Here is a 51,160-nt window from a genome sequence, read left to right as displayed (position 1 = left end):
ACTTTGCCTGTTCGGATTCCTGTTTTGGCTGGAGTTTTCACTGTATATAGGAATGCCGGTACGGAAGTGGTTGAAGGGTGATATTGATTATGAAGAGCTTGAAGCGTCATATTTAAAAAGTCAGATGCTTTTCTATAAAACAAATGCATTAGCATTTGAAACTACACATTTACACGGGTTCACAGAGAAAAAAATATATGCAATAGATTATCGGTTGGTCGAGGGAATATCAAGAAAAATAGTACGCCTTAAGAAGTACGAGGAGGGAATTTATAATACGGAGGAGTATCAGCATTTTGCAGTTATTCATGTCAGACTGCCAAGAAGCGGAAATATTTACGATGTTGAGATCGAATTAAATGAGTTTCAGGTTCAAATGGCAATCGATAAGTTATCCACTTACAAGATTGGTGAGGACTTGACAGGAAATATTTCTGTAAATGAGCACAAAGAAAATGAGACTGTAATATAGCCAATAAAACGAATAATTGGGGAAAATGTATTTATATGATGTCAGAAAAATAAAAAAGAAACGAGCAACCCGATTGAGCCATAAGGCTGTACACGACAAAAACCCATTTCTTTGTGAGATGATGATATTATATGAAATGTTATTTGTCAATTCAAATATTCGAAAACATGTCCATCGGAATAAGGTGGTGTTGATATTTTAGAAGACATATGATACAATATCCGAAAAATCGGAAATAAAGAGACGCATTATGAGTATATATGAAAAGATTTTTGCAAGACTTGAAGAATTACACATGAGTCAGATTGAATTATCGCGAAGAACCGGTATTGCTACAAGTACGATCAGTGACTGGCGTAAAAAGAAGATTAATCCGCAGGCAGATAAATTGGTTGCTATATGCAAGGCACTTGATATGTCGCTTGTAGATTTACTTTGCGATGAGGAAGATAAAATTAATATGCTTCCGACAGCAGAATATATTACGGAAGATAAGCGGGTTATGGAGATTATTAATAGTTCTTCTGCCGCTATTAAAAGAAGAGTAATTGCTTATTATTATAGTATTAGATGTAATGAGAATAATGATAAACAAGAACGGAAAATTTCGATTATTAAGGATGAGAATGGCAAAAGTATTGTTTTGATTAATGACGTTAGATATAAGTCTAGAAGAAGCATTGATTGGAATGAAATCGAAATGTATTTAAAACAATATGTTGGGGAATGTTTTGAAATATTAGAAAGTTCGGAAGAAGTGTATATTGGCACTGATTTTCCGGATGAGTTCGCTCATTCAAAGGATACAAAGGAAGTAAAAGGTGCCAATGAAAAAGCAAAAGCGAATGCAGTTACTGCAATCGATAAGCTGATTGAAATAGCAACTGATAAAACGAAATTTCCTGATTATAACAATAGACATGGAGACAAAGCTAAGTTTGGTTGGTATCGTTATACAACTCGTTTTGGAATTCCGGTTTACAATGAAGAGGGGGAATTAGAGAAATATAATATTTTTCGAGCTCGTATATTAGTCAGACGAGATGAAAATGGTAAATTGTATTTATATGATATTGTAACAATAAAAAAAGAAACGAGCAGGCCGCTTGAGTAAAAACTGTACGGTAGTAAACTTCGTTTCTTGTATGGATAATATCATAATTATGATTGGTTGTCAATCAGCGTACTCGAAGTATTGTTCAACAAATATTTGAAAACAGGTCCGTCGGAATGGTGTACACGGAAATGATCTGCCTATTAACAAGGCAGTAGTAAATAGAAAAGAAAGGAGCTACCCATGTTAAACACCCTACACATGCAAATGATAAAACTATACGCCGGTGACCCCAAAAGGATACAGCACTTCTGCAAGGTTCACAGCTATGCGAAACTGATGGCGGAGATGGAGGGGGTGGATGATGATACCAGGTTCATCATTGAAACAGCGGCACTTACCCATGATATAGGGATACATCTTTGTGAGGAGAAGTACGGAGATTGCAGTGGCAAATTACAGGAGAAGGAGGGACCGGCTCTGGCGAAGGCACTTCTTGCGGAGCTTGGATATCCGGAGCGGGTATCAGAGAGGGTTCAGTATCTAATAGCCCATCATCATACCTATAACAATATAGACGCTATAGATTATCAGATACTTGTGGAAGCGGATTTCCTTGTAAATATGTATGAGGACGGACTGTCAAAGGAAAGCGTCAAAGCCTCATATGATAATATATTCAGAACCGAAGCCGGACGGCTTATCTGCCGTGAGATGTTTGACCTTAAAATATGATAAAAAACACAGCAGAATAATTATCTGTTGGGAAGACGTAAATGACGTAGAACAGAAAGTGCAACAAAAATATAACTAAAATACAACTAAAATAAAACTAAAATAAAACAGGATATCATATAAACACAACAGAGAGTTATATTGATATCCTGTTGTGTTTTTTGTGAATTATACTGTGAAAATTCCGGAAATATATTCAAAAACAGATTATGACGTCATAATTGTCGTCACTTGCGTCGAAAAATTCAATTTTTCGACAAAAAAATCCAAATTACATCTTTTATTATATAAACACCCATTGTATAATGTTATGTGCGATGCTACATAGAAGGTTATTATATAATGTAGCATATTATAATTAGATCCTTCTGATTTTTATACCTGGTTGTCACACAGTAATCAGAAGTTATATGCGGAATATCTGCCGGGGTGTGCACCCGTATGCCCGGAATATGCATAGAAATAGGTGATTGCATATCTTTGAGGATCTACGTCTTAAAAGTGGATTTTGAATAGATAATGTAAAAAATGGGGAGTGAAATATATGAGAATTGGTATTTGCGATGACGTAAAAGACGAACAGGAAGAGACGAAAAATTGTTTGTATAACAACTGTAATTTGAAAGAAGAGGACGAGGTTACTTTGTTCTTTCCCGAGGATATAAGAAAGGCTGTTAAGCAGGATATATTTGATCGTGACGTACTTATTCTGGATATAGACTTTGTGGGAAGAGATTACGACGGAATAAAACTGGGTGCCCTTATAAACAAATATGCACCGGAATGTTATATCATTTTCCTGACCAATTTTCTGGAATATGCACCTGAGGTGTACGATATTGAACATTGTTATTTCGTTCTAAAGAAGAACAAGGCTGTTATGCTTCCAAGAGCCATAAATAAGGTGAGAAAGATGTATGAGGCCGACAGGGAGAAAAAGGTCTTGCAGCTTACCACCGACGGAACCACTGCATTTATTTACCTGAAGGATATTATCTATGTTGAGAGACTGGGCAGAAAGACAGTGGTTGTCACAGATAAGAGAAAATATAATTGCTATCTGTCCCTTTCAGAGGTCAACAGACAGTTGCCGGATCAGTTCCAGAGATGTTATGGAAGTTATGTGGTCAATCTTGAGAAGGTGGTAGCAATAGGTAAGGAAGAGCTGGAGCTTGTGGATTCCATCAAGCTTCCTATGGGCAAGACCTATTTCGAGAAGTTCAGGGAAGCCTATATGAAATATTGGGCGGAGCGTATGTAGGGGAGATATATGAAACTGTTAATCATACTGTGTGTCTGGTCGATTGTCATATTTGCAATACTTATGATCGCCAGTCTGGTCAATTACATACAGAAGAAAAAGCTGCTTGGTACTGACTCGGATCTGGAGCTTGTTTCGGCTGAGGCGATCCAGTATCAGGAGCTTATGCGGGCAAATGAGATTCTTGAGGGCTTAAGGGACAGTTATTTTAAACAGGGGACGGAGGCAGATGCAGCTTTAGGTGATGATAGAGACGGATATGCCCATGACAGGATAAATACCTATTCGGGAAATATGTACTTGGACGCAGTGTTGACGATTAAGGAAAGCCTGTGTCAGGAGAAGTCCATAAGACTTGACCTTAATATTGCAAGACTCGAGCCGGGATTTCCCATGGAGGATATGGATCTTGTAAGACTTGCCCAGAATATTCTGGATAATGCAGTTGAGGCGGCGGAGAAGCTTGGCGGCTCGTTTATTTCATTTGTCCTTGAGAATGTAAAATGCAAGGACAGCAGGGTGCTTCACATTACAGCCACCAATTCCAAGCTGAGATCGGAGAAGCCACTGGATCGGAAGTTGGCTACCAGCAAAGAGGACAAGAGTGAGCACGGCTTCGGCACTCAGATAATAAAGGAGCTTGTGGAGAGATATAAGGGTACGGTTAATTTCACTGATCTCGGTGAGAGATTTAAGGTGGATATAGTTGTGCCATACGAATAAAAGCGCATACGTCTTGTGTGCGCTTAAGTTATGTATAGCAGGTTTAGCATAATCGACAGGATAGAAGGGAGGGGCAGATATGTCAACGGCAGTATTACATTCATTATTATTTGGAACGGCGTCGGCAATAGCAAGTGTGATGGCATTTGCCAAGGCAGATCCACTTAAAAGAAAGGCGTCAGCGTGGATCATATCAGTTGTATTACTTGAAGCGGGATGTTTTCTTAATATGTATTCGGTAAACAGCTCCGGAAGCTTGACACTGCTGATGATCGGAGCCTTTGCGAACTGGGTATCATATTTTATAATCGACAGAGGATTTGCCGAGAAACCAAGCTATTTCAACTTGATGATGGTTTATCTGTTACAACAGGTGAACACATTAGTGCTATATATTGTGGTCAGACCCATGCCGGAGATCTTTTATGTAATGACCACCTACCAGGCGAAGAACGTAGTGGATCATCTGCCGGAGTGCCTGTTTGGAATAGGAATTTTTTTGGTAGTAACATGGATATGCCTTGCCATATATGCCAGGCTGTTCAGACGGAAGAGAGAGCATAATGAGCGTTTATTTATGATCATATGTGCACTATGGTCTGTATATGTCGTGTATTCATATCTGGTCAGAGTAGATGTGCTAAGGGAAAGTAACAGTTGGGTTATAGGACGTTTGTTTATGACATCACTTATGGCGTTTGCAGGTGTTGTATTTGCCATAACAGTCACTGAACGTGTCCGCGTCAAGAGAGAGCAGGAGGAGAAAAGGAAAACTCTGGAGCTTCTTGACAGGAACTACAAGGAAGCGGTAGAAAAGAACAAAGAGTTGAGGAAGATAAAGCATGACTTGAACAAGGAGCTTCAGGTTATAAAACTGTTAGCTGAAAATGGTCAGAACACTGAGGCCAGAAGCGGTATGCTGGATCTGTTAGCAAAGCACAGCGAGTATGCAGAACTGTCATTTTCAGGGGACGCCAAGTTCGATATGTTTATCTCTCTTATATTCCGTGAGGCAGATGAGAAGGGCATTGTCCTTGAGCATATCATAGAGCAGTCAAAGGAGAATATTGAAGTTATAGACAGATACACCTTAGTCCTTAAAAAGGTCATAGATGAGATCATGGACAGGAGCAGCAGAACCTACAGGAAGAAAAAAGTTATTGCCGATGATAAACCGTGGATGAGGATCACCTGCCGTAAGAAGGGTAAGCATATTCTGTTTAATGTGGAATATTCAGTTGATCAGTCACAGATAAGAAAAGCCCGGATCATTTCATGGATAACCATCTCCAAGGCGGCGTCCCTTAAGAGTGAGGGACTCATGAATTCGTCTATAGTGGCAGATGGCGGTAATTATTACCTTGAGGAAACGGACGGAAGAGGACTTCTTACCATTATGTTTAATACGAATAACTGATGAAATTATGGCAGGGATTATTCTGTCATGTCAGATATGGAGGAAAATATGTCAAGAGCAGCAGCCTTTGGCGTGGTGTTCGGTATAATTCTTGGAATACAGGCGACAATTATATGGTCAAAGGGTACACAATTTAAAAGGAATGTCTGGTGTTACATATTTACATTTGTGGTATGTGGCGTGGAACAGGGAATTAATTCATATGCGCTGGTAACTGATAACAATTCTCTGCTTGTGATCTCAACTATCATACAGTTGGTGATGATTTATGTTGTCGCTCTTTTATGTACTGATGGACCTGTTTTTTTTAGTATGATTTTATATGTGATTTTATCTCGTTTTAACACATTAGTCATATATATTATTGCAAGCCCGTTCCCGGGGACATTATATGCCTTTTCAGTGCCGGATCCGGACAGGATGTTCAGTGATCCATCTGACTATGTGCTGGGAGGAGTATTGTTTGTACTGTCAGCCTGGCTGTGTGCTATGGTATACAGAAAGATTTTCCCGAGAAATTACAGGGGCAGTGACAGGATATGGAGGATAATCTATATTATATATTGTTGTACGCTGATCCCAATGGATGTCTACAGAAGTATAGAAGTGAAGAATAGTACCTGGAGCATAATAATCATAACAGTGGCGGATCTTCTGATAGTGCTTGGACTGGCCGCCTTTAGCAGCAGCCTTAAGAAACGAATATATGTTGTGAGAAAGCAGGAGGAGAAGCGAAGGACTCTGGAGCTTTTAGACAGGAATTACAGGGAGGCTGTAGAGAAGAACAAGGAACTCAGTAAGATAAAGCATGATCTGAACAAGGAGCTTCAGGTAATAAAGCTGTTAGCTGAAAATGACCAGAACACCGAGGCCAGAAGCGGTATGCTGGATCTGTTAGCAAAGCACAGCGAGTATGCAGAACTGTCATTTTCAGGGGACGCCAAGTTCGATATGTTTATCTCTCTTATATTCCGTGAGGCGGATGACAGGGGGATCATTCTTGAGCATATCATAGAGCAGTCAAGGGAAAATATTGAAGCTATAGACAGATACACCTCAGTCCTTAAAAAGGTCATAGATGAGCTTATGGACAGAAGCAGCAGGCAGTACAGAAGGAAAAAACGCTCAGAGCAAGACGAACACTCAAAACAGCAGGGACAGTCAAAACATCAAAGACAGTCGGGTAAGAATATTGATGATACACCGTGGATGAGGATCACCTGTCGCAGGAAGGGCAGACATACACTGTTTAATGTGGAGTATTCAATACCTCAGTCAGAGATCAACAGGAGAAAGATCATTTCTTTAATAACCATTACCAGAGCAAATGAACTTAAGAGTGAGCAAATGCTTGATTCATCCATAGTGTCCGATGGCGGAAATTATTATGTTGAGGAAGCTGACGGAAGAGGACTTTTAAGTATCATGTTCGACTGATCCTCAGGAAAAGTATTGGAGAAAATCCGGTTGATAGTATCCGGATGTTGGCATATAATAGGGCGGTAAAATATTATTTGCAGTGGGATATGGATAGAATAAAGCTGTAAAATATTATTTGCGGTGGAATATAGACAGTATAAAGCTGAATTAATATAGAATAAAGACTAAATGAAGTTTTATGGACAGCGGCTTAGAGGAACGGATATGAACAACAGATATTTTGAAGTGAATAAAGATGGATATAATATCAGAGCAAAGATATATTATGGTGATCTGAAAAATGTAAAGCAGGTGGTTCTCTTCGGACACGGCTTTGGCGGCCATATGGACAATAAGGCTGCGGAGAAATTTGCCGAGAGAGTAATATCAAAATACAAGGGAAAGGCGGTAGTTACCTTCAATCTTCCATGTCATGGAAATGACGTAAGGAAGACCTTGACCCTTGAAGACTGCGATACCTATATAAGCTTGGTGATGGAGTATATTCAGGAGAAATACGACTCGCCGGAGCTCTTCGTATATGCCACAAGCTTTGGCGGTTATCTTTTCTTAAAATATATTATCGAGCATGGAAATCCATTCAAGAAGATTGCCCTTAGAAGCCCGGCAATAAGCATCTACCGGTCCATGACCGACAGGATAATGAACGCCGGGGATTATGAGAAGCTTCAAAAGGGAAAGGAAGTCCTTGTGGGCTTTGACCGGAAGATCAAGATTGGCATGAAATTCCTGGACTCTCTTAGGGAAAATGATATTACAAAGTACGAGTTCTTTGATTATGCCGATGATATTTACATTATCCAGGGCACAGCCGATGAGATCGTGTCCTTTGATGTTGTAAAGAAATTCGCTGAGGACAATGTGATCGAGTTCCTTCCGGTGGAGGGAGCGGAGCACCGTTTCAGGGATCCAAGGCATATGGAGGAAGCCATATCTACTATAATTAAGTTCTTTGAGTTTGGGTGATTCAGAGATTGAATAAAATAGACAGGTTTCGAATTTTGATGAGTTATAGATTGAAAAAAGAGACTGTTTTGTGTTAGTAACATGAAACCAGTCTCTTTTTAGATTGTATGTATATGGGTTGTATATATTTGCTTGTTTATATGTTTGTATATGCGGTGCTTAATTTATTATGTTTTATTGTTTTAGCTCAAGACCGTAGTACTCTGCGATTGCGTCTGCGTCAAGCTCACCCATTTTCTTCAGATTGTCTTCGCTTTTCAGGATTTCGTTGTCGTGAGTGTTGTCCATGTATGCATGCTCAATGATTATTCCCGGATGACCACCTTCTACGCTATAGCTTATCAGGTAGTACCAGTCCTGGGTTGAGCCATCGTCATATACACCCTTTTCTGCTTTTGTTCGAACCTTGACACCATTAAACTTAATATCCATAGAAGAGAGATTATTACCTATGATATTGCCAAGTTTTGTCATATCCTCTGTGTATGCAGAATAATTGGGCACATATACCTCTGAACCTTCCGGAGAGTCTCCAAGCACACCTGTTGAGCCATTACAATGGATGGCAACGAAAAGGTCAGCATTAAGATCAGTAGCAATTCCGGTTCTTACCTCTATGCATTTGTCACCCTTGTCTTCGGGATCCGGGCAGGAGCCGTCCTCACGGGTCATGTATACCTTTATTCCCTTGTACTGCTCAAGTCTGTCGCGGCATGCCAGGGCAATAGTCAGGTTAAGGTCCTGTTCATTCATGCCAAGCTGGGGATGATTTCTGGTACAATATTCCGAGTCGTGCCCCGGATCAAGAACAACTATCACAGGATCAACCTCTTCCTCTGTGGTTACTTCTGTTGTGGCCTCGGTGGTAAGTTCGGTAGTATCCTGAGGATCCTCCGTAGAAGCAGCCACTTCACTATAGCCGTTTCCATTACCCTTGCTATCTCCGGATGACTTTTTTTCCGAATTCCTTATACAGCCAATGATTATCCCGGTTATGCCGGAGATAATACAGCATATAAGGAGAGTTATCAGGAGATATTTCAATAAAGTGTTGGACGTTTTATTTTCATTTTTCATAATTTCTAGTCAAGCCTTCTTTCATATTTTATTTATGTAATTCTTGAGTTTCATTTGAAAAATTATTTTGATCAACGCACTCATAATCATACTTGATCATCCTTAAATTATAGTTTATTGATCTCTAAAAATCAAAACCTAATATTTTCCTTATCACAAAAACTGTATCCATGTGCTGTGACGTATTTGTGTCACACATTAAAGCCTTTATTACAACATAAATTGATATACTTTTTTCAACGCCTCCCAATTTGTATGTTTACATGAAATTTAAGGTTACAATTATAGAAATGTAAACTCGGCTCAACAATGCTAGGTTGACATTTATCCCCTCATGTTTTATCTTAATAAGAAAGTGCGATAAATTATCAATTACAGATTAAAACAAACAAAAACCAAAACACATTTGCCAAAATAAAAAGCAACACGGAGGACAAAAAGACATGGATATGTTAAAGCTTGCAGATGAAATAATCGGAGGAAGAAGAATAACAAGAGAAGATGACCTGAACATGTTTCTTACATGTGATCTCAAGGAGCTGTGCCAGGGTGCAGATAAGATCAGGGAAGCATTTGTGGGAGAAAAAGTTGACCTTTGTTCAATCATAAACGGAAGAAGCGGACGCTGCCCGGAAGACTGCAAATACTGTGCCCAGTCAGCTCATAATCATACAGCATGTGATATCTACGATTTCCTTCCTGAGGAGAAGATCCTTGAAGCATGTAAGATGAATGAAAGCGAGGGTGTCAACAGATTTGCAATAGTAACTGCCGGAAGAGCACTTTCAGGAGAAGAATTCGAGAAGGCGATCCACGCATACGAGACCATGAAGAAAGAGTGCAAAATAGACCTTTGTGCGTCCATGGGCTTCCTTACAAAAGAGCAGCTTCACAGACTTCACGAGGCAGGTGTTACAAGCTACCATCATAATATAGAAACATCAAGAAGAAATTTCCCGAATATTTGCACCACACATACCTATGATATGAAGATCGAGACACTGAAAATGGTCAAGGAAGAGGGAATGTGTGCATGCTCCGGCGGTATCATCGGAATGGGCGAGACATGGGAGGACAGGCTTGACATGGCAATAAGTCTTGCAGAGCTTGGCATAGATTCAATCCCTATCAATGCCCTTATGCCTATAAAGGGAACCCCGCTTGAGAATCAGGAGCAGCTTACTGAGGACGATATTTTAAGGACCATTGCGTTCTTCAGATATATCAATCCGGACGCAAATATCAGACTTGCGGCAGGCCGTGCCCTCCTTACAAATGACGGCGAGACCGCATTTGAGTCCGGAGCCTCGGCAACCATAACAGGTAACATGCTCACAACAGTTGCATGCGCCACAATAAGAAGTGACAGGAAAATGCTTCAGGATATGGGCAGGGATGTTACTCCCGACTATTGGAAATAAGTATAAAAATAGTCATATTACGTCTTCAAAATTGGTACAGTATACGAAAGTGAAATTTGTTATTGCGTAAATTTTTTCGCCTTGTTACAATAGGAAAGGTTGTTCTGACTTAATTTTATTAAGAAAAATTTAACCGTAATTATGAAACTTAATAATTTTACTTATTACATTGGAGGATGAAATGGGCGGATTTTTTGGCGTAGCTTCTAAGGAAGATTGTTTATTTGATTTATTCTTTGGAACAGATTATCACTCACATTTAGGTACAAGACGTGGTGGAATGGCAGTTTATGGCGAAAAGGGCTTTGACAGGGCTATTCACAACATTGAGAATGCACCATTCAGGACTAAATTTGATAAGGACATGCAGAAAATGAAGGGAAATTATGGTATAGGCTGTATTTCAGACTATGAGCCACAGCCACTTATAGTGCGTTCCCATCATGGTACATTTGCTATTACTACTGTAAGTAAGATCAATAATACAGATGAGATTGTTGAGAAAATATTTACAAATAATAATTCTCACTTCCTTGAGATGAGCGGTGGAGATATCAATCCCACAGAGCTTGTGGCGGCAATAATCAACCAGAAGCAGAACCTTATTGACGGTATAAACTACGCACTGGAGCTTATAGACGGCTCCCTTACGCTGATGGTTCTTACCCCAAAGGGAATATATGGCGCCAGGGACAAATACGGACGTACGCCTCTGGTAATAGGAAAGAAGGACGGAGCTTTCTGTCTGTCATTTGAGTCATTTGCATATCAGAATTTGGGATATGAGAATTACAAGGAGCTGGGTCCCGGAGAGATCGTTGTTGTAGATGAAAATAGCTGCAAGACCCTGGTGGCACCCGGGGACAAGATGAAGATCTGTACATTCCTGTGGGTATACTACGGCTATCCTTCAAGCTCCTACGAGGGTGTCAGTGTTGAGCAGATGAGATATAACTGCGGTAAAAATCTTGCAAAGCGGGATAATGTAAGACCGGATATCGTAGCCGGAGTGCCGGATTCAGGTACAGCCCATGCGGTAGGATATTCAAATGAGTCCGGAATACCATTTTCAAGACCATTTATCAAGTACACACCAACCTGGCCTAGATCTTTCATGCCAACCATCCAGAGCCAGCGTAATATGATCGCCAAGATGAAGCTTATAGCAGTTCATGATCTTATTAAAGGTAAGAAGCTTCTTCTTATAGATGATTCTATTGTTCGTGGAACACAGCTTAGGGAGACCACAGAGTTCCTTTACAAGAGCGGTGCCAAGGAGGTTCATATCAGACCTGCGTGCCCACCACTTGTATATGGATGCAAATTCCTCAACTTCTCACGTTCATCATCAGAGATGGATCTTATCACAAGACGTGTGATCGCAAGACTTGAGGGAACAGAGGATGTATCCGATGATGTATTACAGCAGTACGCTGATCCGGATTCGCCAAAGTATGAGGCTATGGTTGAGGAGATCAGAAAGGAACTTAACTTCACATCTCTCAGATACAACAGACTTGATGACATGCTGGCAGCAGTCGGAATACCGGAGGATAAGCTCTGCACATACTGCTGGAACGGCAAGGATATCTAAATTAAGTCATCATACAATTTGTGAAATTATATTCGTAATTTAATAATAAAAAATCAGAAAACAGGCATTTGCTTTATGGGCAGGTGCCTGTTTTTATTATGGCAACGAGTCAAGTGCAATATGCTTGCGTGTATTATTTGACTTATTAAAAATAGTCAAATAATACAAAGCGTATAGTGATTGACTATGGTTTGATTAATGGGGGATTCGGCTATTTACAAGACTTTTTCATGGTGTTAATCTATGGCTACGCTGATGGCGGGAACAAAATACATAACAGAAAAGAGGTGTGAAGGATAGGCATATATATTGCATTTATCATTACTATTGCGGCGGTGGTATGTGACCTGAAATGGTGGAGAATACCAAACAGGCTGATAGTTGTTGGTTTAATATGCGGGGTGTTGTGCAATATAACAGAATTTGGGATTTTAGGCGGTATAAAGCAATTTGCCTTAGGAGCAGTGACACCTATAGCCTGGCTTGTAATACTATTTCTAATCAGAGGAATGGGGGCAGGCGACATAAAGCTACTGACAGTGATCGGAGGTCTTATGGGGCGGGGGATAGCGGAGATTGTGATATACAGCATATTTGCCGGAAGCGTAATAGGATTGTTCGGATATTTAGTAAAAAAGATAAGGAGGATACATTTTTCCCTGGCAGTGATGGCCGGAATGATGATCTACTGCTTTGGGATAGTTGGGTCAGATGCAGCAGTTTAAGGTTGGGATATGTGAGATTGAGAATAACTATATGCTGGGACTTATGGCACAGATAAACAGTGATATGAGTAATTGCTTCATTGCTATTGCATTTTCTGCAAAGGAGGCACTGATGGAATATCTTGAAACAGGAACCCTGGATCTGCTTATGGTTCCTGAGGGTTTCCGATTGGATGCGACAGACAGGGACAGTTATGGTGGAAGGCTCATATACATGACTGATGAGCCGATGGTAGAGCCGGAACCGGGGTATATAAGTATATATAAATATCAGAAGGTCAGCAGCATAATAAAGACATTAAATTCCATTATAGTGGGTTCGGAGAATACCCTTAAGGACAAGCTCTATAAGGTGTATGCAGTAGTTTCTCCTGTAGGGAGATCCGGCAAGACAAAGCTCGCTATGGCACTGTGCAGCAATGATGAGGTTCGTGGAGGCTTATATATAGGATGTGAGGAATACGGTTACAGGGACGTGAATACCATGGCGGATATTATGTTTCTGGTTAAGAGCAGATCCGACGGACTGGTGGATTTTCTTGAAGGAAGTGTAGAGACAGTTGAAGGCAGTAACATGGGAATGATAAGATCGGCACTGTCATATCAGGATATCAGAGAGATGGAACGGGAGGATTTTTCCTGGTTCATAGACAGGCTTGTGGAGTGGGGCAGATATACCACCATAGTATTTGACATAGGTGGCGGAGCACTGTCGGATGTGGAGATATTCCGGTGCTTCCACAGGATATTTATGCCGGTGTTAAATGACACAATATCCATAAGAAAGCTTGATGCCTTTGATGCCATGTTGGAGCGGAAGCATATGGACAAGACCAGAAGGGCTATAACAAGGGTGAATGTGCCTGACTGTGAGTTTGAGGAACCGGAAATGCTCAGGCTTGTGGATGGGTTGAATGTGTAAGAGGTTTTGTGAGGCAAGAACATGTTTATGGGTACAAGTATTATTAGCAGTAATAGGTACATGTATAGATAGATTAGATGAGACAGGTATGTGTACAAATGAAGTAAGTGTATAAATATGAATAGTGAAGAAAAATTACAGGTTAAGAAGAATGTACTGTCAATGATGGATATGGCTGTGGACATAGAGGACAGGGACGTAAAAGATATTATTGACAGGTGCATAGTTAGCTCTGACGCAATGAGTACTATGGGGCTTAACGAGAAGCTTGAGTTCAAGAAGGAACTGTTTAATTCCTTAAGGCGGCTTGATATATTGTCGGAGCTGTTGGAGGATGACAGCATAACAGAGATAATGATAAATGGCTATAGGGATATCTTTATAGAGCGAAATGGCAGGATATCAAAGCTTGTGGCACAGTTTGAAAGTGAGGAAAGACTGGCTGCTATAATCCAGATAATTGTCTCAGGCTGTAACAGGATAGTAAATGAAGCGTCACCTATTGTAGATGCAAGGCTTTCTGACGGTTCAAGAGTTAATATTGTGCTTCCGCCAATTGCCATTAATGGGCCCACAATGACCATAAGAAAGTTCTCAAAGACGCCTATGACAATGGACAGGCTCATAGAGCTTGGAGCATTAAGTACAGAGGTGGCAGGATTTCTCAGAAAGCTGGTGGTAGCAGGGTACAATATTATGATCTCAGGCGGCACAGGTTCAGGAAAGACCACATTCCTTAACGGGCTTTCAGCGTATATACCTGAGGACGAAAGAGTGATAACTATAGAGGACTCAGCGGAGTTGAAGCTGATCAATCTGCCGGATCTGGTCAGTCTTGAAGCAAGGAATGCCAATGTTGAGGGCAGGAATCAGGTGACTATCAGAGATCTGATAAAGTGCAGCCTCAGAATGAGACCCTCAAGGATCGTGGTGGGTGAGATAAGAGACGCAGCAGCCTGTGACATGCTTACTGCCATGAATACCGGTCATGATGGGAGTCTGTCAACCGCTCACGCAAATTCCTGTGAGGATATGCTTATAAGGCTTGAAACCATGGTGCTTATGGGGATGGACATGCCTCTTGTTGCTATTAAACAGCAGATAGCGTCGGCGGTGGATATCATAATCCATCTGGGAAGATTAAGAGACAAGAGCAGGAAGGTACTGGAGATATGCGAGGTGATAGGTATGGAGGGTGAAAATATCAAGTTAAGAAAGATTTATGAGTTTAAAGAGGAAAGCTGTGTGGATGGTCATGTAGTGGGAGAGTTACGGAAGCTGAACGATCTGTATAACACAGGAAAGCTTATGGCGGCGGGAGTATTTGACATACACGATAATAAGGATACATGAAGTCAGAAAAACATTAAAGATAAAAGTATCACGGAGGTGAAATATCAATAATTGATTACAGGATATATAAGATGACTCCGGCGGAGTATGTAAGATATATTTTAATTTATATGACAGGACTTGTTCTTATTAGTATTCTTTTTTTTAATTCATTAATTCCAATGATTTTTCTAAGTCCTGCAATAATAGTGCTTCTTAAGAATAAAAGAGTAGCTTTAAAAGAAAAAAGACAGAAGACCCTCAGGCTTGAATTTAAGGAGTTGATGGTGTCTCTTGCGGCGAATATGAGTGCAGGTTATTCATTGGAGAAATCAATGATAAATTCATACGATGAAATGAACAGTCTCTTTGGAGACAAATGTTATATGTGTCAGGAGATTTTGTGGATGAAAAAAGGGTTGGATATGAATGTTGACCCGGTAGAGTTATTTGCAGATCTAGGAGACAGATCCGGTGTGTTTGAGATAGTGGAATTTGCACAGGTGGTATCAGTAGGTAAGAAATCCGGAGGGGATACCATACGGATAATCAAACGTATGACAGATAACATTACCCGGAAGGGTGATATAGAAAATGAAATAGATACAATGGTGTCGGGGAAGAGACTTGAGCAGAGGATCATGTGTCTTATGCCCTTTGGGATAATCATGTATCTGAGACTGACAAATGAGACATATATAAGTGGATTGTATGGGAATTTTGTTGGCATTGTTGTAATGAGTGTTGCGCTGCTGTTAATCTATGCAGCCTACATATGGGGAAGCAGATTGGTGAAGATAGAGGTATAGAGTGAAGAAAAAAGTAACAGCGATTGCAGGGGCAATCTATGACAGACTGGCAGGTCATCTGAATGTGGAGAACACAAAAATCGGTCTGAGAAAGGTTAATATTGTTTCTGAGAGAGAGCTTGAAAGGTTGTGCAGGGAGTATTATGTGGAAGTTATCAGCAGGCTCATGATCATATTTGCGATCACGGTGATCTTATCAGTTGTATTTATTGTAAAGAGTGTTGTGAAGGATGAGAACGTGGTGGTTAAGAAGAACGGTTATGGTGGCACCACTAAGACATACACTGTGGCGGTTGAAATTGCAGATCATATTTACCATATGGATTTTGATGTAGGACCGCTTTCCTATGACGAGGGTCAGCTTATGGAGGTATTTGACCGGGGATTTCAGTATATAGATGAAACTTATCTTGGAGAAAATACTGGGGCAGACTGGGTGACTGAGAGTCTTGATCTGGTGACGGAGATCCCGGAGCTTGGACTTGAGGTTTCATGGGTCAGTGATGACTACAATGTAGTCAGTGCATCAGGAGTTATAAATGCAGTGGATGATAGTGGAAACAGCACAGGTGGAACTCTTGTGAATCTTACCGCAAAGCTTGAGTACAACGATTATTCTGCTGTGAGACAATATCCCATCCGCATAGGGACAGATATAACTGTGAGTGATAATCCTGAACTGGATGAGGTAAAGAAGACGGTGGAGGATATAGTAAACAGCAGTGATGAAGAAGTGGTCACCTTGCCAAGGAGTGTGAATGGCCACGAAATCTCAAATAAGAACAAGGGAAACAATGCACTGGTTATAGCAGGACTTGGGGTAATGCTTTCAATTCTCATGATAAGGCGGCAGAAGGATGAGTTAAAAGAGAAGGCAAAAAAAAGAAATGATGAGCTCATGTTGACTTATCCTGTTCTTATAGACAAGCTTCTGCTTTATCTTGAAGCCGGACTGACAGTAAAGGGGGCTCTTACAAAGCTTGTTACAGAAGACAGCAACAATAAAATATCTAAATATCTTATCAGTGAGCTTAAGTATATGTTGAATGAGGTTAATTCGGGCTTGCCGGAGGCGGAAGGGTATTCAAGGCTTGGCGCCAGAATAAATTTAGGTTCATATATGAAGCTTGCTTCGCTGCTTTCCCAGAATATAAGAAAGGGAACTAAAGATATTCTTCTTATGCTACGAAGAGAGGAAGAGGCTGCCCTGCTGCAGAAGAGAGAGTTTGCCAGGAAGAAGGGGGAGGAAGCAGGTACCAAGCTGCTTCTGCCAATGATCCTTATGCTTTCTGTGGTTATGGTGATAGTAGTCCTTCCTGCTTTCCTTAGTTTTTGATCAGAAGGTGTCGAATGACACATGAAAAAATGATGGTACACCATTACTTGGTGAGACGTACCAATATTAAGGAGGTATGAAATGACAAGAATAATAGGTCATGTAAAAAGGTTTATCCATGAAGAGTCCGGAATGGGCGTGGTAGAAATATTGCTTATCATAGTCGTGCTTATAGCAATGGTTCTTATATTTCAGGAACAGATTACAGGTCTTGTAAATAATATCTGGGATTCTATAGGCAATTCGGCAAAAAAAATTTATTAAGAGGAAATCGGATGGTGAATAATAAGGGGAATATTACAGTGTTTCTCAGTCTTCTCCTTATTAGCTTGCTTATATTAGGTCTGACAGCAGTAGAGATCACTCATGCGTATATGGGACGTGCAAAGGTGGCGGAGGCGTCAAAGGGCGCAACTGAAAGTATAAAGGCGGACTATGTGGCAGAATTATTTGAGGATTATCATCTGCTGCTGTTGGATAAAACCTATGGAGGTGCAGGCGAAGGTGAGATAGAGGAGCAGATCAGCGAATATCTGGAGCATACTCTTGGCAGTGATTTCAATGTTCAGGATGTACGTCTGGGAAAAACCACAGATGTACTTGACAATGACTGTGAAGTTCTGAAACGAGAGATAACAGAGTACATGAAGCTTCGGACAGAGTTAGATGGTGCGGAGCGGATCATAAACATAATAAGTGACAATGAGGATCCTACAAGGGATGTGTCGGACTCTGTGAAGAATGGAAGTAATGAAGAAAGTGACAGCAATAAGATGAGTACCGGTGACCCAAGAGGTGCAGTGAGAAATGCTACTATAGGTGGTGTCCTCAGCGTTGTTGTTCCGGATGATACATTACCGTCAAATGTTCAGATGGACACCTCATTGTTTCCATCTAAGGGAAGAACCGAGGAAGATGATGTCCGGGAGGTAGATACCAATTTTAATGACATAGACAGGATAGAAGAGACACTTAAGACCTCCACATCTGATTGCGTGACCACTCTGGCAGAGGGATATTATGGGATCGCCTATGCCATTGATACATTTGCGAATTACACCAGCGAGGAGAAAAACGGAGTATTTGAGCTGGAAACTGAGTATCTGATAGCCGGTAAGGATAATGATTATGATAATCTGAAAGCTGTGGTCAACAGACTGATAATGCACAGGATAGGCTTCAATATGGCATTTCTTCTAAATGATTCAAAAAGGCTTGCTCAGATAAAACCTGTGGCGGTGTTCATATCATTATTGCCATTTGTCACATACGGAATGGCAAAATATTTTCTGGTGGCATGCTGGTCATACGCTGAAACTCTGGTGGAGGTGAAGTCGCTTCTTGCGGGGAACAGTATCTCATATGTGAAGAAGGCTGAAACATGGCAGACAGACTTCAAAAAGCTGGGAAACTTAAAGAACGTGGAGAATATTAATTATGAAGGCAGGGACAGTCTTGATTATGAGGATTTTCTTATGATATTTCTGGCAGAAAAGTACAAGGACATTTATTGGAGAATGTGTGATGTTATGCAATTAAATGTCAGAAGAAACCAGCCGGATTTTCTCATGAAGAATTGTATATATTCGTTTGAAACCCAGATATCAGTAGAGGGAGAGCCTTTATTTGACGCATTTTTAAGCAGTAAAGGGATCAGCATATGGGATGGTGCCTATCAGTATGACAACAGTATATACGGGGGATATTAGGTAAAGATAATCAGAATCAGGTGACCGGAAAAATTTAATGCATAATAAAAGTTTACAGGGCACTGCTGGTACATGCTCTCCATGTCCGGATATAAAAATTTTTACGCAATAGCGCGGCTTCTCCAGGCAATCTTAATTATAAAACAAAATATTTATAGGATTGTAAATCCGGTAGTGGAGGGTATGTACCGGCAGCGCCCGGAAGAGTATTTCAAAAGGAGGTGGAACGACCGGAGAATGACAATAATAAAATGCCTAAGGAAACTGGTGATTGATTTTACCGGAAAAAATAATGGCAGTGTTACGGTAGAGGCCTCTCTGGTTCTGCCAATCTTTATATTTGCAATGCTATCAGTGTATTCCATGGCAGGAAGCATGAAGACAAAGGCGGTTATCTATGAGGCTTTTATGGAGACCGGAGAGTATTTGGGAGAGTATCAATATTTGTATGGCAGGGGTGATGGTCAGAATGCTATAAATATCGGTGCTGCAGCTTTAAAGTTCAGAGACTATCTTGATGACAAAGAAAACGTCGACAGTTATGTCCTTGGAGGCAGGTCAGGGATTGTATTTATCAGAGCATATTATGATGAAAGTGATGGATATGTATATATGGATTGTGCCTATGATCTCAAGGTGGATGTTCCGTTATTTGGGTCGGTGAATATTCCTGTTACAGAGTCGCTAAGGCAGAAGGCATATGTAGGGAGGCTTGTTGATGAGGAAGCGGGAAATGAACAGGATCCTTATGTGTATATAGCAGAAAATGGTACGGTATGCCATAAGTCAAGACACTGTACATATATTAAGCTGTCTATCAGGGAAGCCTCCCTGGAGTCTGTTAAGGGGGCATACTCTCCCTGTGAATTGTGTGTTAAGAGAAGTGGAGGCAGGCAGACAGTGTATGTGACAGACTACGGTGACAGATATCATAATTCCCTGGCTTGTTCCGGACTTAAGCGGACAGTGTACAGGGTGAAGAAAAGCGAGACAGAGCTGCCATATTGTTCGAAGTGCGGTGGGTGATAGCAAATTTTTAATAGGCTGATTTTCAATAATTGGGAGGAGGATTTATGTTGAATGCTGTTACAAGAATTAAAGAAAAAATATTTCTAAATATAGAAGAAAAAGATAACAAAATTAATAAAGGTTCAATAGCAGTGGAGATGTGCTTTGTGTGTCCCATAGTTATATGTGTGGTATTCTTTGCTATTAACTTGTTTGTAATATGTATAAATGATGCTATAACCATGGGGATAGCCTATTCGACCATGTATACCAAGGAGGTGTATATTGCTTCCGGTGAGGATTTATCCTCGGTAATGCAGGCTGACATGGAAAACGACATGACTATGGCGTCAGATCTTGAAGTAAAGGCATTGTTTGACGAAACACCGGGGATAGCAGGTCCTATTCAGAATGTTAAGGGCTTTAAAAGCGGAGATTATAGGTTTTCGTTAAGCTATAGTACAGATTGCCCGGGAATGTTTATGGTGTCAAAGAACAGTTCTTCAAGAAGGGAAAGAGAAGGGGCACAGGAAATAAGGGATACCAGCAATAACCTGAGGAGGTGGCAGATGTATGGAGAAGAATACTCACAGTGAAGGGGTGAGTAAGCATACAGAGAAAATTATACCGGATAATGGGATGAATACGAGCATTGATGCGAGCATTTTTAATGATGGACTGAACACTTATATGGCTGTAAGTGGAATTGAACTTGATATGGGATGTTTTGAGATGAAAATGTTAAAAAGCAATGATATCAGTGCCATACTGCCCTTTGAATTCCGGCAGTTGGACGCAAAGCAAATGATTTTCTTTGATATAAATGGGCTTGAGACAATGACAGATATCATTCCCAATATGACGGCAGAGGCTATACTGAAATTCATAAAAACCATTGGTGAACTGGTATTTGAACTGGACGATTATATGCTTGCTGCCACAGATCTGGTTCTTGAGAGCAAATACATATATTATGATGAAAAGAAATCAGAGTACAGATTTGCTTATGTAAAAGGATATAATCAATCGTTGCCGAAGCAGCTTAGGAGGCTTCTGGAGGATATACTTCAGAATGTATTTCATCGGGATAAAGAAGGACTCGATATAGTTTATGATCTCTATAATATTGTTGCACTTGATAAAGTAGATATGAAGGAAATCCTGAATTATGTGGAAAGATATAATATAAGCGTGAAGTCGGGTGGTGATCAAAAAAATCCGCGTAATGGAATTGTGGCATATACCTCCCGGAATCAACATGATGATACCCCGGTGTATGATGAGCTGGATTCGCATAGGATTGCTAAAGCTGTTGTAAATGAGGGAGAGAGTGAAGAATATATAAAGGATCATGCAGGTTATATCAATGGTCATCCAGGTTCTAAAGAAAAGGACAGGTGGAAATTAATGGATGAGGTGTTTGGCAAAGCTACAGAAGAAACGGAGAAAAGCCGGAGAGTGACATTGGATTACTGTGGTCTGCTTAAGGTGGGAATCATTATAACAGGAGTGATCGGCATGGTTCTGGCATCGGTACAGTTTTTGGGGAACGGGCATACTGAATATATGAGAGACTTAATGTTTACAGTTTTCCTTATGGCTACGGAAGTAGGGATATACACAGGAATGAAAAGGAAAGAACAGGGTATGGTATTACAGACCGGAAATGTTAATACTGTTTCAAGTGTAGTTTCGGATGTTGCTCCCAGGGACATTGGTACAATAGTACTTAATGAAGCACAATCAGACATTGGTACAATAGTACTTAATGAAGCGCAATCAGACATTGGCACGACAATACTTACGGGACAAAGACCGCAGGAAATGTATCTTGAGAGTCTTGAGTCAGACCGCTCGGGCCACAATAGTATAAGAAATTGTGGACGGATAATAACAGTTGGGCGGAGTGTCAGCAAATGTGACCATGTGATACATGACGATGGAGTAAGCAGGAGACACGCGGAACTTATATGGCGCGGTGACTGGATCGAAGTGATAGACCTGGGTTCTACCAATGGAACAAAGATTAATGGTAATGAGTTGACACCGGGAGAGGCAGTCTGTATTAAGGTTGGTGATGTGGTTTCCTTTGGTGACACAAGGTTTCTGTGCAGGAATTAATGATTTTTGGGAGAGACACCATATCTTTTCTTATAGGCATAGTAGAAGGTACCATAGTTCTGGTAACCGGACAGATAGCAGGCTTCGGTCATGGTCTTGCCGTTTGCAATGTACTGGCTTGCAAGGAAGAGCCGTTTCTCGCTGATGTAGCGACCAATGGTATAGCCGGTTTCGTCTTTGAATAAGTGCATAAGGTATGATGGATTGACATACAGACTTGAGGCAATGCTTTCAATGGATAACTCCTTGTTCAAGTTGTTGTTGATATAATCCAGGGCCTCAATTACTTTAGGATTGCTGGTGGCACTTATAAATGTATCATTGTCTGACAGTAGGAGGCGGTTTAGTATGATCATGTATTCCTCAAGCTTAACTTTTTTTAGCAGTTCACTTCCGAAATCCTTTGAGAAAAAGCACGACTTTAACACCCGGACTATCTGGGATAGAGAGCCGGATGACTTGGTAAACCTTGCCACATGGGATTTGTTTTCCGAGGCCAGTACAAAGCATTGTTTCAGATCCACATTAAATGCTTCCTCGTGCTTGAAGAATTCTTCGGAGATGTAAGCGATGATACGTTCGTAACAGCATGCCTTTTTTAATTCGGCCTTATGGATCTCACCGGGACTTATCAGCAGAGTGTCTCCCGATTGGAGCGCGTATTCCTTGCCTTCTATATGATAGGAAACATCTCCCTGCATGTGTATAAGAAGTTTATAAAAATCATGATAATGGTAGCTGAAATCCGGCAGAGACTCTTCGCATATGTAGAAAAGTTCAAAATCTTTGTTCAGATAGCCAAGCATTGGTGCATCTTTAATTTTGAATGTGTCTGCCATAATTAAGCCTCCATGTTATGATTTGTTGAATGTATATAATATACATCATGATGTCTGGTAATGTAAATAAGAGAAATAAAGGTGAAAATTTATTTTGAAAAATTAACTTTATTAAGTTTCTGTGTTGTAAATTCTTAATATGTGTGTATAATACTTGAGATATCAGAAGAAATAAGGTGATATAGTTTATGAGCAAAAAAGATATCCATACAGGATCGCATGCACATGAAAACCAAAAAGGCAATACAATCGATGGAAAGCACATGATAGACAATAGAACAGATAACACAATTGATGGAAAGCACATAATAGACAGCAGAACAGACATAAGCAGTAATTTGTCAGCAGAAAACGAATCAAAGACAGAAAAAGACATGTCAACAGAAAACGAATCAAAGACAGAAAAAGATGTGTCATCAGAAAAAGAATTTAAAAGAGCAAGAAAGCTTGAGCGGAAGGAATATTTCAGGAAGCTCAATGAGCCGCCGAAGCTTACTGTACTCGAAGAGGTTGGAAATGCAGTCAGCCACGGAGTGGGAACGGGATTATCCATTGCCGGTTTCATACTGTTGCTTCTGAAATCGGACACGGGACTTAAGGTGATGGCAACCTGTTTCTATGGAATAAGCTTGATACTTATGTTTCTTATGAGCTGCCTCTATCATTCCTATGCGTCGGGACTTACTGTTAAAAGGATATGGAGAAGATTTGACTATACTTCAATATATTTGCTTATTGGAGGAACATTTGCACCATTGTTCCTGGTATACTGGGGCAATACGATCGGAATAGTTCTTTTCTGTATACAATGGGGGCTGATAGTTGCAGGAATTACCATTATATGTGTGTTTGGACCGGGGAGGTTCAGACCTGTGCATTATACATTATATTTTGTCATTGGCTGGAGTGCCATTATGTTCATACCGGGATGGTTTAAGCATGATAAACCATTGCTTCTTATGATACTTCTTGGAGGTATCATATACACTGTGGGAATGATTCCTTTTGTCAGGGACAAAAAAGGGGATCATTTCATATGGCATTTATTTGTGCTGGCTGGAGCTGCTTTCCATTTCTTTGCAATTTACTTTTTGGTTTATTAACTTGGATACCTTGAGATTTACAGTCTATAAGTTTTAATGAGGATTAAGTATTATGACAAGGGGATTAGGAAAATATTATACATGGAAGGAATATCTGGGCACCATGATTACCATAGCATTACCGGTTGCCATGCAGAACCTTCTTAGCACAACTGCAAGTATGGTGGATACCATTATGCTTGGAAATAAGGGAGAGCTGGCAGTGGCAGCAGTTGGAATATGCTCCCAGATAAGTTCGTTGTATTTCTCAAGCTATTGGGGCTTTGCCAGTGGCTCCATGCTGTTCTTTGCACAGTTCGCAGGGGCGAAGGATGAGAAGGGCGTAAACAGGACATTTGGAATAAGCCTTATATTTATGACCCTTGTGGCAGCGCTTTTCTCATTAGTGTGTATCGTAAAGCCGGAGTTTTTCCTGTCGGTCTACACGGACAAGCAGTCGCTTATAAGGGCGGGGGCACCGTATATAAGGTTAGTAGGGTTTGCATATCCGTTCCAGGTATATGCTGTGCTTATAAGCAACTTCTTAAGGTCGACAGAGCGGGTGAAAGCACCTCTTATATGTTCCGTAGTGGCACTTGTGGTGAATTTTGTACTTAATTATATATTCATAAACGGTAAGTTTGGTATGCCGGAGATGGGAGTAGCCGGTGCAGCAATAGGTACACTGGTGTCAGGAATTGTGAATGTAGCGTTACTTTTGATCTTCCTGTTTAGGTCAAAGTGTGACATAAAGCTTAACATAAAACAGATATTTGCCTTTGACAGGCCATTCCTTAAATCTTATCTTGCCAAGAGCCTGCCTATTCTCTGCAATGAGATGATGTACGGCGTAGGACAGATGATAATAAATATTGTTATTGGGCATCAGAGTGAGCAGGCTATAGCAGCCATGGCGGCTTTCAGAGTATGCGAGGGATTTGTGTATGCTTTCTTTGGTGGTCTTGCCAGTGCCGTAAATGTTATTGTTGGAAGAGAGGTTGGCTCAGGTAATCCTGCAAGGGGTTTCGTATTCTGCAGGAAATCAGCATTGTTCTGTCCGATGGTAACTTTTTTGATCGTGCTTGTATGTACATTGCTTAACAGACCGCTTCTGGGGTTATTTGGACTTTCGGAAACAGCAATGATGTACGGAAAATACATGCTTACGATCTATCTTGTGTTCGGAGCCATAAGGACTGCCAACTACATCATGAATGAAGCGTTCAGAGCAGGTGGTGAAGCTATATTCGGAACGGTTCTTGAGATCTGCGGACTGTTTCTTGTCAGTGTACCGGCAACATGGATAGCCGGTATGACCATAGGACTACCATTTTTGATAGTATTTTCATTTGTATATACTGATGAGATTATAAGACTTGTTGCTGAGCTTATATATGTGAGAACCGGTAAATGGATAAAGCCTGTTACCATCAAGGGAAGGGAGGCTTTGCCGGAGTTCATGAGAGAGCTGAGACCCGGAAAGAAGCAAAGCCCAGGTGGCGCATAAGGTTATAAGAAAAAACAGCAGGATAGTATAATCTCCAAAAAAGAAACAATAAACAAAAATGATAACAGTATAAAAACTGAAAAACAACAGAAAATTTAAATGAGAGAAGAAGTTATAAAAATAAAGGCGGAAGCACTGGCGCCAGTGCTTTCGCCTTTTGATACTCTACAGGTGCAGTACCCTGTCCTTTATCTCCTGTGTACGACCTTGATTCCAGAACTGGGTTCCTATATATCCGCATGTACGTCTTGCTACAAAGAGGTTGTTCTGATCTCTGTTGCCGCAGTTAGGACATTCCCATACAAGCTTGCCGGAGTCGTCTGTGACAATCCTCATTTCTCCATCATAGAGGCATTTCTCACAGAAGTCGCTTTTGGTATTTAACTCTGCATAGAGGATATTGTCGTATATGAACTGCATTACTGAGATTACAGCCTCTATGTTGTTAGTGAGGTTTGGAACCTCCACATAGCTTATGGCACCTCCCGGTGAAAGCTTCTGGAATTCTGATTCGAATTTCAACTTTGAGAAGGCGTCGATGTGCTCGGTTACATGAACATGGTAGCTGTTGGTAATGTAATTCTTGTCGGTTACTCCCTTTATGATGCCAAATCTCTTCTGGAGACATTTGGCGAATTTGTAGGTGGTTGATTCCATAGGCGTACCGTATACAGAGTAGCTGATATTTTCTGCTTTTTTCCATTCTGCGCACTTGTCGTTGAGCTTCTGCATAACCTTAAGGGCAAAATCCTTACCTTCCGGAGAGGTGTGGGTCTTACCCGTCATTCTTACACACATCTCGCATAAACCGGCATAACCAAGAGAAATAGTGGAATAACCATTGTATAAGAGCTTGTCGATCTTCTCACCCTTTTTGAGACGTGCGAGAGCCCCATGTTGCCACAGGATAGGAGCAACATCGGAAAGGGTTCCGAGAAGTCTCTCGTGACGACATCTAAGTGCCCTGTGACACAGCTCAAGTCTTTCCTCAAGAATCTTCCAGAATTCATCCATGTCACCGTCTGACGAACATGCCACATCTACAAGATTTATTGTTACAACACCCTGATTAAATCTTCCGTAATACTTTCTGGTGCCATCAGGATTAAGGATATTCGGCTCTGATGTAGGGAATGAACGACAACCCATGCAAGGATATACATCACCGTTTTTCATCTCACGCATGACCTTGGCTGAGATATAGTCAGGAACCATACGCTTGGCAGTGCACTTGGCTGCAAGCTCTGTAAGATACCAGTACTTGGAGCCGGGAGTGATGTTGTCCTCGTCAAGAACATATATAAGCTTAGGAAAGGCGGGGGTGATGTAGAAGCCCTTCTCATTCTTAACACCGATGATCCTCTGATTTAAAACTTCCTCTATTATAAGTGCCAGATCGTCTCTTGTCTGACCCTCAGGCACTTCGTCCAGATACATGAACATTGTCACAAATGGTGCCTGACCGTTACAGGTCATTAGAGTTATGAGCTGGTACTGTATGGTCTGGATACCGCTCTTTACCTCAAGCAGCAGACGCTTCTCTGTGATCTTGTCGATTATGTCATCATCAAGAGGCTCACCTAATTCTGTTCTTTCTTCAATAACCTGCTTACGGATCTTCTTTCTGCTGACATCAACAAAAGGTGCTATATGGGACAGGGTAAATGACTGTCCGCCATACTGGTTCGATGCTACCTGTGCCACGATCTGTGTTGTGACATTGCAGGCGGTAAAGAAGCTGTGTGGCTTTTCAATCATGGTTTCACTTATTACGGTTCCGTTCTGGAGCATATCCTCAAGATTTACGAGATCACAGTTGTGCTCCTTCTGGGCAAAGTAATCGGAATCATGAAAATGAATAATGCCTGCCTCGTGAGCCTCCACAATATCCTCGGGAAGCAGCATTCTCTTTGTAAGATCCTTACTTACTTCGCCAGCCATGTAATCACGCTGGGTAGAGTTGATAACAGGATTTTTGTTGGAATTTTCCTGATTTACTTCCTCGTTCATATGTTCAATCAGGGAAAGTATTCCGTTATCGGTTGTGTTCGATTTACGGGCAAGCTCTCTCTTATATCTGTAACGTACATACTTCTGGGCAACCTCGTAGCCACGCATTTCCATAATTCCGGTTTCTACCATATCCTGAATGTCTTCAACGTGGACAGCATGGGTCATCTCCTCAATATGCTTTGCCAGATTGTCTGCAATAGCGTACACCTGGTAGTCACTTAACTGGTGTAATTTGTCTACTTCCTTGTTGGCGGCAAATATAGCATTCTCAATTTTTGACAGATCAAACTTGACCTCCTCGCCATTTCTCTTGATTACATTTGTGTTTACTGCTGTTTCCAAAATAATCTCACTCCATTTGTTTGATAAAATTACATATGATACTTATGATTTCCCCTGTGAACTCAAGGGCTTTTTATATAAATCACATAATGCGACCCAATATTTTGTACCAAATTTAAAAACACAACACTAGATGTTGCGTTTTTAATTATAGGACAAAGACGGTGGACTGTAAAGTGGTAAATAATAAAAATAATATGGCTATTTCCCGGTAGTAGTGTTATGATACATCTGTTTAGGGAAATATACAGACGGAGCGGTCTGAATAGACGTATATCAGATATTTGCCGGAAAAAAATATCATAACAGTAAATTGCAGGCAGGCTGATATTTAATTTATGGAGGTAATAAAAAATGGCGTTCAAGAGTAAGGAAAGGGATGAGGGCCTTAATATCATAATAGTAGGCTGCGGAAAGGTTGGAATAGCAATTCTCAGGCAGCTGTGCAAGGAAGGACACGACATTACCATAATAGATAAAAATCAGCAGAAGATACAGACCTATGCTAATCTCTACGATGTTATGGGGGTTGTGGGAAATGGCGCAAGCCACAGTGTACAGATGGAAGCGGGAATTGAAAATGCTGATCTTATAATTGCGGTTACGGATTCCGATGAGCTTAATATCTTATGCTGTACTATTGCCAAGCAGGTTGGTAACTGTGCTGCCATTGCCAGGGTACACGATCCGGATTACAGCTCCGAGACTTCATATTTATGTGAGAAGCTTGGACTTACGATGATAATAAATCCTGAACTGGAAACTGCCAAGGAGATATCAAGAATACTTAATCTCCCAACTGCCCTTGAGGTCAGTTCATTTGCCAGGGGACAGGTGGAGATGATCAAGATCAGACTGCCGGAGAACAATATGCTTGATGGAATGGCTGTTATGGATGTGGGCAGAAGGATCATTTCCAAAAACAAGGATGCCAAAGTACTTCTGGGTGCCATAGAGCGTGCCGGAAAGGTATACATACCTGATGGAAGCTTTATCCTCCGGGCGGGAGATATAGTGTCCATAGTATCCACATCAAAAAACGGTAAAGCATTCCTCGATGCCATCGGTTTTAAGACCAACAGGGTAAAGGATACTATCATAGTTGGTGGAGGCGATGTTGCATATTATCTGGCACAGATACTTATAAACAGCGGCATTGACGTTAAGATAATAGAGGTAAATAAGAACCGCTGCGAGGAGCTTAGCGTGCTGCTTCCTAAAGCAACCATAATCTGCGGTGACGGAACCGATGAGGAGCTGCTTAAGGAGGAGGGCCTGGATCATACAGGTTCATTTGTACCTTTAACAGGAATAGATGAGGAGAACATCTTCCTTACACTGCATACAAGACATATGTCTAATGCAAAGGTTATAACCAAGATCAACAGAAGTAATTTCAAGGATGTAATAAACACCTTAAACCTGGACAGCGTGCTATATCCAAGCCTTATAACATCTGAGGCAATAATCGCTTATGTACGTGCCAAGAAAAACTCCATGCACAGTGATATAGAGACCCTTTACTATATGTTTGATTCCAGGGCAGAGGCCATAGAGTTCAGCATTGATGCGGAGTCAAGTGTTACGGGCATGCCCCTTAAGGATCTCAAGCTTAAGAAAAATCTCCTTATTGCATTCATTAACAGAAATGGAGACATAATACTTCCAAATGGTTTTGATACCATAAATGTAGGTGACACGGTAATGGTAGTTACCACAGACACAGGACTTAAGGACATAAATGATATTCTTAAGTAGGGGAGGATCAGGAAAATGAACAGGCTTATCATAGTCTATATTTTAGGAAGTGTATTAAAGATAACAGGTGTCCTGTTACTGCTTCCCATAGTGACAGGGATAATATATCATGAGTCAACTACAATGTTTTTCGTGTGGGTGGCTCTTGGCTGTATAGCAGGAGGTTTTCTGCTTACATTGAAGAAGCCTAAAAATCAGGTGTTCTACCTGAAAGAGGGATGCGTTGCCACAGCCTTAAGCTGGATAGCCATAAGTATTGTGGGGGCATTGCCGTTTTATATTTCAGGACAGATACCTTCATTTACAGATGCAATGTTTGAGACAGTATCAGGTTTCACCACAACTGGTGCCAGTATCCTTACTGATGTAGAGAGTTTGGACAAATGTATGCTTATGTGGCGAAGCTTTACCCACTGGATAGGTGGTATGGGAGTGCTGGTATTCCTTCTGGCGGTCATACCGCTTAACGGAGGTTCTCATATGAATCTTATGAAGGCAGAGAGCCCGGGACCTTCTGTGGGTAAGCTGGTTCCAAAGGTAAAGTACACCGCCAGGATACTCTATGCCATTTATATAGCCATAACCATCATTGAGCTGGTGCTTCTGCTTATTGCCAGAATGCCGGTGTTTGACGCATTATGTACAAGCTTTGGTACAGCCGGCACAGGTGGTTTCGGTATAAAGAACGACAGTATTGCGGGATACTCACCTGCAATACAGTGGATAGTTACCATATTCATGATACTTTTTGGCGTAAACTTCAATGCTTACTATTATATACTCTTCAGACATATCAGAAAGGCACTGAGCATGGAAGAGGTAAGATGTTACTTCGCCATTATCCTTACTTCTATAGCGATAATATTCTTTAATATTCTTGACACCTCGGCAAATGCGCTGACAGCCTTGAGAGACGCTTCGTTTCAGGTGGGCTCCATAATCACTACAACAGGTTTTTCCACTGTGGATTTCAATCAGTGGTCAGACGCATGCAAGGTGGTGCTGGTGCTCCTTATGTTCATCGGCGCCTGTGCAGGCAGTACCGGAGGTGGTATAAAGGTTTCGAGATTTGTCGTGCTCATAAAGACCCTGGTCAAGGAGCTTAATTCCTACATCCATCCGAAGAGCGTCAAGAAGATAAAGATAGATGACAAGCCTGTAGAGCATGAGGTTGTAAGGGCGGTAAATGTATATTTTATTACATTTGCTATTGTATTTTCTGCATCGGTACTGCTGGTATCCTTTGAGGACACTGATCTTGTAACAACCTTTACAGCGGTGGCAGCAACCATTAATAATATAGGTCCCGGCTTAGGTATTGTAGGCCCTGCGGCGAACTTCTCCATATTTAATCCATTTACCAAGTATGTACTCATATTCGACATGCTGGCGGGACGTCTGGAGCTGTTCCCACTCCTTATATTGTTCCATCCGACTATATGGAAAGAAATGATAGCTCTTCCTGTGAAGACAAACAAGAAGAAAGCTTAATACTTCCCAGGAAGAAAAGCCGGTAAATAGGGCAATAATATACAATGATTAAAAAAAATATATAAAATAGAAAAAACAGACAATATTCATTAAAATCTGACAATATAAAATAAGAGTGTGTCTTAATATAATCTTAATAAAAAAGTGACGAATATAGAGTTGAAAAAAGTCTGGCTAAATGTATACTTGTGGAGTATGAAATGGTTCATGTTGGTTATGAGAAATTATAAGCGTGCGCTTAGAAAGGAAGATAATCGTGAAGAATATTTTAGAAATGCTTGAGGCGTCAGCGAAAAGTTTTCCTGACAAGACTGCATTTGCAGATATAGATCACAGCCTGACTTTTAAAGAGCTTGAGACAGAGGCTAGAAGGACAGGCTCGTACATACTGGACAGGATATATGAAGAAAAGAAGGAAGCTTCTTTCAGGAATCGTCCGGTTGCAGTATACCTTGACAAGACCTGTCATGCAGTAGCTGCCTTTATGGGAGTTGTATACTCGGGGAATTTCTATGTGGTCATAGATTCTGCAATGCCATATGACAGAGTGAATGTGATCTTCGATACCTTGAAGCCTGTGGGGGTCATTACTGACAGAAAGCACAGTGAGGCAGCCGCTAATCTTAAGTTGTCGGGAGAAACATTAAAGACACCTGTCATGTACCTGGAGGACATGGCAGATACCGATGTGGATGAGAAAAGACTTGGACAGGTGAGAAGTGCAATGGTTGACACAGACCCTGTGTATTCTCTGTTTACATCAGGTTCCACAGGAGTTCCAAAGGGAGCAGTTATATCCCACAGAAATGTACTTAGCTACATAAAGTGGTATACAGATACCTTTGACATAACAGACGACACAATATTCGGAAGCCAGACACCATTCTATTTCAGTATGTCTGTATCAGACATGTTCAGTACCATTATGGCAGGTGCCACCTTCCACATTATACCGAAGGAGTATTTTGCCTTTCCTATCAAACTCATGGAGTTTTTAAGAGACAGACATGTGAATACTATATACTGGGTATGTTCCGCATTGTGTATCGTTGCAAATTGGGATATGTTCAGATACGTTAAGCTTCCGGAGCTTAAGAAGGTATTATTTGCAGGAGAGGTAATGCCTATGAAGCAGCTTAACTACTGGAGGAAAAATCTTCCGGACGCCATGTATGCCAACCTCTTCGGACCTACAGAGACCACGGATATATGTACATATTACGTGGTGGACAGAGAATTTGAGGATCATGAGACCCTGCCTATGGGCAGACCTTGTGACAACTGCGGCGTATTTGTACTGGGTGAGGATGGAAATGCCATAACACCGGACATGATCGGTGAGGATGGCTTAAGTCCTGAAGGAGAGCTGTATGCCAGGGGTTCATTTGTGGCACTGGGATACTACAACAATCCCGAGAAGACAGCGGAAGCATTTGTGGTAAATCCGGTGAACAATGCTTATCCTGAGATAGTGTATAAAACAGGAGATCTGGTAAAATATAACTCCTATGGTGAGCTTATATATATCACAAGAAAAGATTTTCAGATAAAGCATATGGGATACAGGATCGAGCTTGGAGAGATCGAGGCTGCTGCCTGCGCCATTGAAGGAATAAAGGCGGGCTGCGTGATCTACGATTCAGAAAAGGACAAGATCGTGTTCGTATACGAAGGAAAGAAGCTTGATGAAGGGGATATCATGAACAGAATAGGAGCTAAAGTTCCTAAATACATGATACCAAACATCGTAAAACGTACAAGAAGCATGCCGCATAATTCAAGCGGCAAGATAGACAGAAAATGGCTCATGGCAAATTATGAGACCATGAAATAAATGATTGTGCCATTCAAGGAAAGGAGAAAATAAAATGGAAGAATTATTAGAGTTATTGGAGGGCGTAAAGCCGGGTGTGGATTTTAAGAACGAGAAGGATCTTATTGGAACAGGTATACTTGATTCCATATCAATAGTTGAGATAGTCGGAGAGCTTAATGATGAATTTGATATAGAGATATCGCCTATTGATATCGTTCCTGAGAATTTCAAGAACGTAGATGCCATATATGCATTGGTACAGAGACTTCAGGAGGACTAATACTGCCCCGTGGGATAAAGCCATGTGCGGATCGGTATAAGGTACATTGTTATGAGTTATACATCCAGCGAATATTTTGTTTTTCTGCTGCTGGCGGTTGTATGCTACTACATTATCCCGAAGAAGGGACGATGGGTGGTGTTGCTGCTTGCCAGTTATGCATTTTATTTTTACTCGTCAAGAAAATATATAATCTTCATAATCGGAAGTGTCATAACCATATATCTTATAGGATTGTGGTTAAACAGGATCGATGTTGATTTCAAGGAAGCCAAAAAGGGGCTTGATAAAGAAGCGAAAAAAGCTCTTAAAGCCAAAGTGTCCAGAAAAAAGAGACTTGTTGTGTGGCTTGGTATAGTGATTAATTTTATTCCTCTGGTATTCCTTAAATATTTCAATTTTTTCAGCTATGAGCTTACAAGAGTTGGAAATTACATGGGAATTGGAGGAAAGCTTCCTATACATCATTTTCTGCTGCCTCTTGGTATATCCTTTTATACTCTTGCGGCAGTAAGCTACATTTCTGATGTATACAGGGGCAAATATGCAGCCACCAGAAATCCTTTCAAGCTGGCGCTGTTCCTGGGATTTTTCCCTCACATCGTTGAGGGTCCTATAGGAAGATTTGATCTTTTAGGAGAACAGCTTTACGAAGGACATTCATTTGACTACGCAAGAGTTACCCAGGGAATACAGCTTATGTTCTGGGGACTTTTTAAGAAGCTTGTTGTTGCCGACAGAGCGGCTATATTTGTAGATACAGTATTTAACGATTACACAAACTACTCAGGCATGTATGTGGTTGTCGCAATGCTGTTATATACACTCCAGTTGTACGCTGAGTTCTCAGGCTGTATGGATATAGTTATGGGTAGTGCGGAGATATTCGGAGTTAAACTTGACAAGAACTTTGAGAGGCCATTCATATCAAAGACAGTAAGCGAGTTCTGGAGAAGATGGCACATGACACTGGGCGGATGGTTCAGGGATTATGTGTTCTATCCAATATCATTGTCCAAGAGCTTTACTAAGTTCTCAAAGAAGGTCAAGGCAAAGTGCAGTCCGTTTGTGGCTCGTATCCTTCCTGCTGCAATGGCAATGTTTGTGGTATGGTTTGGAACAGGTATATGGCACGGCGCCAGCCTCAAGTATATTATGTATGGTCTTTACTACTATATAATAATGGTTGCGGGAATGTTGACCGAACCTTTATGGTGCCGTATTTTTGATAAGCTTAAGGTGGACAGAAAGGGAAAGGTATACAGAGCGTTACAGGTTGTGAGAACCTTTATATTTGTGAATATAGGTATGCTGCTCTTCAGAACAGACAATATGGGATCGTTCTTCCATATGTTCAGATCCATGTTCAGCAATCTAAACCTAAGTGTCCTTACAGACGGAAGCCTTCTTAACATGGGCATAGACAAGATGGATATAACAGTGATCATCATAGGTCTTATATTCATTATAATCGCAGGGGTTCTTGGTGAGAGGGGCTGCAATATAAGAGAGGCGGTTGCCGGTAAGAACATCGTAGTCAGATGGATATTGTACTACGCGCTGGTATTGGCTGTGCTTATCCTCGGAGCCTATGGCTTCAATTATCCGGATATCGGATTTATATATGCCCAGTTCTAAGCGTCGGGTATTTTACAGAGCGGGCAGGCTTCGCAGAGTCTGCCGATAGTTTAAGGATGAAATGCTATGAAGAAGATAATTGTAAATATAATTAAATCAGTTGTTTTCCTTGCAGGTATAATTGCGGTTGTTGCAGCTCTTGGACCGGTGTTTACCCCGAAGGGCAACACCAGGGAGTCCGGAATAAATAATCCTAAGGCAAAGGATTATCTGGCAGAGCCGGATAATACTATACAGGTTGTGGCAATAGGAAACAGTGATATATACAGTGGATTTTCCCCTATGGAGATCTGGCACAACTACGGCTATACCTGTGTGTCGGCAGGTGAGGGTGCCCAGGTTATATACACTGCCAAGAACAGACTGGAGGAGATATACAAGAACCAGAAGCCTGACGTGGTGGTGTTTGACGTGGATGAGCTTTTCTACGGTAACTTCAAGGTGAGGGTCGCGAAGACAGCAGAGGCTGTATTTGAGAAATATCTTCCTTTTGTCATGTATCATGATAACTGGAAGCTGTTATTTGCCGATGAGGAGACAAAGGCGAATATCAAATACGAGACCACATATTACAAGGGACAGATGATCGACAACAGTGTCCTGGCGGTGGATCCGGATAATCCTCCGGAGGAATGTCATTATGGAGATGATATACCATATATCTACAGGAAGACCTTTGATGAATTTGCCAGGATGTGTAAGGATCACGGCACTAAGCTGTTGCTTATATATTCACCTACCTACAACACATGGACTAAAGAAAGACATGATTCCATAGCAAAGTATGCTGAGGAAAATGACCTTGATTTTATTGATTTTAATGACGGCTCCACAGGTGTGACCATTGACTGGTCCGTTGATACCCGTGATGGCGGAAAGCATCTTAATTCCGCGGCGGCTAAGCGTGTGACACTGGTTGTGGGAGATTTCATAAAAGATAATTATGACCTTACAGACAATCGTGGTAATGATGCTTATAAACAGTGGGACAGTGATTATGAGCGGTATGTAAAAAAATACGAGAGTACAAAAGGCGAAGCCGGAAAGCAGGACGTGGACAGCGGTGACAAGTCCGGCAAAAAGGGTGGCAGGAAACACCATGATAAGGGTAAAGAGTCTTAGAGTTTAAAGACTTTGATATATAAGAAGCATACCGGAACGGAGACAGCAGAGCCTCCGGTCATGGTGTGCTTCTTCTTTTTACCCGTACAATATAATTTATCCGAAAATACGCCTTGGAATAATAAACTATCCTATATTTGCATTATTTATGGTATACTTACAGACAGGTATGTAAATAAATATTATTAGATATGAGGTATATCAGCTTTTTAAAATCGGTATACAGTGTCAGAAAATTCTAAATGAGATGGTACTCAAATAACAGAAGAGGTGTTTATTATGAAGATATTATTTTATGATACCAAGAAATATGATAAAGAATCGTTTGATATGGTAGCTCCGGAGTTTCCGGATATGGAGATAGATTATCTGGAGACAGACCTTAATAAGCATACTGCAAGACTTGCGGCAGGCTATGATGCTATCTGTGCTTTTGTAAGCTCAGATGTAAGTGAGGCTGTTGTGAACAGGCTTGGAGAGTGTGGTGTCAAGCTCATACTTATGAGGTGTGCGGGCTTTAATAATGTGGATCTTAAGGCGGCAGCGGCAAATAACATAACCGTCTTAAGAGTGCCGGGATATTCTCCCGAGGCGGTGGCAGAGCATGCTATGGCACTGGCACTTGCAGTAAACAGACGTATACACAAGGGGTATATCAAGGTGAGAGAGAATAATTTCAGCCTTATTGGACTTACAGGCACCAACTTTCATGGAAAGGTTGCCGGAATTGTGGGAACCGGAAAGATTGGCGCGGCAATGTGCAGGATCTGTCATGGATTTGGAATGAAGGTCATTGCCTATGACATGTACAAAAATCCCGACCTGGATTTCGTGACCTATGTAAGTCTTGATGAAGTGCTTAAGAACAGTGACCTTATATCGCTTCACTGTCCGCTTCTGAAGGGTACCTATCACATGATAAATAAGGACACCATTGCCATGATGAAGGACAATGTGATACTTGTAAATACATCGAGGGGAGCACTTATCGCCACAGAGGATCTTATCTCCGGCATAAGAAGCAAGAAGTTCTTCGGTGTAGGTCTTGATGTATATGAGGAGGAGACAAATAACGTATTTGAGAACAGAGAGGATGATATCCTTGAAACTTCCATTACAGCAAGACTGCTGTCATTTCCTAATGTAATAGTCACATCCCATCAGGGCTTTTTAACAAAGGAGGCTCTTGCTGCCATCAGTGAGACCACTCTTACCAACGCAAGAGATTTCGCCGCAGGAAAGGTAAATGAGGCAAATCTTGTAAAATAAACAAAGGAAACAGAACATAAATGATACAGAATTATAAGATCACCATAGCCTATGACGGCAGCAGGTATCATGGCTTCGAGGCAAAGCCTGATGTGGATACCATCCAGGGGCGCATAGAGAACGTACTTTCAAGGATGACAGATACAAGGGTAATGACTGTGGGAGCCGGAAGGACTGACGCAGGCGTGCATGCCAGGGCAATGGTCATAAGCTGTAAGCTAGATACGGAGATGTCGGAAGACGACATAATGGATTATATGAATACCTATCTCCCGGAGGACATAGGAGTTATTGATGTTAAGGTGGCAGGGGAACGGTTCCATGCCAGGTTTTCCGCGGTAGGCAAGGTTTATCTGTACACCTGCTATGTGGGTAAGGAGAAGCCGGTATTTGACAGGAAGTATGTATGGTGCCTTGATAAGGTGCCGGATGTGAAGCTTATGAGAAGAGCGGCGGAGCACCTGGTGGGTGAGCATGACTTTAAGAGCTTCTGTGGTAATAAGAACTTCAAGAAATCCACTGTGAAGAAGATATTCGACATAGAGATCATGAGGAAGAACGATTACCTGTATCTCAGGTTCCATGGAAAGGGCTTTTTGCAGAACATGGTAAGGATACTTACGGGAACTCTTCTTGAGGTGGGATACGGCAATATATCTCCGGACGCCATGGAGGATATCCTTAAGGCGGGGGCACGGACGGCAGCAGGACCTACGGCTCCGGCAAAGGGGCTGTGCTTAATGAAGGTTGAGTATTAGTCATACATGAGTCCGTTCATGAAAGGGAATTTTGATTGGCAGAATTTCCGATATTTGAGTAGTTTTAGTTTAAAGGAATAATGTAGTATGAAAGAATTTTACAAGGGATTAAAGGACGGAATACCTATTGCACTGGGTTATTTCGCAGTAAGCTTCAGCTTCGGAATACTTGCCTTAAAGGGCGGGCTTACGGTATTCCAGTCTGTATTTATAAGTCTTACAAATGTTACCTCTGCGGGACAGTTTGCGGGACTTCAGATAATTATTGCAGGCGGAACGATAGTTGAGACGATTTTAACTCAGTTGATAATCAATATGAGATATGCTCTTATGAGTCTGTCTCTTACCCAGAAGTTATCGCCTGATGTTACTGTTAAGCAGCGTCTGGTCATAGCATTTGCAAATACTGATGAGATATTCGCTGTGGCAATGGCACATTTCAGAGAGGTTACATTCAGATATATGCTGGGACTTGAGCTTCTGCCGGTACTTGGCTGGACCCTTGGCACACTGGTTGGAGCCTGTGCCTGTGACCTGCTTCCAAAGGCAGTTACCAGTGCATTAAGCCTTGCACTTTATGGCATGTTTGTGGCCATAGTAATGCCGGTGGCGAAAAGGTCGAAGCCGGTTATCCTGGTAGCTTGCATTGCTGCGATGCTCAGTACGGTCATATATTATGTGCCGGCCCTGAAGTTCATATCAACAGGTGTGTCGATAATCGTGTGTACTATAATCGCGGCAGTGGTTGGCGCAATTGTTGCACCGAGGGATCTTGAGACGGAAGCAAAGAGTGAACAAAAATCGGAGCCGGAAGCGTAGTTATTTTTTTATAAAGATGGAGAAGTAAGATGAATATATATGTGTACATATTGACCATGGCACTGGTGACTTACCTTATAAGAGTGCTGCCGCTGGTGTTGTTCAGAAAGAAAATACAGAACAGATTTGTAAGCTCTTTTTTATATTATGTTCCATATTCCTGCCTTACAGCCCTTACCATACCTGCCATATTCTACAGTACTGAAAGTGTGATCAGTGCAGTTGCGGGACTTGTGGTAGCGGTGATACTTGGAATGAAGGACAAGGGATTGCCGGTGGTTGCTGCGGCTGCCTGTATAACGGTATTTATCGTTGAGAGATTTATATAATAAAGATAAGGAGCGCGGTATGAGATATCCAGAATTTCTTAAGGATGGCGGAACTGTTGGGTTTATCGCCCCATCCTATGGCTGCAATATGGAGCCTTATAAGAGTGCATTTGCAAATGCACAGAAAAAATTAAGATCATTTGGTTACAGCCTGCTGCTTGGACCTAACTGTTACGCAGGATGCGGAATAGGTATAAGCAATACCCCAAAGGCATGTGGTGAGGAGATAAATGAATGGTATTCCTCAGATAAGGTTGATGTACTCATATCCTGCGGCGGTGGCGAGCTTATGTGTGAAGATCTGAACTATGTGGATTTTGATCTGTTAAGGGACAGCAAGCCAAAGTGGTTCATGGGTTATTCGGACAATACCAATCTGGTATTCCTTCTGACAACCCTTTGCGATACGGCAGCAGTTTACGGGCCTTGTGCGGCGGCATTTGGCATGGAGCCATGGCATAGATCCATAGAAGATGCCTACAGACTGCTTCGGGGTGAAAAGCTTACGGAGACAGGCTATGACAGCTATGAAACGGAGTCCTTAAAGGACGAGGAACACCCCCTCATCCCATATAATGTTACAGAGCCAAGAGTGTTAAAAAGCTACAACACCGATGAAAATGGCGAGATACATATGTCAGGAAGGCTTGTGGGAGGCTGCATGGACTGTCTTGTTAATCTTCTTGGAACGAAATTTGACAGAGTGGATGAGTGGACAGAACGGTACAGGGAGGATGGTATCATATGGTATCTGGAGTCCTGTGATCTAAATGTCATGGCAATAAGAAGAGCAATGTGGCAGATGGAGAATGCAGGCTGGTTTAAGTATGTCAAGGGCTTTATCATAGGAAGACCTGCGGTGCATGGACAGGTAATGTTCGGACTTGACCAGTATGATGCTGTAATGGGAATAATAGGCAACATGAACGTGCCTGTGATAATGGACGCTGATATAGGTCATGTGGCACCCATGATTCCTATCATATGCGGAAGTATTGGTAAGGTAGATCTTAAGGGGCAGGATTTTAGCCTGAAAATGGTGTGTAAGTAAACCGGGCAGTAAAAAACAACCGCTAAAAATAAAGACCAAATAATGAAATAAGCAATAAATAAGAGATAAAGATAATAAGGAGGACACAGAAGATGATTAAGCATGTTACAGACAGCATATACTATGTAGGAGTTGATGACAAGGATATCGACCTGTTCGAGAACCAGTATGTAGTTCCAAACGGAATGGCTTATAATTCCTATGTTATTGATGATGAGAAGATAGTCATAATGGATATGGTAGACGTTAAGTGTGCGGAAGAATGGTATGCAAACCTTGATGAGGTATTAAAGGGCAGACAGCCTGATTACCTTGTTATGAGCCATCTTGAGCCGGATCACAGCGCAAACCTTACAGAGGTTCTTAAGAGATATCCGGAGCTTAAGGTCGTGTCCAATGCCAAGCTTCTTGCAATGATACCTAATTTCTTCCCGGATATAGATCTTACGGGAAGAACCATAACAGTAGACGGCAGCGAGCCGTTTGACACAGGTGTGCATAAGCTGAACTTTGTCATGGCACCTATGGTACACTGGCCTGAGGTAATGGTGACCTATGAGTCTGCGGAGAAGGTTTTATTCGCAGCAGATGCCTTCGGCAAGTTCGGAACTCTTGACACAGACGAGGACTGGGCATGTGAGGCAAGAAGATATTATTTCAATATCGTGGGCAAGTATGGTATGCCGGTACAGGCGCTCTTAAAGAAGGCTGAAAATCTCGACATACAGATAATATGCTCACTGCATGGACCTATCCTTAAGGAAGACCTTGGATATTACATCAACCTTTACAAGACCTGGTCATCTTATGAGCCTGAGGATAAGGGGGTATTTATTGCCTACTCAACTCTTCACGGCAATACAGGAAATGCCGCAAAGAAGCTGGCAGAGCTCCTTAAGGAGAAGGGATGTCCTAAGGTTGTTGTATCAGATCTGGCAAGAGAGGATATGGCAGAGTGCGTGGAGGATGCTTTCAGATATGACCGTATGGTGCTTGCAAGCCCTACCTATGATGGTGGACTCATGCCTGTTATGATGGACTTCATATATCATCTCAAGTCAAAGGCATACCAGAACCGTACAGTAGGATTTATTGAAAATGGTTCATGGGCACCTATGTCAGGAAAGCTCATGAAGGAGCAGATGGCCGCCATGAAGAATATAAATATTATCGAGGATGTTGTTACAGTGAAGTCGGCCCTCAAAGCTGCCGATGAGGCAAAGCTTGAGGAACTGGCAGACAAGCTTATGGATTAAATAGAACTTGAAAAACAACAACAGACAGGTTCAAAAAAGGGGGTTACATTATGATCAATGAATGGAGCAAGGTAAAAAGGCCGGAGCAGGAGGAGCTTGAGAGCCGCCTTGAAGCTGCAAGAGAGGGGCTTGCAGAGAGGCAGCTTAAGATAAGGGACGGAAAGGTTCCTGTGTTTGTATTGTTTGAGGGCTTTGGCGCAGCGGGAAAGGGAAGTGTCCTTGGCAAGATAATCAAGAACATGGATCCGAGATTTTACAGTGTAGATACCATGAAGAGTCCTACAGAGGAGGAAATGAGAAAGCCTTTCCTGTGCAGGTACTTCGAAAGGATACCTGAAGCCGGAAGATTTGTATTCTTAGACGGTGGCTGGGTGGAAGAGGTGGTCTCTGACCGGGTTCATGACAGGCTCTCCGACGGAAAGTACAAGGAGAGAGTTGATAGTATCAAGAGATTTGAGAGGACTCTTACGGACAATGGCTATCTGGTTATGAAGTTCTTCTTTCATATCGATAAGGATGTGCAGAAGGAGAGACTTGAAACTCTGGAGGCTCATAAGAATACATCCTGGAGGGTGAGTAAGGAAGACCTGTATCAGAACAGGCATTATAAGAAATATTGTAAGGCTTACAATAAGTATCTGGATGATACAAATGTGTCAAATGCTCCATGGTATCTCATAGACGGAAGTGACAGGAAGTGGGCTGAGCTTCAGATTCTTGAGCTTTTAAATCAGGGAATAGATACTGCACTTACGAACAACGGAGTCGCAGTTCCTATAATTCAGAATATCTTCCCTATGGTGAAGATGCCTAAGCTTGCTGAGGTTGATCTGGATAAGAGCCTGACAGATGAGGAGTATGACAAGCTGCTTGACAAATGTCAGGAGAAGTTAGGCAGACTTCACAATGAGCTATACAGACGAAAGGTCCCTGTGATCATAGCTTATGAGGGCTATGATGCAGCAGGAAAGGGCGGAAATATAAAGAGAGTTGCTGCTGCACTGGACGCAAGAGGCTATGTAGTAAATCCTATTGCCAGCCCGGAGCCTCATGAGAAGGCGAGACATTATCTCTGGAGATTCTGGACAAGACTTCCGAAGACAGGACATGTGGCTATATTTGACAGAACCTGGTACGGCAGGGTCATGGTCGAGCGTATTGAGGGCTTCTGCAGTGAAAATGACTGGAGAAGAGCCTATAACGAGATAAATGAATTTGAGAAGGAACTGTACGACTGGGGTGCGGTGGTTGTGAAGTTCTGGGTGGATATTGATAAGGATACCCAGCTTGAGCGTTTTAATCTCAGGCAGAATACACCGGCAAAGCAGTGGAAGATCACAGATGAGGACTGGCGAAACAGGGAGAAGTGGGATCAGTACGAGCGTGCAGTGGATGAAATGTTTGAGAAGACCAGTACGGTATTTGCCCCTTGGCATATACTTGAGTCAAATGATAAGAAATATGCAAGGATAAAGGCATTAAATATAATAATTGATGCCATAGAAAAAAGACTGGAAAAATAATGTGAGGTAAGTGATTTGGAGAAAAAACTGGCTTACAATAAGAAGATATTAAAGGGTGTCATGGAGAATGGCGGCCCTGTGGGAAGAGATCTTGATAATGAAAAATATCTGGCAGATGATGAGGAGAATAAAAAATCCATGGAAAACCATGGATTGATTCCTCATCGTGGAAGATACAATGAGCCTCATGCCTATAATAAAGATATATATCATATTAGGGAGAAGGCTGCCGAACATATGAGAAAAATTAAGGCTGACGAGAGGAGAGGGGCCGGGGATAAATGATTATCCTATCTCTCCGTGCTTCTCGTAGCTTGTTATCTTCTTAATGGAGTTGTCTTCATTTACAAATACAACAGTTGGAAGATGGTCTGACGCCTCTTTTGGAGTCATCTGTGCATAGCACATTATGATTATATGATCACCTACAGCTACCTGTCTTGCTGCTGCACCATTTAAACATATCATTCCGGAGCCTGCTTCGCCTGCTATTGTGTATGTCTCAAAACGGTTGCCGTTTTCCACATCTACGATCTGGACGAGCTCATACTCCATGATCCCGGAAGCCTTAAGAAGCTCGAGATCAACAGTGATACTTCCTACATAGTTTAAATCGGCCTGCTTGACAACAGCTCGATGTATCTTGCTTTTTAACATTGTAATGTTCATGTGTACTGCCTCTTTCTGTATCTGTATATTCGAAATAACTTTGGACTAAACACTAACAATATATCATAAAAATCTTATATTGCAACTTTTTTATGTCATTAACTTGAATAAATATGGTTCATATGTAAGAATAGTGACTAACATGGGAGTCAGGTAGGGTGAGTATTTGGGAAGCAAGAATAATACAGCAATTTTTATTGACAAGTTAAAAGGAGTAATGTTTAATGACCGCCATATGAAATCCGGTGATATCCGTAGGATTGTTTTGAGGCACAGAAAGCTTGAGGACTACAATCCGCCCAGAAATTTCGGCTATGATGTGGAGGTGAAACCGGTATATGACAAGGATGGCGTAAGCTTTTATATAAATAAAAGGGGAGTTGCCCCGGAGAGAGCCATAATGTTTATACATGGGGGCGGCTTCTGCATGGAGATAAATAAGAAGCAGTGGGAATTTGCAGCGAAGCTTGCAGCGGGCACGGGATATGAGGTGGTGGTTCCTATATATCCGCTGACACCGGAACATTCGGGAATGGAATGTTTTGCTATGTTAAAGAATGCCTATGATAAGATGAATGGCAGAAAACAGTACGAACAGGTCACCATCCTTGGAGAAGAGTGTGGTGGCGGAATGGCTTTGTCTCTGGCATTGATGCAGTGGAAGCACGGGGGCAGACGCCCGGATAAGCTGGTGCTTCTGTCGCCATTTGTGGATGCAGGCTACAAGGACAGGCGTCTTGAGAAAATGGTCATAGACGCAGATGCCAATTATCACGGATATTACTACACATATGGCATAAAGAGCTTTCTTAGGGAATACTGGATCGGAAACGATGTTATGGATCCTGATCTTTTGTGCCCTCTGGAAAGCGATTTTACCGATATATGTGATGAGATAGATATATTTTCCGTAGCTCAGGATATGCTTAACGGCTATTCCACGGCTTTGTATGAGAAGTTAAAGAATTATCAGACCATTGTGCACTATTATGTGTTTAACAATATTGTTCATGACTATGTTGAACATCAGGAGATCCCAGAGTGCAGGATGATAACCAAGAAGCTTATAAACTGTATAACCGAGAAGAACCAGAGCATACCTTATGATGTGAAACAGTCGGTATGGGTGAGGGCACTGCTGTCAGAGAGGTATTCCAAGATATATAGTGATCAGACATCCGTAAGACTGGCAGATAAATTCCACGTGGAATACAAGGATTTCAATTCCGGGATAAGTCTGTATGACAAGGCAATGTGCTTTGGCCGCATACTGGCCATGGATGAGGAGGTAAGGTGCTTTATAAACAGGTATCCGGACGGGGTTATTGTAAATGTAGGTTCTGAGATGGATACCATGTTTGAGAGACTGGACAATACCAGGATAAAATGGTATAACGTGGACCTTCCGGAGAGGATTGCCATAAGACATAAATATCTGGGGACCCGTGACAGGGAATTTAACATTGATAAATCAATTCTTGATTTCTCATGGCTTGACCAGATCAAGTATAAAAAGGGACTTGGAATATTATTTGTATGTTCTGATGTAATGAAGCTCTTTGATGAGAAGAAATTAAAAAGGCTTCTGGCAGAGATATACAAAAGATATCAAGGGGCAGAAGTTGTATTTGACATTAAGAATTCTGTTGGCAAGAGAAAATGGAATGCAGAGCGTATCATAAAGAGTGAAAACAAGCCACGTATCAGGATCAGTATAGATAACTGCATAAGTAATCTGTATGACTGGAATCCGAGATACAAGATCATAAAGGATATTCCATTGCTTGATGAGAAAATGGCAGAGCAGTTGTTCGGCAGAGATGTAACAAGGAAACTTCGACACAAGATAAAAAGAAAATACGATAAACTAATTCACCTTCGACTTGGAAGGGAACGATATATAGAAACAGATTAGGTGAGACAGATAATGGTAGAAGATGACAATATAAGAAATGACAATATACCAAAGCCGGCACAGGGAAGACGTCCGGCAGGAGCGGGCGGTGGTGAAACACCAAGGAGACGCCCGGCAGGAGCAACGAACGCAGACGGAACACCAAGGAGACACCCGGCAGGAGCAGGTGATGGCGAAGCACCGAGAAGGCGTCCGGTGGCAGAGGGAACCGGCGAAGCACCGAGAAGGCGTCCGGCAGGAGCAGTTGGCGGTGAAGCGCCGAGAAGACGTCCGGTGGCAGAGGGAACCGGCGAAGCACCAAGAAGGCGTCCGGTGGCAGAGGAAAGTAATGATACAAATGCGTACAGACGGTACCGGGAGGATTATCCGGAGAGAGCATATGGAAAACGTAAAAGAGGTTCGCTTTCCAAGGGGGTACTGGTACTGCTTATCGGAATAGCCGCAGGAGTGCTTATAGGAATAAATCTCAACCTGCTTCATTCAAAGCCTGACGCAATAGAGGCATTTGATCGTAAGCTTGATCTGGGAGTATCTGAGGTTACAAACCTGTCTTATGAAACTTACTGGAATTTTGTTTATTCCAGCTACATAGTACTTGGGGACAACAGGGAGACGGCTCAGCTCTACAAGATAAGTGACAAGGTTCCGAGACATAATCTGGACATGGAGAATTTCGTTACCGGAGATGACGGCTACCTTCATTACAGCAGTGAAGATATTTCTGATACAAAGGTTGGTATTGACGTATCCTCTTATCAGGGGGACATTGACTGGAAGGCGGTCGCTGATAGCAGGAATATAGATTTTGCCATGATTCGTGTGGGCTACAGAGGCTATGGTTCTGAGGGAAAGCTTGACACAGACTCCAGGTATGAGGATAATCTCAAGGGCGCCCAGGAAAATAAGGTGCCTATGGGTGTGTATTTCTTCACGGAAGCGATAAATTATGACGAGGGTGTCGAGGAGGCAAATTATGTATTGTCTCTTATTGAGGATTACAATGTCACCTATCCTGTGGTCATTGATACAGAGTATGTAAATGACAGCAATGCCCGTGCAAATGATATATCTAATTCCGACAGGACTGATGCTATTGTGGGCTTCTGCGAAACCATAAAGGCGTCCGGGCATACACCGATGATATATGCCAGCAGAAACTGGTTTGTGCAGAATATGGATATTGACAGACTTGGCGAGTACGAACTGTGGGTTGCACAATATGCAAATGTTCCGTATTTCCCATATAAATTCACCGGATGGCAGTATACATATGAGGGAAGTGTTCCCGGCATAGAAGCACCGGTAGATATAAATGTGTGGTTTGATTAGATGGCACATAAGTCAGATGATATTTAGATGATGTATAATACTTAAAAACTCCGGCAAAAGCCTTAATCCTTAATTGAAGGAATCTGGCTTCTGCCGGAGTTTTGTTTACCTTTCCATCTTCCAGAAAGCGGCTGAGTATGGAGGAAGCTTGCTTCCACCGCCGAAATCGTGTGGTTCGCCGGTTATGAGATCAACGGCTGTGCCGCAGCCTGCGTCAAAATGAGCCGTAAATTCATTTTCATCGGCATTGATCGCCACGAGAACCCGCTCGGAGTCGGTCTTTCTTTCGAATATACACTGTTTGTTGGTTAAAAGAACGGATCTGAAACCGCCGTAATTTAAGGCGTTGCTGTTCTTTTTTGCCTCGCCAAGCTTTGAGATGAAGTCACAAAGCTCATTCCATTCAGGCTTCTCGAAGCATGCACGGAGAGCAGGATCACCCTGGCTCTTTTCTGCCTTTGCACCCCACTCACTTCCGTAGTACACACAAGGTATTCCCGGCATACCATATGCCATGGCGTATACCAGAGGAAGGTGTTTTTCATTTGTAAGAATACTTGCGATTCTTGTAACATCATGATTATCCACAAATGACAGAAGGTGTTTGCCTCTGTTCTCTGTCCAGTCCTCAGGGCCAAACTGTCTGAGGAGGGTGTGGACGATCTCGAACATATTCATTGAATTAAAGCTTGAATATATGCCCTTGTAGCACTTGTAGTTGGTACAGCTGTGGAGCATGTCATCATTTACAAACTGGTTATAATCCCCGTGGAGAAGCTCGCCCAGAAGGAAGAAATCGGCTTTGAGTCCGTCACAGTGACTTCTAAGTCTCCTTAAGAAGTCGTGGTCAAGACAGTATGCAACGTCAAGTCTCAGACCGTCAATGTCAAATTCGTCTATCCAGCCCTTTACACAATCCATAATGTGATCGGCTACGGCAGGATTTCTCAGGTTGAGCTTTACAAGGTCGTAGTTGCCCTCCCAGCCCTCGTACCAGAGACCGTCATTGTAATTGGAATTGCCGTCAAAACTTATATGGAACCAATCCTTGTATGGAGAGTCCCATCTCTTCTCCAGAACATCCTGGAATGCCCAGAAGCCGCGACCTACATGATTGAACACGCCGTCGATGATAACCTTTATGCCAGCCTTGTGGCAGTTCTCAACTACCTGGCGGAAGTCGTCATTTGTACCGAGACGACAGTCAATCTTTGTATAGTCTCTTGTGTTGTAGCCGTGAGTATCTGATTCAAATACAGGGGAGAAATATATTGCATTCATTCCCAGCTTTTTAATATGGGGAATCCACTCGTTGACTTTAAGGATCCTGTGCTCAAGTATGCCATCATTTTCAAATGGTGCACCACAGAAGCCTAAAGGATAGATTTGATAAAAAGTACTTTCATATGCCCACATGTCAGTAATCTCCTTTACTTATATACTTTTTAACCATTATAGCATATAATGCAGGCAGGGTCTACGGACCGTGTGTATTTGCAGTTTAGACTGATACATATGAGGTGTACAGATCTACCCGGATCTATCCGGAGTATCCTGGTGTGCTATATCAATGGGTACGGATAGTAAAGACAAGTACATTAAATATAAATGTATAGAAGGATTTATAAGCAATGGATAAGAAGATCAGAAGAAGATATATATTTAAAGGGGACGTGCAGGGCGTAGGCTTCAGGTACAGGGCTGTCCATGGCGCACAGATGTTAGGGCTTACGGGCTGGGTGTGTAATATGTACGATGGAAGCGTGCTGATGCAGGTTCAGGGAGATCCTGACAGTATGGATGAACTGGTGAAGCGGATAAACATGGGTACTTATATTAATATAAACGATATTGAGATAAAGGAACTGCTCATTGAGGAGGACGAGCGGGGGTTCCATGTAAGGCGCGAATGTTAAATAAAAATCAAATAAAAATGTTAAATAAAAAACTGTTGACACATACATTGAAAATGTGATATAGTTATGCCCGATGAACTGCCGAAGACAGTAGGTGCAGAAATGCATAAGTTGGAAACGCCTACCGAGGAAAGATATCGTTAATGTAGATTTAACTATATGCTCTCTGTCTTTTGGACAGGGAGCTTTCTTTATATGTGCAGTCATTAGTAAAATAAGGAGGCGCATTATGGCAAAGGTAGAGATTAAGAAGCCTGTAGTAGATGAGATCAAGGCAAACTTAGAAGGTGCTGCAACAGCAGTTGTTGTAGATTACCGTGGACTTACAGTTGAGCAGGATACTGCACTTCGTAAGGCACTCAGAGAAGCTGGTGTTGTATACAAGGTATACAAGAACACAATGGTCAACTTCGCTATCGAGGGAACAGAATTCGAGGGATTAAAGCCAACACTTGAAGGACCTACAGGACTTGCTATTTGTAAGGATGACGCTACAGCAGCAGCGAGAATCCTTGCTGATTTCGCTAAGAACGCTCCTGCTCTTGAGTTAAAGGGCGGTGTTGTTGAAGGTGTGTTCTATGATGCAGCAGGTATCAATGAGATCGCAAAGATCCCATCAAGAACAGAACTTCTTTCAAAGTTCCTTGGAAGCATCCAGTCACCAATTACAAACTTTGCAAGAGTTATCAAGCAGATTGCAGAGCAGAAGGAAGCTTAGGATTTATAATCAGAATTTATTATTTCTGTATATTAATGCAGAAGAACGAACAAAAAATATTTAATTAATGGAGGAAATTAAAATGACAACTCAGGAAATTATTGAAGTAATCAAAGGTTTATCAGTTTTAGAGTTAAATGATCTTGTTAAGGCATGTGAAGAGGAATTCGGCGTATCAGCAGCAGCTGGTGTTGTAGTTGCAGCAGGTGGAGCAGCTCCAGCAGCAGAGGAGAAGGATTCATTCGACGTTGAGCTTACAGAGGGCTCAGGCGTTCCTGTAATCAAGGCTGTTCGTGAGATCACAGGTGCTGGTCTTAAGGAAGCTAAGGATATGGTAACAGGAGCTCCTACAGTAATTAAGGAAGGCGCTTCTAAGGAAGAGGCTGAGGAGATCAAGAAGAAGCTTGAGGAAGTTGGAGCTAAGGTTACATTAAAGTAATTTTAACAGATTTATAAATCTGAATATTTTTCGGTTTGGCCGACCTCTGAGTCGGTCAGACCGTTTTTTCATCTATATGAATTGACAGATTGCTGATAAATGGTGATCAATAAAGACGGATAAAATCCTAATTTCTAAAATCTTAAAAAATCTAAAGAACAAATTAAAAAAAATCCAATTAAGTGTTGACAATTTAATAGATACATGGTAGCATGATATAATGTCACTATTGTGGGTTGGTTTGCTCACGCATAGGACGCGGCTTTATTTTAGTTATGCGCAGATAATTTGGCCAAATTAAAGCTTGAAAAATAAATTCCAAGGGGTGAATGTGTCAGATGGAAAAGAACAGAATTAATCCTGTCGAATCCGGTAATGGAATCAGAATGAGCTACGCTAAGCAGAAAGATGTTCTCGAGATGCCTAACTTTATTGAGGTGCAGAAGAACTCTTACAAGTGGTTCCTTGAAGATGGCCTTAAAGAGGTATTTAGAGATATTTCTCCAATTACTGATTATACAGGTCAGCTTAGTCTGGAATTTGTAGACTTCCAGTTGTGTGAAGATGATGTTAAGTACAGTATCGAGGAATGTAAGGAAAGAGATGCAACTTATGCAGCACCTATGAAGGTTAAGGTTCGTCTCAGAACAAACGATGCAAAGGATATGCCTGAGCATGAAATATTCATGGGCGATCTTCCTATTATGACAGAAACTGGTACTTTTGTAATTAATGGTGCAGAACGTGTAATTGTAAGCCAGTTAGTACGTTCACCTGGTATATATTATGATATTACACATGATAAGATCGGTAAGAAATTATATTCATGTACAGTAATACCAAACAGAGGTGCATGGTTAGAGTACGAGACAGACTCTAATGATGTTTTCTCAGTGCGTGTGGACAGAACAAGAAAGGTACCTATCACAGTACTTATCCGTTCATTAGGAATCGGTACAAATGCCGAGATCATAGATTTGTTTGGCGAGGAGCCTAAGATTCTTGCAAGTATAGAAAAGGATCCATCTGATAACTATCAGGATGGTCTTCTTGAGTTATATAAGAAGATCAGACCGGGCGAGCCACTTGCAGTAGAAAGTGCAGAGAGCCTTATCAATGCAATGTTCTTTGATCCTAGAAGGTATGACCTTGCTAAGGT

46 protein-coding genes, 1 pseudogene and 1 other annotated feature (1 of these 48 running past the window's edge) are annotated in these 51,160 nt (G+C 41.7%); of the genes and pseudogenes, 42 read left to right on the top strand and 5 right to left on the bottom strand.

Features of this window, described 5'->3' with window-relative positions:
* The 8 genes and pseudogenes from DXB54_RS12005 to DXB54_RS10965 form a co-directional block, all read left to right on the top strand.
* Window positions 1–472 (top strand): annotated as a pseudogene (locus tag DXB54_RS12005) (hypothetical protein); the annotation flags it as partial.
* A gap of 250 nt (window positions 473–722) precedes the next feature.
* Window positions 723–1,586, top strand: a complete 864-nt coding sequence (locus DXB54_RS10995) for a helix-turn-helix domain-containing protein (RefSeq protein ID WP_118695204.1) — start codon at window positions 723–725, stop codon at window positions 1,584–1,586.
* A 183-nt stretch (window positions 1,587–1,769) separates the two neighbouring features.
* Entirely contained in the window at window positions 1,770–2,261 is a 492-nt protein-coding gene (locus tag DXB54_RS10990; RefSeq protein WP_021937942.1) for an HD domain-containing protein, read from the top strand.
* Window positions 2,262–2,805: 544 nt separating this feature from the next.
* The gene (locus tag DXB54_RS10985; protein ID WP_021937943.1) at window positions 2,806–3,522 is read left to right on the top strand and encodes a LytR/AlgR family response regulator transcription factor; all 717 of its coding nucleotides are present in this window, start codon (window positions 2,806–2,808) and stop codon (window positions 3,520–3,522) included.
* Window positions 3,523–3,531: 9 nt separating this feature from the next.
* On the top strand, window positions 3,532–4,245 hold the full coding sequence (locus tag DXB54_RS10980; RefSeq protein WP_118695203.1) for a GHKL domain-containing protein: 714 nt from the start codon (window positions 3,532–3,534) through the stop codon (window positions 4,243–4,245).
* A gap of 79 nt (window positions 4,246–4,324) precedes the next feature.
* Window positions 4,325–5,662: a hypothetical protein gene (locus tag DXB54_RS10975; RefSeq protein WP_118695202.1), complete on the top strand. Its 1,338-nt coding sequence runs from the start codon at window positions 4,325–4,327 to the stop codon at window positions 5,660–5,662.
* A 48-nt stretch (window positions 5,663–5,710) separates the two neighbouring features.
* On the top strand, window positions 5,711–7,099 hold the full coding sequence (locus tag DXB54_RS10970) for a hypothetical protein (protein ID WP_158578240.1): 1,389 nt from the start codon (window positions 5,711–5,713) through the stop codon (window positions 7,097–7,099).
* Window positions 7,100–7,306: 207 nt separating this feature from the next.
* Entirely contained in the window at window positions 7,307–8,068 is a 762-nt protein-coding gene (locus DXB54_RS10965) for an alpha/beta hydrolase (protein ID WP_158578239.1), read from the top strand.
* Window positions 8,069–8,242: 174 nt separating this feature from the next.
* Here DXB54_RS10965 and DXB54_RS10960 read toward each other — a convergent pair whose 3' ends face one another.
* On the bottom strand, window positions 8,243–9,145 hold the full coding sequence (locus DXB54_RS10960; protein WP_118695199.1) for an N-acetylmuramoyl-L-alanine amidase family protein: 903 nt from the start codon (window positions 9,143–9,145) through the stop codon (window positions 8,243–8,245).
* 443 nt (window positions 9,146–9,588) lie between these two features.
* Between DXB54_RS10960 and bioB the strand changes: the two genes are divergently transcribed.
* From bioB to DXB54_RS10900, 12 genes are all read left to right on the top strand, one after another.
* On the top strand, window positions 9,589–10,566 hold the full coding sequence (bioB, locus tag DXB54_RS10955; RefSeq protein WP_118695198.1) for a biotin synthase BioB: 978 nt from the start codon (window positions 9,589–9,591) through the stop codon (window positions 10,564–10,566).
* Window positions 10,567–10,747: 181 nt separating this feature from the next.
* A complete protein-coding gene (locus DXB54_RS10950) occupies window positions 10,748–12,160 on the top strand; it encodes an amidophosphoribosyltransferase (RefSeq protein ID WP_021937950.1) in 1,413 nt (470 codons plus the stop codon).
* Between the two features lie 296 nt (window positions 12,161–12,456).
* Entirely contained in the window at window positions 12,457–12,885 is a 429-nt protein-coding gene (locus DXB54_RS10945) for a prepilin peptidase (RefSeq protein WP_118695197.1), read from the top strand.
* On the top strand, window positions 12,872–13,807 hold the full coding sequence (locus DXB54_RS10940) for a hypothetical protein (protein WP_118695196.1): 936 nt from the start codon (window positions 12,872–12,874) through the stop codon (window positions 13,805–13,807). The genes DXB54_RS10945 and DXB54_RS10940 overlap by 14 nt, the downstream gene beginning before the upstream one ends.
* Before the next feature lie 117 nt (window positions 13,808–13,924).
* The gene (locus DXB54_RS10935) at window positions 13,925–15,160 is read left to right on the top strand and encodes a CpaF family protein (RefSeq protein WP_118695195.1); all 1,236 of its coding nucleotides are present in this window, start codon (window positions 13,925–13,927) and stop codon (window positions 15,158–15,160) included.
* Window positions 15,161–15,231: 71 nt separating this feature from the next.
* Window positions 15,232–15,948: a type II secretion system F family protein gene (locus DXB54_RS10930; RefSeq protein WP_021937954.1), complete on the top strand. Its 717-nt coding sequence runs from the start codon at window positions 15,232–15,234 to the stop codon at window positions 15,946–15,948.
* Window position 15,949: 1 nt separating this feature from the next.
* Window positions 15,950–17,284: an immunoglobulin-like domain-containing protein gene (locus DXB54_RS10925; protein WP_118695194.1), complete on the top strand. Its 1,335-nt coding sequence runs from the start codon at window positions 15,950–15,952 to the stop codon at window positions 17,282–17,284.
* Window positions 17,285–17,365: 81 nt separating this feature from the next.
* Window positions 17,366–17,548 (top strand): Flp1 family type IVb pilin, encoded by a 183-nt coding sequence (locus tag DXB54_RS10920; protein ID WP_021937956.1) that lies wholly within the window; start codon window positions 17,366–17,368, stop codon window positions 17,546–17,548.
* Window positions 17,549–17,559: 11 nt separating this feature from the next.
* Entirely contained in the window at window positions 17,560–18,993 is a 1,434-nt protein-coding gene (locus DXB54_RS10915) for a DUF5702 domain-containing protein (RefSeq protein ID WP_118695193.1), read from the top strand.
* Between the two features lie 237 nt (window positions 18,994–19,230).
* The gene (locus tag DXB54_RS10910; RefSeq protein WP_118695192.1) at window positions 19,231–20,019 is read left to right on the top strand and encodes a hypothetical protein; all 789 of its coding nucleotides are present in this window, start codon (window positions 19,231–19,233) and stop codon (window positions 20,017–20,019) included.
* 47 nt (window positions 20,020–20,066) lie between these two features.
* Window positions 20,067–20,597 carry a hypothetical protein gene (locus tag DXB54_RS10905; RefSeq protein WP_118695191.1) on the top strand — a complete coding sequence of 177 codons (531 nt, stop codon included), beginning with the start codon at window positions 20,067–20,069 and terminating at the stop codon, window positions 20,595–20,597.
* Window positions 20,575–22,122 carry a DUF6382 domain-containing protein gene (locus tag DXB54_RS10900; RefSeq protein ID WP_118695190.1) on the top strand — a complete coding sequence of 516 codons (1,548 nt, stop codon included), beginning with the start codon at window positions 20,575–20,577 and terminating at the stop codon, window positions 22,120–22,122. Before DXB54_RS10905 ends, DXB54_RS10900 begins: the two co-directional genes overlap by 23 nt.
* On the opposite strand, the gene DXB54_RS10895 is transcribed toward DXB54_RS10900, so the two are convergent.
* The gene (locus DXB54_RS10895) at window positions 22,119–22,961 is read right to left on the bottom strand and encodes an AraC family transcriptional regulator (protein ID WP_021937960.1); all 843 of its coding nucleotides are present in this window, start codon (window positions 22,959–22,961) and stop codon (window positions 22,119–22,121) included. The genes DXB54_RS10900 and DXB54_RS10895 overlap by 4 nt on opposite strands.
* A 188-nt stretch (window positions 22,962–23,149) precedes the next feature.
* Here DXB54_RS10895 and trhA point away from each other — a divergent pair, with 188 nt between their 5' ends.
* Together trhA and DXB54_RS10885 are read left to right on the top strand one after the other, a co-directional pair.
* Window positions 23,150–24,064 (top strand): PAQR family membrane homeostasis protein TrhA, encoded by a 915-nt coding sequence (gene trhA / locus DXB54_RS10890; protein WP_243104797.1) that lies wholly within the window; start codon window positions 23,150–23,152, stop codon window positions 24,062–24,064.
* A gap of 52 nt (window positions 24,065–24,116) precedes the next feature.
* On the top strand, window positions 24,117–25,550 hold the full coding sequence (locus tag DXB54_RS10885) for an MATE family efflux transporter (RefSeq protein ID WP_021937962.1): 1,434 nt from the start codon (window positions 24,117–24,119) through the stop codon (window positions 25,548–25,550).
* A 165-nt stretch (window positions 25,551–25,715) separates the two neighbouring features.
* Here DXB54_RS10885 and nrdD read toward each other — a convergent pair whose 3' ends face one another.
* Window positions 25,716–27,905 carry an anaerobic ribonucleoside-triphosphate reductase gene (gene nrdD / locus DXB54_RS10880; RefSeq protein ID WP_118695189.1) on the bottom strand — a complete coding sequence of 730 codons (2,190 nt, stop codon included), beginning with the start codon at window positions 27,903–27,905 and terminating at the stop codon, window positions 25,716–25,718.
* A gap of 354 nt (window positions 27,906–28,259) precedes the next feature.
* Here nrdD and trkA point away from each other — a divergent pair, with 354 nt between their 5' ends.
* From trkA to DXB54_RS10810, 14 genes are all read left to right on the top strand, one after another.
* The gene (gene trkA, locus DXB54_RS10875; RefSeq protein WP_118695188.1) at window positions 28,260–29,663 is read left to right on the top strand and encodes a Trk system potassium transporter TrkA; all 1,404 of its coding nucleotides are present in this window, start codon (window positions 28,260–28,262) and stop codon (window positions 29,661–29,663) included.
* Between the two features lie 15 nt (window positions 29,664–29,678).
* Window positions 29,679–31,154, top strand: coding sequence for a TrkH family potassium uptake protein (locus DXB54_RS10870; RefSeq protein WP_118695187.1), 1,476 nt, complete (start codon window positions 29,679–29,681; stop codon window positions 31,152–31,154).
* Window positions 31,155–31,410: 256 nt separating this feature from the next.
* Window positions 31,411–32,988 (top strand): AMP-binding protein, encoded by a 1,578-nt coding sequence (locus DXB54_RS10865; protein WP_118695186.1) that lies wholly within the window; start codon window positions 31,411–31,413, stop codon window positions 32,986–32,988.
* 34 nt (window positions 32,989–33,022) lie between these two features.
* Window positions 33,023–33,250: an acyl carrier protein gene (locus tag DXB54_RS10860; RefSeq protein ID WP_021937966.1), complete on the top strand. Its 228-nt coding sequence runs from the start codon at window positions 33,023–33,025 to the stop codon at window positions 33,248–33,250.
* Window positions 33,251–33,301: 51 nt separating this feature from the next.
* Window positions 33,302–34,888: an MBOAT family O-acyltransferase gene (locus DXB54_RS10855; RefSeq protein WP_118695210.1), complete on the top strand. Its 1,587-nt coding sequence runs from the start codon at window positions 33,302–33,304 to the stop codon at window positions 34,886–34,888.
* A 66-nt stretch (window positions 34,889–34,954) separates the two neighbouring features.
* On the top strand, window positions 34,955–36,010 hold the full coding sequence (locus tag DXB54_RS10850) for a hypothetical protein (protein ID WP_118695185.1): 1,056 nt from the start codon (window positions 34,955–34,957) through the stop codon (window positions 36,008–36,010).
* Window positions 36,011–36,289: 279 nt separating this feature from the next.
* Complete coding sequence (locus DXB54_RS10845) at window positions 36,290–37,279, top strand: 2-hydroxyacid dehydrogenase (protein ID WP_021937969.1); 990 nt, start codon at window positions 36,290–36,292, stop codon at window positions 37,277–37,279.
* A gap of 20 nt (window positions 37,280–37,299) precedes the next feature.
* Window positions 37,300–38,037 (top strand): tRNA pseudouridine(38-40) synthase TruA, encoded by a 738-nt coding sequence (truA, locus tag DXB54_RS10840; protein WP_118695184.1) that lies wholly within the window; start codon window positions 37,300–37,302, stop codon window positions 38,035–38,037.
* Window positions 38,038–38,124: 87 nt separating this feature from the next.
* Window positions 38,125–38,856, top strand: coding sequence for an AzlC family ABC transporter permease (locus DXB54_RS10835; protein ID WP_021937971.1), 732 nt, complete (start codon window positions 38,125–38,127; stop codon window positions 38,854–38,856).
* Window positions 38,857–38,885: 29 nt separating this feature from the next.
* Window positions 38,886–39,185, top strand: coding sequence for an AzlD domain-containing protein (locus DXB54_RS10830; protein WP_021937972.1), 300 nt, complete (start codon window positions 38,886–38,888; stop codon window positions 39,183–39,185).
* A gap of 19 nt (window positions 39,186–39,204) precedes the next feature.
* The gene (locus tag DXB54_RS10825) at window positions 39,205–40,236 is read left to right on the top strand and encodes a S66 family peptidase (protein ID WP_021937973.1); all 1,032 of its coding nucleotides are present in this window, start codon (window positions 39,205–39,207) and stop codon (window positions 40,234–40,236) included.
* 92 nt (window positions 40,237–40,328) lie between these two features.
* Window positions 40,329–41,492 carry an FprA family A-type flavoprotein gene (locus DXB54_RS10820; protein ID WP_118695183.1) on the top strand — a complete coding sequence of 388 codons (1,164 nt, stop codon included), beginning with the start codon at window positions 40,329–40,331 and terminating at the stop codon, window positions 41,490–41,492.
* Between the two features lie 50 nt (window positions 41,493–41,542).
* Window positions 41,543–43,015 carry a polyphosphate:AMP phosphotransferase gene (pap, locus tag DXB54_RS10815; RefSeq protein WP_118695182.1) on the top strand — a complete coding sequence of 491 codons (1,473 nt, stop codon included), beginning with the start codon at window positions 41,543–41,545 and terminating at the stop codon, window positions 43,013–43,015.
* Window positions 43,016–43,030: 15 nt separating this feature from the next.
* The gene (locus DXB54_RS10810; RefSeq protein WP_118695181.1) at window positions 43,031–43,300 is read left to right on the top strand and encodes a hypothetical protein; all 270 of its coding nucleotides are present in this window, start codon (window positions 43,031–43,033) and stop codon (window positions 43,298–43,300) included.
* Here DXB54_RS10810 and panD read toward each other — a convergent pair whose 3' ends face one another.
* The gene (panD, locus tag DXB54_RS10805; protein WP_021937977.1) at window positions 43,301–43,684 is read right to left on the bottom strand and encodes an aspartate 1-decarboxylase; all 384 of its coding nucleotides are present in this window, start codon (window positions 43,682–43,684) and stop codon (window positions 43,301–43,303) included.
* A gap of 166 nt (window positions 43,685–43,850) precedes the next feature.
* Between panD and DXB54_RS10800 the strand changes: the two genes are divergently transcribed.
* Entirely contained in the window at window positions 43,851–45,599 is a 1,749-nt protein-coding gene (locus DXB54_RS10800) for an alpha/beta hydrolase fold domain-containing protein (protein ID WP_118695180.1), read from the top strand.
* A gap of 12 nt (window positions 45,600–45,611) precedes the next feature.
* Window positions 45,612–46,928 carry a glycoside hydrolase family 25 protein gene (locus DXB54_RS10795; protein WP_118695179.1) on the top strand — a complete coding sequence of 439 codons (1,317 nt, stop codon included), beginning with the start codon at window positions 45,612–45,614 and terminating at the stop codon, window positions 46,926–46,928.
* 105 nt (window positions 46,929–47,033) lie between these two features.
* On the opposite strand, the gene DXB54_RS10790 is transcribed toward DXB54_RS10795, so the two are convergent.
* On the bottom strand, window positions 47,034–48,344 hold the full coding sequence (locus DXB54_RS10790) for an alpha-amylase family glycosyl hydrolase (RefSeq protein WP_021937980.1): 1,311 nt from the start codon (window positions 48,342–48,344) through the stop codon (window positions 47,034–47,036).
* 215 nt (window positions 48,345–48,559) lie between these two features.
* Here DXB54_RS10790 and DXB54_RS10785 point away from each other — a divergent pair, with 215 nt between their 5' ends.
* The 4 genes from DXB54_RS10785 to rpoB all read left to right on the top strand — a co-directional run.
* Window positions 48,560–48,844, top strand: coding sequence for an acylphosphatase (locus DXB54_RS10785; protein WP_021937981.1), 285 nt, complete (start codon window positions 48,560–48,562; stop codon window positions 48,842–48,844).
* 63 nt (window positions 48,845–48,907) lie between these two features.
* Window positions 48,908–49,045, top strand: a sequence feature (ribosomal protein L10 leader region).
* Between the two features lie 28 nt (window positions 49,046–49,073).
* A complete protein-coding gene (gene rplJ, locus DXB54_RS10780) occupies window positions 49,074–49,562 on the top strand; it encodes a 50S ribosomal protein L10 (protein WP_021937982.1) in 489 nt (162 codons plus the stop codon).
* Between the two features lie 82 nt (window positions 49,563–49,644).
* Window positions 49,645–50,001, top strand: a complete 357-nt coding sequence (gene rplL / locus DXB54_RS10775) for a 50S ribosomal protein L7/L12 (RefSeq protein WP_021937983.1) — start codon at window positions 49,645–49,647, stop codon at window positions 49,999–50,001.
* A gap of 338 nt (window positions 50,002–50,339) precedes the next feature.
* On the top strand, window positions 50,340–51,160 hold the 5' portion of the coding sequence (gene rpoB, locus DXB54_RS10770; RefSeq protein WP_118695178.1) for a DNA-directed RNA polymerase subunit beta. 3,025 nt of this gene lie beyond the right edge of the window; 821 of the gene's 3,846 nt are visible here — the first part of the coding sequence; it begins with the start codon at window positions 50,340–50,342; the stop codon falls past the right edge of the window.

This window comes from Coprococcus sp. OM04-5BH, assembly GCF_003482105.1.
Lineage (GTDB): Bacteria > Bacillota > Clostridia > Lachnospirales > Lachnospiraceae > Coprococcus.
This window is presented reverse-complemented; position numbering and strand designations above follow the sequence as displayed.

Excerpts from the sequence above, each read along its gene's own strand:
- DXB54_RS10995 (WP_118695204.1), top strand. The coding sequence starts at position 723 with ATGAGTATATATGAAAAGATTTTTGCAAGACTTGAAGAATTACACATG.
- DXB54_RS10990 (WP_021937942.1), top strand. The coding sequence starts at position 1,770 with ATGTTAAACACCCTACACATGCAAATGATAAAACTATACGCCGGTGAC.
- DXB54_RS10985 (WP_021937943.1), top strand. The coding sequence starts at position 2,806 with ATGAGAATTGGTATTTGCGATGACGTAAAAGACGAACAGGAAGAGACG.
- DXB54_RS10980 (WP_118695203.1), top strand. The coding sequence starts at position 3,532 with ATGAAACTGTTAATCATACTGTGTGTCTGGTCGATTGTCATATTTGCA.
- DXB54_RS10975 (WP_118695202.1), top strand. The coding sequence starts at position 4,325 with ATGTCAACGGCAGTATTACATTCATTATTATTTGGAACGGCGTCGGCA.
- DXB54_RS10970 (WP_158578240.1), top strand. The coding sequence starts at position 5,711 with ATGTCAAGAGCAGCAGCCTTTGGCGTGGTGTTCGGTATAATTCTTGGA.
- DXB54_RS10965 (WP_158578239.1), top strand. The coding sequence starts at position 7,307 with ATGAACAACAGATATTTTGAAGTGAATAAAGATGGATATAATATCAGA.
- DXB54_RS10960 (WP_118695199.1), bottom strand. The coding sequence starts at position 9,145 with ATGAAAAATGAAAATAAAACGTCCAACACTTTATTGAAATATCTCCTG.
- bioB (WP_118695198.1), top strand. The coding sequence starts at position 9,589 with ATGGATATGTTAAAGCTTGCAGATGAAATAATCGGAGGAAGAAGAATA.
- DXB54_RS10950 (WP_021937950.1), top strand. The coding sequence starts at position 10,748 with ATGGGCGGATTTTTTGGCGTAGCTTCTAAGGAAGATTGTTTATTTGAT.
- DXB54_RS10940 (WP_118695196.1), top strand. The coding sequence starts at position 12,872 with ATGCAGCAGTTTAAGGTTGGGATATGTGAGATTGAGAATAACTATATG.
- DXB54_RS10935 (WP_118695195.1), top strand. The coding sequence starts at position 13,925 with ATGAATAGTGAAGAAAAATTACAGGTTAAGAAGAATGTACTGTCAATG.
- DXB54_RS10930 (WP_021937954.1), top strand. The coding sequence starts at position 15,232 with ATGACTCCGGCGGAGTATGTAAGATATATTTTAATTTATATGACAGGA.
- DXB54_RS10920 (WP_021937956.1), top strand. The coding sequence starts at position 17,366 with ATGACAAGAATAATAGGTCATGTAAAAAGGTTTATCCATGAAGAGTCC.
- DXB54_RS10915 (WP_118695193.1), top strand. The coding sequence starts at position 17,560 with ATGGTGAATAATAAGGGGAATATTACAGTGTTTCTCAGTCTTCTCCTT.
- DXB54_RS10910 (WP_118695192.1), top strand. The coding sequence starts at position 19,231 with ATGACAATAATAAAATGCCTAAGGAAACTGGTGATTGATTTTACCGGA.
- DXB54_RS10905 (WP_118695191.1), top strand. The coding sequence starts at position 20,067 with ATGTTGAATGCTGTTACAAGAATTAAAGAAAAAATATTTCTAAATATA.
- DXB54_RS10900 (WP_118695190.1), top strand. The coding sequence starts at position 20,575 with ATGGAGAAGAATACTCACAGTGAAGGGGTGAGTAAGCATACAGAGAAA.
- DXB54_RS10895 (WP_021937960.1), bottom strand. The coding sequence starts at position 22,961 with ATGGCAGACACATTCAAAATTAAAGATGCACCAATGCTTGGCTATCTG.
- trhA (WP_243104797.1), top strand. The coding sequence starts at position 23,150 with ATGAGCAAAAAAGATATCCATACAGGATCGCATGCACATGAAAACCAA.
- DXB54_RS10885 (WP_021937962.1), top strand. The coding sequence starts at position 24,117 with ATGACAAGGGGATTAGGAAAATATTATACATGGAAGGAATATCTGGGC.
- trkA (WP_118695188.1), top strand. The coding sequence starts at position 28,260 with ATGGCGTTCAAGAGTAAGGAAAGGGATGAGGGCCTTAATATCATAATA.
- DXB54_RS10870 (WP_118695187.1), top strand. The coding sequence starts at position 29,679 with ATGAACAGGCTTATCATAGTCTATATTTTAGGAAGTGTATTAAAGATA.
- DXB54_RS10860 (WP_021937966.1), top strand. The coding sequence starts at position 33,023 with ATGGAAGAATTATTAGAGTTATTGGAGGGCGTAAAGCCGGGTGTGGAT.
- DXB54_RS10855 (WP_118695210.1), top strand. The coding sequence starts at position 33,302 with ATGAGTTATACATCCAGCGAATATTTTGTTTTTCTGCTGCTGGCGGTT.
- DXB54_RS10850 (WP_118695185.1), top strand. The coding sequence starts at position 34,955 with ATGAAGAAGATAATTGTAAATATAATTAAATCAGTTGTTTTCCTTGCA.
- DXB54_RS10845 (WP_021937969.1), top strand. The coding sequence starts at position 36,290 with ATGAAGATATTATTTTATGATACCAAGAAATATGATAAAGAATCGTTT.
- truA (WP_118695184.1), top strand. The coding sequence starts at position 37,300 with ATGATACAGAATTATAAGATCACCATAGCCTATGACGGCAGCAGGTAT.
- DXB54_RS10835 (WP_021937971.1), top strand. The coding sequence starts at position 38,125 with ATGAAAGAATTTTACAAGGGATTAAAGGACGGAATACCTATTGCACTG.
- DXB54_RS10830 (WP_021937972.1), top strand. The coding sequence starts at position 38,886 with ATGAATATATATGTGTACATATTGACCATGGCACTGGTGACTTACCTT.
- DXB54_RS10825 (WP_021937973.1), top strand. The coding sequence starts at position 39,205 with ATGAGATATCCAGAATTTCTTAAGGATGGCGGAACTGTTGGGTTTATC.
- DXB54_RS10820 (WP_118695183.1), top strand. The coding sequence starts at position 40,329 with ATGATTAAGCATGTTACAGACAGCATATACTATGTAGGAGTTGATGAC.
- pap (WP_118695182.1), top strand. The coding sequence starts at position 41,543 with ATGATCAATGAATGGAGCAAGGTAAAAAGGCCGGAGCAGGAGGAGCTT.
- panD (WP_021937977.1), bottom strand. The coding sequence starts at position 43,684 with ATGAACATTACAATGTTAAAAAGCAAGATACATCGAGCTGTTGTCAAG.
- DXB54_RS10795 (WP_118695179.1), top strand. The coding sequence starts at position 45,612 with ATGGTAGAAGATGACAATATAAGAAATGACAATATACCAAAGCCGGCA.
- DXB54_RS10790 (WP_021937980.1), bottom strand. The coding sequence starts at position 48,344 with ATGTGGGCATATGAAAGTACTTTTTATCAAATCTATCCTTTAGGCTTC.
- DXB54_RS10785 (WP_021937981.1), top strand. The coding sequence starts at position 48,560 with ATGGATAAGAAGATCAGAAGAAGATATATATTTAAAGGGGACGTGCAG.
- rplJ (WP_021937982.1), top strand. The coding sequence starts at position 49,074 with ATGGCAAAGGTAGAGATTAAGAAGCCTGTAGTAGATGAGATCAAGGCA.
- rplL (WP_021937983.1), top strand. The coding sequence starts at position 49,645 with ATGACAACTCAGGAAATTATTGAAGTAATCAAAGGTTTATCAGTTTTA.